51 protein-coding genes and 5 pseudogenes (2 of these 56 running past the window's edge) are annotated in these 55,781 nt (G+C 71.9%); 33 read left to right on the forward strand and 23 right to left on the reverse strand.

Annotated elements, in window-relative coordinates:
- Together KWI83_RS21720 and KWI83_RS21725 are read right to left on the reverse strand one after the other, a co-directional pair.
- On the reverse strand, positions 1–1,769 hold the 5' portion of the coding sequence (locus KWI83_RS21720; RefSeq protein ID WP_218516041.1) for an AAA family ATPase. It extends 1,105 nt beyond the left edge of the window; the window shows 1,769 of its 2,874 coding nt (coding positions 1–1,769); its start codon is at positions 1,767–1,769; its stop codon lies off the left edge, out of view.
- A 315-nt stretch (positions 1,770–2,084) separates the two neighbouring features.
- Complete coding sequence (locus tag KWI83_RS21725; protein ID WP_308122128.1) at positions 2,085–2,966, reverse strand: alpha/beta hydrolase; 882 nt, start codon at positions 2,964–2,966, stop codon at positions 2,085–2,087.
- Between the two features lie 129 nt (positions 2,967–3,095).
- On the opposite strand from KWI83_RS21725, the gene KWI83_RS21730 reads away from it, so the two are divergent.
- Positions 3,096–5,081, forward strand: coding sequence for a BTAD domain-containing putative transcriptional regulator (locus KWI83_RS21730; protein WP_218516043.1), 1,986 nt, complete (start codon positions 3,096–3,098; stop codon positions 5,079–5,081).
- A 98-nt stretch (positions 5,082–5,179) separates the two neighbouring features.
- Here the strand turns inward: KWI83_RS21730 and KWI83_RS21735 are convergent, their stop codons facing one another.
- A complete protein-coding gene (locus KWI83_RS21735; protein WP_218516044.1) occupies positions 5,180–5,803 on the reverse strand; it encodes a VanZ family protein in 624 nt (207 codons plus the stop codon).
- A 176-nt stretch (positions 5,804–5,979) separates the two neighbouring features.
- On the opposite strand from KWI83_RS21735, the gene KWI83_RS21740 reads away from it, so the two are divergent.
- The 5 genes from KWI83_RS21740 (at position 5,980) to KWI83_RS21760 (ending at position 10,966) form a co-directional block, all read left to right on the forward strand.
- Positions 5,980–7,215: a histidine kinase gene (locus tag KWI83_RS21740; protein ID WP_218516045.1), complete on the forward strand. Its 1,236-nt coding sequence runs from the start codon at positions 5,980–5,982 to the stop codon at positions 7,213–7,215.
- Complete coding sequence (locus KWI83_RS21745) at positions 7,212–7,865, forward strand: response regulator transcription factor (RefSeq protein WP_218516046.1); 654 nt, start codon at positions 7,212–7,214, stop codon at positions 7,863–7,865. The genes KWI83_RS21740 and KWI83_RS21745 overlap by 4 nt, the downstream gene beginning before the upstream one ends.
- 307 nt (positions 7,866–8,172) lie before the next feature.
- The gene (locus KWI83_RS21750) at positions 8,173–8,709 is read left to right on the forward strand and encodes a PadR family transcriptional regulator (RefSeq protein ID WP_218516047.1); all 537 of its coding nucleotides are present in this window, start codon (positions 8,173–8,175) and stop codon (positions 8,707–8,709) included.
- Positions 8,706–9,425, forward strand: coding sequence for an ABC transporter ATP-binding protein (locus KWI83_RS21755; protein WP_218516048.1), 720 nt, complete (start codon positions 8,706–8,708; stop codon positions 9,423–9,425). The genes KWI83_RS21750 and KWI83_RS21755 overlap by 4 nt, the downstream gene beginning before the upstream one ends.
- Positions 9,422–10,966 (forward strand): FtsX-like permease family protein, encoded by a 1,545-nt coding sequence (locus tag KWI83_RS21760; RefSeq protein ID WP_218516049.1) that lies wholly within the window; start codon positions 9,422–9,424, stop codon positions 10,964–10,966. The genes KWI83_RS21755 and KWI83_RS21760 overlap by 4 nt, the downstream gene beginning before the upstream one ends.
- A 283-nt stretch (positions 10,967–11,249) precedes the next feature.
- Here KWI83_RS21760 and KWI83_RS38865 read toward each other — a convergent pair.
- A pseudogene (locus tag KWI83_RS38865) lies at positions 11,250–11,321 on the reverse strand (DNA-binding response regulator); the annotation flags it as partial.
- Positions 11,322–11,460: 139 nt separating this feature from the next.
- On the opposite strand from KWI83_RS38865, the pseudogene KWI83_RS40355 reads away from it, so the two are divergent.
- The 6 genes and pseudogenes from KWI83_RS40355 to KWI83_RS21790 all read left to right on the forward strand — a co-directional run.
- Positions 11,461–11,649, forward strand: a pseudogene (locus tag KWI83_RS40355) (universal stress protein); the annotation flags it as partial.
- A gap of 28 nt (positions 11,650–11,677) precedes the next feature.
- Positions 11,678–11,941 (forward strand): annotated as a pseudogene (locus tag KWI83_RS40360) (alcohol dehydrogenase); the annotation flags it as partial.
- Positions 11,942–11,963: 22 nt separating this feature from the next.
- Positions 11,964–12,603, forward strand: a pseudogene (locus tag KWI83_RS21775) (helix-turn-helix domain-containing protein).
- A gap of 33 nt (positions 12,604–12,636) precedes the next feature.
- Complete coding sequence (locus KWI83_RS21780; protein WP_218516050.1) at positions 12,637–14,109, forward strand: DUF2252 domain-containing protein; 1,473 nt, start codon at positions 12,637–12,639, stop codon at positions 14,107–14,109.
- A 57-nt stretch (positions 14,110–14,166) separates the two neighbouring features.
- Positions 14,167–15,015 (forward strand): hypothetical protein, encoded by an 849-nt coding sequence (locus KWI83_RS21785; RefSeq protein WP_218516051.1) that lies wholly within the window; start codon positions 14,167–14,169, stop codon positions 15,013–15,015.
- A 35-nt stretch (positions 15,016–15,050) separates the two neighbouring features.
- Positions 15,051–15,395: a rhodanese-like domain-containing protein gene (locus tag KWI83_RS21790; RefSeq protein ID WP_218516052.1), complete on the forward strand. Its 345-nt coding sequence runs from the start codon at positions 15,051–15,053 to the stop codon at positions 15,393–15,395.
- Positions 15,396–15,418: 23 nt separating this feature from the next.
- Here the strand turns inward: KWI83_RS21790 and KWI83_RS21795 are convergent, their stop codons facing one another.
- The 6 genes from KWI83_RS21795 to paaA all read right to left on the reverse strand — a co-directional run bounded on the left by KWI83_RS21795 (position 15,419) and on the right by paaA (position 20,258).
- Positions 15,419–16,555 (reverse strand): acyl-CoA dehydrogenase family protein, encoded by a 1,137-nt coding sequence (locus KWI83_RS21795; RefSeq protein ID WP_218516053.1) that lies wholly within the window; start codon positions 16,553–16,555, stop codon positions 15,419–15,421.
- Positions 16,556–16,662: 107 nt separating this feature from the next.
- Complete coding sequence (locus tag KWI83_RS21800) at positions 16,663–17,721, reverse strand: 2Fe-2S iron-sulfur cluster-binding protein (protein WP_218516054.1); 1,059 nt, start codon at positions 17,719–17,721, stop codon at positions 16,663–16,665.
- On the reverse strand, positions 17,721–18,257 hold the full coding sequence (gene paaD / locus KWI83_RS21805; protein WP_218516055.1) for a 1,2-phenylacetyl-CoA epoxidase subunit PaaD: 537 nt from the start codon (positions 18,255–18,257) through the stop codon (positions 17,721–17,723). Before paaD ends, KWI83_RS21800 begins: the two co-directional genes overlap by 1 nt.
- A complete protein-coding gene (paaC, locus tag KWI83_RS21810) occupies positions 18,251–18,970 on the reverse strand; it encodes a 1,2-phenylacetyl-CoA epoxidase subunit PaaC (protein ID WP_218516056.1) in 720 nt (239 codons plus the stop codon). The genes paaD and paaC overlap by 7 nt, the downstream gene beginning before the upstream one ends.
- The gene (gene paaB, locus KWI83_RS21815; RefSeq protein ID WP_073944895.1) at positions 18,967–19,254 is read right to left on the reverse strand and encodes a 1,2-phenylacetyl-CoA epoxidase subunit PaaB; all 288 of its coding nucleotides are present in this window, start codon (positions 19,252–19,254) and stop codon (positions 18,967–18,969) included. Before paaB ends, paaC begins: the two co-directional genes overlap by 4 nt.
- Positions 19,251–20,258, reverse strand: coding sequence for a 1,2-phenylacetyl-CoA epoxidase subunit PaaA (paaA, locus tag KWI83_RS21820; RefSeq protein WP_218516057.1), 1,008 nt, complete (start codon positions 20,256–20,258; stop codon positions 19,251–19,253). Before paaA ends, paaB begins: the two co-directional genes overlap by 4 nt.
- 238 nt (positions 20,259–20,496) lie before the next feature.
- Between paaA and KWI83_RS21825 the strand changes: the two genes are divergently transcribed.
- The 3 genes from KWI83_RS21825 to KWI83_RS21835 are packed head-to-tail and all read left to right on the forward strand — an operon-like array spanning position 20,497 to position 23,257.
- On the forward strand, positions 20,497–21,252 hold the full coding sequence (locus KWI83_RS21825) for a DUF5819 family protein (protein ID WP_218516058.1): 756 nt from the start codon (positions 20,497–20,499) through the stop codon (positions 21,250–21,252).
- Positions 21,249–22,475: an HTTM domain-containing protein gene (locus tag KWI83_RS21830; protein ID WP_218516059.1), complete on the forward strand. Its 1,227-nt coding sequence runs from the start codon at positions 21,249–21,251 to the stop codon at positions 22,473–22,475. Before KWI83_RS21825 ends, KWI83_RS21830 begins: the two co-directional genes overlap by 4 nt.
- Positions 22,472–23,257 (forward strand): RNA methyltransferase, encoded by a 786-nt coding sequence (locus KWI83_RS21835; protein ID WP_218516060.1) that lies wholly within the window; start codon positions 22,472–22,474, stop codon positions 23,255–23,257. The genes KWI83_RS21830 and KWI83_RS21835 overlap by 4 nt, the downstream gene beginning before the upstream one ends.
- Before the next feature lie 74 nt (positions 23,258–23,331).
- On the opposite strand, the gene paaN is transcribed toward KWI83_RS21835, so the two are convergent.
- Entirely contained in the window at positions 23,332–25,062 is a 1,731-nt protein-coding gene (paaN, locus tag KWI83_RS21840) for a phenylacetic acid degradation protein PaaN (protein WP_218516061.1), read from the reverse strand.
- A gap of 160 nt (positions 25,063–25,222) precedes the next feature.
- Here paaN and KWI83_RS21845 point away from each other — a divergent pair, with 160 nt between their 5' ends.
- Entirely contained in the window at positions 25,223–26,740 is a 1,518-nt protein-coding gene (locus KWI83_RS21845; RefSeq protein ID WP_218516062.1) for a 3-hydroxyacyl-CoA dehydrogenase, read from the forward strand.
- Entirely contained in the window at positions 26,737–27,327 is a 591-nt protein-coding gene (locus KWI83_RS21850) for a TetR/AcrR family transcriptional regulator (RefSeq protein ID WP_218516063.1), read from the forward strand. Before KWI83_RS21845 ends, KWI83_RS21850 begins: the two co-directional genes overlap by 4 nt.
- A gap of 3 nt (positions 27,328–27,330) precedes the next feature.
- On the opposite strand, the gene KWI83_RS21855 is transcribed toward KWI83_RS21850, so the two are convergent.
- Positions 27,331–27,831, reverse strand: coding sequence for an Lrp/AsnC family transcriptional regulator (locus KWI83_RS21855; RefSeq protein ID WP_218516064.1), 501 nt, complete (start codon positions 27,829–27,831; stop codon positions 27,331–27,333).
- Between the two features lie 243 nt (positions 27,832–28,074).
- On the opposite strand from KWI83_RS21855, the gene pdhA (KWI83_RS21860) reads away from it, so the two are divergent.
- From pdhA (KWI83_RS21860) to KWI83_RS21880, 5 genes are read left to right on the forward strand one after another with little or no spacing between them, the layout of a single operon-like run.
- The gene (gene pdhA, locus KWI83_RS21860; RefSeq protein ID WP_218516065.1) at positions 28,075–29,211 is read left to right on the forward strand and encodes a pyruvate dehydrogenase (acetyl-transferring) E1 component subunit alpha; all 1,137 of its coding nucleotides are present in this window, start codon (positions 28,075–28,077) and stop codon (positions 29,209–29,211) included.
- Positions 29,208–30,212, forward strand: coding sequence for an alpha-ketoacid dehydrogenase subunit beta (locus KWI83_RS21865; protein WP_218516066.1), 1,005 nt, complete (start codon positions 29,208–29,210; stop codon positions 30,210–30,212). The genes pdhA (KWI83_RS21860) and KWI83_RS21865 overlap by 4 nt, the downstream gene beginning before the upstream one ends.
- Complete coding sequence (locus tag KWI83_RS21870; RefSeq protein WP_218516067.1) at positions 30,212–31,837, forward strand: dihydrolipoamide acetyltransferase family protein; 1,626 nt, start codon at positions 30,212–30,214, stop codon at positions 31,835–31,837. Before KWI83_RS21865 ends, KWI83_RS21870 begins: the two co-directional genes overlap by 1 nt.
- A 54-nt stretch (positions 31,838–31,891) precedes the next feature.
- Complete coding sequence (locus KWI83_RS21875; protein WP_218516068.1) at positions 31,892–32,845, forward strand: NTP transferase domain-containing protein; 954 nt, start codon at positions 31,892–31,894, stop codon at positions 32,843–32,845.
- Entirely contained in the window at positions 32,842–34,368 is a 1,527-nt protein-coding gene (locus KWI83_RS21880; protein ID WP_218516069.1) for a molybdopterin molybdotransferase MoeA, read from the forward strand. The genes KWI83_RS21875 and KWI83_RS21880 overlap by 4 nt, the downstream gene beginning before the upstream one ends.
- A 75-nt stretch (positions 34,369–34,443) precedes the next feature.
- Here KWI83_RS21880 and KWI83_RS21885 read toward each other — a convergent pair whose 3' ends face one another.
- Positions 34,444–35,550 carry a TrkA family potassium uptake protein gene (locus tag KWI83_RS21885; protein ID WP_218516070.1) on the reverse strand — a complete coding sequence of 369 codons (1,107 nt, stop codon included), beginning with the start codon at positions 35,548–35,550 and terminating at the stop codon, positions 34,444–34,446.
- Between the two features lie 168 nt (positions 35,551–35,718).
- Between KWI83_RS21885 and KWI83_RS21890 the strand changes: the two are divergent.
- Positions 35,719–36,405: pseudogene (locus KWI83_RS21890) on the forward strand (TrkA family potassium uptake protein); the annotation flags it as partial.
- Positions 36,406–36,421: 16 nt separating this feature from the next.
- On the opposite strand, the gene KWI83_RS21895 reads toward KWI83_RS21890, so the two are convergent.
- Positions 36,422–37,270: an ABC transporter permease gene (locus KWI83_RS21895; protein ID WP_218516071.1), complete on the reverse strand. Its 849-nt coding sequence runs from the start codon at positions 37,268–37,270 to the stop codon at positions 36,422–36,424.
- Positions 37,267–38,292, reverse strand: a complete 1,026-nt coding sequence (locus KWI83_RS21900) for an ATP-binding cassette domain-containing protein (protein ID WP_218516072.1) — start codon at positions 38,290–38,292, stop codon at positions 37,267–37,269. The genes KWI83_RS21895 and KWI83_RS21900 overlap by 4 nt, the downstream gene beginning before the upstream one ends.
- Positions 38,293–38,438: 146 nt before the next feature.
- Between KWI83_RS21900 and KWI83_RS21905 the strand changes: the two genes are divergently transcribed.
- Entirely contained in the window at positions 38,439–39,419 is a 981-nt protein-coding gene (locus KWI83_RS21905; RefSeq protein ID WP_218516073.1) for an NAD(P)H-quinone oxidoreductase, read from the forward strand.
- Positions 39,420–39,460: 41 nt separating this feature from the next.
- On the opposite strand, the gene KWI83_RS21910 is transcribed toward KWI83_RS21905, so the two are convergent.
- Positions 39,461–39,961: a hypothetical protein gene (locus tag KWI83_RS21910; protein WP_308122129.1), complete on the reverse strand. Its 501-nt coding sequence runs from the start codon at positions 39,959–39,961 to the stop codon at positions 39,461–39,463.
- A 183-nt stretch (positions 39,962–40,144) separates the two neighbouring features.
- On the opposite strand from KWI83_RS21910, the gene KWI83_RS21915 reads away from it, so the two are divergent.
- Positions 40,145–40,693, forward strand: coding sequence for a bacterial proteasome activator family protein (locus tag KWI83_RS21915; protein ID WP_218516074.1), 549 nt, complete (start codon positions 40,145–40,147; stop codon positions 40,691–40,693).
- A gap of 70 nt (positions 40,694–40,763) precedes the next feature.
- Here KWI83_RS21915 and KWI83_RS21920 read toward each other — a convergent pair whose 3' ends face one another.
- Positions 40,764–42,398 (reverse strand): protein kinase, encoded by a 1,635-nt coding sequence (locus KWI83_RS21920; protein WP_218516075.1) that lies wholly within the window; start codon positions 42,396–42,398, stop codon positions 40,764–40,766.
- 337 nt (positions 42,399–42,735) lie between these two features.
- Here KWI83_RS21920 and KWI83_RS21925 point away from each other — a divergent pair, with 337 nt between their 5' ends.
- Positions 42,736–44,379, forward strand: coding sequence for a protein kinase (locus KWI83_RS21925; RefSeq protein ID WP_218516076.1), 1,644 nt, complete (start codon positions 42,736–42,738; stop codon positions 44,377–44,379).
- A gap of 18 nt (positions 44,380–44,397) precedes the next feature.
- Here KWI83_RS21925 and KWI83_RS21930 read toward each other — a convergent pair whose 3' ends face one another.
- Positions 44,398–45,414, reverse strand: coding sequence for a phosphotransferase (locus tag KWI83_RS21930; protein WP_218516077.1), 1,017 nt, complete (start codon positions 45,412–45,414; stop codon positions 44,398–44,400).
- Between the two features lie 497 nt (positions 45,415–45,911).
- On the opposite strand from KWI83_RS21930, the gene pdhA (KWI83_RS21935) reads away from it, so the two are divergent.
- Genes pdhA (KWI83_RS21935) through KWI83_RS21945 form a run of 3 tightly spaced genes read left to right on the forward strand, consistent with a single transcriptional unit; the run spans position 45,912 to position 49,523 of the window.
- A complete protein-coding gene (gene pdhA / locus KWI83_RS21935; protein WP_218516078.1) occupies positions 45,912–47,087 on the forward strand; it encodes a pyruvate dehydrogenase (acetyl-transferring) E1 component subunit alpha in 1,176 nt (391 codons plus the stop codon).
- Between the two features lie 2 nt (positions 47,088–47,089).
- Positions 47,090–48,070, forward strand: a complete 981-nt coding sequence (locus KWI83_RS21940) for an alpha-ketoacid dehydrogenase subunit beta (RefSeq protein WP_218516079.1) — start codon at positions 47,090–47,092, stop codon at positions 48,068–48,070.
- Between the two features lie 10 nt (positions 48,071–48,080).
- Positions 48,081–49,523 (forward strand): dihydrolipoamide acetyltransferase family protein, encoded by a 1,443-nt coding sequence (locus KWI83_RS21945; protein WP_218516080.1) that lies wholly within the window; start codon positions 48,081–48,083, stop codon positions 49,521–49,523.
- 84 nt (positions 49,524–49,607) lie between these two features.
- Here the strand turns inward: KWI83_RS21945 and KWI83_RS21950 are convergent, their stop codons facing one another.
- Entirely contained in the window at positions 49,608–49,928 is a 321-nt protein-coding gene (locus KWI83_RS21950) for a contact-dependent growth inhibition system immunity protein (RefSeq protein ID WP_218516081.1), read from the reverse strand.
- Between KWI83_RS21950 and KWI83_RS21955 the strand changes: the two genes are divergently transcribed.
- Positions 49,915–50,004, forward strand: a complete 90-nt coding sequence (locus KWI83_RS21955; protein ID WP_218516082.1) for a hypothetical protein — start codon at positions 49,915–49,917, stop codon at positions 50,002–50,004. The two genes, KWI83_RS21950 and KWI83_RS21955, sit on opposite strands and share 14 nt — an antisense overlap.
- Here the strand turns inward: KWI83_RS21955 and KWI83_RS21960 are convergent.
- Positions 49,980–50,879, reverse strand: a complete 900-nt coding sequence (locus KWI83_RS21960) for a D-alanyl-D-alanine carboxypeptidase family protein (protein ID WP_218516083.1) — start codon at positions 50,877–50,879, stop codon at positions 49,980–49,982. The genes KWI83_RS21955 and KWI83_RS21960 overlap by 25 nt on opposite strands.
- A 221-nt stretch (positions 50,880–51,100) precedes the next feature.
- On the opposite strand from KWI83_RS21960, the gene KWI83_RS21965 reads away from it, so the two are divergent.
- Positions 51,101–51,754, forward strand: a complete 654-nt coding sequence (locus tag KWI83_RS21965; RefSeq protein WP_218516084.1) for a GntR family transcriptional regulator — start codon at positions 51,101–51,103, stop codon at positions 51,752–51,754.
- Complete coding sequence (locus KWI83_RS21970; RefSeq protein ID WP_218516085.1) at positions 51,751–53,052, forward strand: nitrate/nitrite transporter; 1,302 nt, start codon at positions 51,751–51,753, stop codon at positions 53,050–53,052. The genes KWI83_RS21965 and KWI83_RS21970 overlap by 4 nt, the downstream gene beginning before the upstream one ends.
- Positions 53,053–53,152: 100 nt before the next feature.
- On the opposite strand, the gene KWI83_RS21975 is transcribed toward KWI83_RS21970, so the two are convergent.
- Positions 53,153–53,977, reverse strand: a complete 825-nt coding sequence (locus tag KWI83_RS21975; protein WP_218516086.1) for a maleylpyruvate isomerase family mycothiol-dependent enzyme — start codon at positions 53,975–53,977, stop codon at positions 53,153–53,155.
- A 181-nt stretch (positions 53,978–54,158) separates the two neighbouring features.
- Here KWI83_RS21975 and KWI83_RS21980 point away from each other — a divergent pair, with 181 nt between their 5' ends.
- Positions 54,159–54,956, forward strand: coding sequence for a carbon-nitrogen family hydrolase (locus KWI83_RS21980; RefSeq protein ID WP_218516087.1), 798 nt, complete (start codon positions 54,159–54,161; stop codon positions 54,954–54,956).
- A 90-nt stretch (positions 54,957–55,046) separates the two neighbouring features.
- On the opposite strand, the gene KWI83_RS21985 is transcribed toward KWI83_RS21980, so the two are convergent.
- Both KWI83_RS21985 and KWI83_RS21990 read right to left on the reverse strand, forming a co-directional pair.
- Positions 55,047–55,541, reverse strand: coding sequence for an LURP-one-related/scramblase family protein (locus KWI83_RS21985; RefSeq protein WP_218516088.1), 495 nt, complete (start codon positions 55,539–55,541; stop codon positions 55,047–55,049).
- A protein-coding gene (locus tag KWI83_RS21990; protein ID WP_218516089.1) for a GlxA family transcriptional regulator crosses the window boundary here: on the reverse strand, positions 55,538–55,781 show its end. 761 nt of this gene lie beyond the right edge of the window; 244 of the gene's 1,005 nt are visible here — the last part of the coding sequence; the start codon falls outside the window, past its right edge — the gene reads right to left on this strand; the stop codon is at positions 55,538–55,540. Before KWI83_RS21990 ends, KWI83_RS21985 begins: the two co-directional genes overlap by 4 nt.

Consider the following 55,781-nt stretch of genomic DNA (forward strand, 5'->3'; position numbering starts at 1 on the left):
CGGGCATGCAGTGCATAGCACCGCAGGTCCACGTGGTCGTCGGTGGCGTTCAGTGTCTCCAGGGCCCGGTTCACGCAGTCGAGCGCGGACAGGTGTTGCCGCTGTACGGAATGGGTGAGCCACAGATCGGTGAGCGCGTACGCGATGGCGAACGTGTCTCCAGCACTCTCGCCGATCTCCAGTGCGCGGCGCGCGGTGGCGTCCGCGGCTTCCAGCGCGCCCGATCCGGCCCGCTGGAACATCGCCAACGAGCCGAGCAACCGGGCGCGCCAGGCGTCGGGCAGATCTTCCTCCAATGCCTGATCCAGCGTTGCGACCGCCGCGTCGTTATCACCGCCGCTGAACAGCGCGCGGGCCAGCACCCAGTACATCCGCCCGCGGTCGGCCGGCTCTCCCGACACCGCCAGGGCCTGCCGGGCACGGCCCGCGGCGTTCTCGTACTCGCCCGCGCCGACCAGGATCTGGGCAAGAGCCGCGCTCAACGCGGCACGGTCACGCTGGTCCGCGACCCCGTGTTCCAGTTCCCGGTCCAGCAGCTCGGCCGCGAGGCGCGGGGCCCTGACCGCCAGCACCGGCGCGGTACGGGCGAGCCAGCGCCGGGCCCAGCGGTCGCCGACGCGGCCCGACTCCAGCAGTTGCTGCGCCACCCGTTGGGGCTCGACACCGCCGATACCGTCCAGCGCCCGGGCCGCGTCCTGGTGCAGCGCAACGCGCAGCGCCGTCGGCATGCCGTCGTACAGCGCCTGGCGGATCAGCGGATGCCGGAACGCCACCCGCTGACCGGCATCGACGAGGATCCCGGCTGCGACCGCCTCCTGGAGATCATCGGAGATGTCGATGGTGGACCGGCCCAGGACCGCTGCCACCTCCCCGACCGCGAACTCCCGGCCGAGCAGCGCGGCCACCCGCAGCATGTCGAGCGCGTCGGCCCGCACGAAGCTCAGCCGACTGTCCAACGCCGCAGCCAGCGACCTCCGGACGGTGCACAGCGAGGTCTCCCGCAAATCGGCACGCTCGCCGACCGTCACGACGCCTTCACGCACCAGGGACTCGACCAGCTCCCGCACATACAGGGGATTGCCGCTGGCCTGAGCGGCAAGCTCGACCAGCGCGGGACCCGGCGGCGCACCGGCGACATCGGACAGCAGATCGCGGATCGCGTCCGGGCCGAGGGGCCCCAACGAGATCGTTGTCGTGGCGTGGCCGCGCAGCGCGGCGCGCAGCTGCCGCATCCCCGATCCGCGGGGCACCGGCCGGAAGGACAGGACCAACAACAACGGCAGGTGCGCGGCGGTCGATGCCAGGCGTCGGCACACGTCCAGCGACGCGTCGTCGGCCCACTGCACGTCGTCGAGCACCATCATCGTCGGCGCGGTCGCGCAGTCCTCCTCGACCAGGGTGAGGAGCATCTCGATCATCGCGGCGTGCACGGCGCTGCTCACGAGGAGGTCGGGCCGCTCGGCGCGCGCGAAGCGCAGCATCTCGGCGCGGCGGGCATCGTTCGCGCGCTGCGTGATCTCCAGGCAGTCGCACAGCAATCGCAGCGGCAACGGGTGCGCTGCCTGATCCGCGGTGCCGTGCAGCACCGTACAGCCGGACTCCTGGCCGGCCGCGGCCGCCGCGGCGACCAGTGACGACTTGCCGATGCCGGGTTCACCCTCGACCAGGACCACGCCGCCGGTGCCGGTTCGCAGCTGTGCGATGGCGTCTCGCAGCACCGCCAGTTCGGCCTCGCGTCCGACAAGATGAGTCGGGAGGCCCAACGACATCGTCGGGTTCCCCCGCCGCACAGGGGGTATCCAGGGTCTACGAGTGGTGTCTCCTGCGCTCGTCATCATTTGACCGCTGTCCCACCGCTTTACCCATCTCCGACACGGCTTCAACAGAAAGCGTACTGCCGTAGTCGCTGCGTGCCATGAGACGGTAAACCTGTAATGCGGTGAGGAAGTCGGAGACCGGACTGATGATCTTGAAATGCGTGATGCTGTCATGAGTCGGGTTGCCGCTGCAGGACCTGAAAACTCCCTCCATCTGCCGTCAGAATCTGCGGGTAAATCGCTCCGGGCGCCGTCAGTGCCGCGTGCTCAGCGGACCACGAGCTTGCGGAGCTCCGAGGCGATCTGCTCGGGGGCTTCTTCGGCCATGAAGTGACCGCAGCTGACGGTCGTGTGGGCCAGCTTCGGTGCCCAGGCGGACCACAGTGCCCGGGCGTCGAAGCCGAGGGCGGCGCCCCAGTCCTGCTGGAGCACGGTGACCGGCATCTCCAGTTGGCTGCCGGAGTTCCTGTCGGCCTGGTCGTGGTCGACGTCGATCTCGGCGGAGGCGCGGTAGTCGGCCACGATCGAGGGCACCGCGTCGCGGCAGGCATCCAGGTAAGCGGCGCGGATGTCAGCGGGAATGGCCTCGGGGTCGCGGGTCCAGATGTCGAGGAAATGGCCGAAGAAGGCGTCCGGTGCGGCCGCGATCATCTGCTCGGGCAGGCCCGGGGGCTGGGCCATGAGGTAGAGGTGGAACCCGATGGCGGCTTTCGTTCCGCGCATCACCTGCCACATGTCGAGGGTCGGAAGAACGTCGAGGCAGGCCAGGTGGGTGATGGCGGTGGGATGGTCGAGTCCGGCGCGGAAGGCGACCAGGGCGCCGCGGTCGTGGCCTGCCAGTGCGAACCGCTCGTGGCCGAGTGCGCGGGCCAGGGCGACGATGTCGGCGGCCATGGTTCGCTTGGAGTACACGTCCGGGCCGGTCTCGGCGGGCTTGTCGCTCGCGCCGTAGCCGCGCAGGTCGGGGCAGATGACCGTGTGGTCCGCCGCGAGGTCGGCGGCGACGTGTCGCCACATCAGGTGGGTCTGAGGGAAGCCGTGCAGGAGCACGATCGGGCTGCCCGAGCCGCCGACGGCGGCGTTGAGGGCTATGCCGTCGGCGACCTGGACGCGCTGGTAGTCGAAGCCAGGGATGGTCGGTGTTGCCACGGTGTGCTGCTTTCGTCGGGTATTGGGAGGGTCCGCAGTCGGCGGACACGATCGAGTTTGCCGCGCGCGAATCAGCATCCGATCAGCGCGTACCGTGGCAGGCGGGCAGGGCAAGGTCGGGAGGCGGGGATGGAGCGGATCACCTTCGGTGTGCTCGGGCCAGTGGTCGCGTGGGATGCGGCCGGTGGCGTTCTCGGGCTGAAGGGGCCGCGGCACCGGGCAGTGCTCGCTCGGCTGATCACGGCGCGCCGACGCGTGGTTCCGCTCGCCCACCTCGTGGAGGACCTCTGGGAAGAGCCCGGTCCAGGCGCCGTGGGTGCCGTACAGACCTTCGTCGCCGCGCTGCGCCGCGTCCTGGAGCCGGACCGCCCGGCCCGGGCCCCGGCCCGTCTGCTGGTCACCGAGGGCCCCGGGTACGCGCTGCGGGCAGCACCGGATGCCGTGGACGCCTGGCGGTTCGAGGCGGCCGTCGGTGCCGCCGCGAAGCTGCCGCCCACGCGGGCGCTGGAACAACTGCAGGCCGCGCTGGACATGTGGCGTGGCCCGGCGTACGCGGAGTTCGTCCAGGAGAACTGGGCACGCGTGGAGCGCTCCCGCTTGGCCGAGCTGCGGCTGCAAGCAGTGGAGCAGCAGGCGCAGGCCCGGCTGGCCCTCGGGCTGGCCGCCGAGGCGGTACCAGACCTGGATGCCCACCTGGCCGAGCATCCCTGGCGTGAGGAGGCCTGGCGGCTGCTGGCCCTGGCGCTCTACCGTGCGGGGCGGCAGGCGGATGCACTCGCGGTGCTGCGCCGGGCCCGGACCATACTGGCCGACGAGCTGGGCCTGGACCCCGGCCTGGAGCTGCGCCGACTGGAGACGGACATCCTCACCCAGGACCCGCGCCTCGACCTGCCGGACGAACCGACGACGGCGGCGGCCCGGCTGTGGACACGGGCGGCCGCGGCCTACGACCGCACGGTCGCCGCAGGCCCGCGGGCCCGGCTGGATGCGACGGTCGGACTGATCCGCAATCTCGCGGTCACCGGAGGCAGCGGGCTGCAGGCGGCCCAGGAACACCGCCTGGCTGCCATCACCGCGGCGGAAGAGCTCGACGACCCGGAGCTGACCGCCCGCGTGATCGGTGCCTACGACGTCCCGGCGATCTGGACCCGCAATGACAACCCGCAGCAGGCGCAGCAGATCGTCGCGGCCGCCGAGCGCACCCTGGCCGCCTTGCCGCGCGGTGGCTCACACGAGGCGGCGCGCTGCCGCCTGCTGGCCACGGTCGCACTGGAGATGCGCGGCACCCGCTCCGCACGCGGCCCGCAGGCCGCAGGCGAGGCGGAGGAGATCGCCCGGCGCCTGGACGATCCCACGCTGCTGGCGTTCGCCCTCAACGGGGCCTTCATGCAGTCCTGCACCCGGGCCGGGCTCGCGCCGAGACGGGATGCGCTCGGCGCGGAGCTGGTCGCGCTGGCCATCCGCCACGGCCTGGTGACCTTCGAAGTGCTCGGCCACCTGATCCAAGTGCAGGCGCGCAGCGCGCTCGGCGACTTCCCGGCGGCCGACGAGCACGCCGCCGCCGCGGACTGGCTGGCCGAGCGCCATGAACGGCCGCTGGCGAGCGTCTTCACCCAGTGGTACCGGGCGCTGCGTCTGACTGCTTCCGGGCAGACCGCACAGGCGGAGGCCGCGTACCGGGCGGCTGCCGCACGGCTGGACGGTGCCGGCATGCCCGGCGTCGAGCACGGCCTGCTGCCCCTCGCGCAGCTGTGCCTGCGCCTGGCCGACGGCAGTACGTCGGCAGCGGCAGCAGCCAAACACGTCGACGCGGATGCGGACTGGGGCCCGTACCGCCCCTGGGCCGAGGCCTTCGTTCCGCTGCGCACCGGCCGCCGCGCCGAAGCCCGGGGGATGCTGCGCGCCTTGCCGGAGCCGCCCGCGGACCTGACGTACGAGGCGCTGTGCTGCCTGGAGGCAGCAGTCGCACTGGAACTCGGTGACCGGGTCGCGCTTGAGCGACTCCATACCCGCCTGCTGCCGGCCGCGGGCGAACTCGCAGGTGCGGGCAGCGGCCTGATCACCCTCGGTCCTGTGGACGGGTGGCTCACCGCCATCACCGATGCGCTCGACTGACGTGCTCGCATGCGGATCCGGCTGCGCGGCTCTCACCTGGCACGTGGTCAGGGGCGGACGTCAGGGCCCCGCTGGTGCGCCTTTCTGGACGTCATCGGTCAGGACGCCGGCCCGGCGTGCCCGTGTCCGGTGGCGGGGATGCCGGCCGGGCGCGCGGCGGGCAGGGCGAGCTCCTGCACCAGCCCGGCCAGCGACCGCGCCCGGGCGACCCACCGCAGGGCGAGGAAGCCCAGGACCGTGCCGAGGGTGTTGGCGATGACGTCGTTGATGTCCACGGAGCGGCCGTTGCTGAACAGGATGTACGACAGCATCTGCGTCAGCTCGATGGCCAGGCTGATCCCGGCACCGGCCAGAGCGGCCCGCCCCGGGGAGGACACGCGGACGGACATCAGGGGCAGCAGCGCCCCCAGCGGCAGCATCATGATCACATTGGGGACGAAGCTGAAGTCCGCGATGATCAGCGGCACCCACTGGACCATCTCGTACCAGGGGGTCTGGTTGGCGTACGTCCCGAACGCCACGTGCAGCGGGAAGATTGTCAGCTGGAGGACCGCCGCCGCGTAGAGAGCGCCGCCCAGCCGCAGCAGTGCATGCCGGCCGGTCCAGCCGGGGCTGCCGGCGCGGGCACGCAACAGAACCAGGACGGCGAAGAGGACCAGTGCGGGCACCAGCACCATGGCCGCGGAAACCGTGAAGTCGAGATTGACCATGCGTGTGAACACTTCCCTGTCGTGACAGCCCGTTGCCGTCGTCTCGCCCCGAGTGTCACCGCCTCGCACACCCTCGCGGATCTTCCGCAGGACAGGTTCCGCGGCCGCCCGTTACGACTTTCGGCAGACCGCGACGACCTACCGTGGACGGAGGCCGCACCCCGCACCGCCTTGTTAGGCTCGCCGGTGTGATCGTCCGCTGCAGCTCGTGGTCGCGCGTCCTGGCGTGGACGATCTCCCTGGCAGTACCGCTGGGCACGCTTGGCCTACTGGACCACCGGTGGGGTGCGTTCAGCGTCACGGGGTTCGGGGCTCCGCCGCTGGAGGCCGCGCTGCTCGCCGTGCTGGTGGCCCTCCTCGCCCCGCACCTGAAGGCGAACGTCCTGCCTGTCGCCGCCATGGCCGCTGCCCTTGCCTCGCTCGGCGTCGCTTCCGCGGTCCACGCCATGGACTCCTCGGACGGCGACCGCTTCACCGGCCTCGACGGGTACGCGTTCACCGAGCCCGTCGCGCTCGTCGTCGTGCTGGGCTTCGTCACCTGGCGGGCCACGCCCGTCGCGGTGACGGTGACCGCCCCCGCGCTGCTCGCAGCGGTAGTGCTGCGCCCGCTGGCCGGCGGTGTGCGCGACACGGTCGTCGCCGTGTCCCTCTTCCTCGCGCTGATCGCCTTCGCAGTGGTGGGGGCAGGGCTGGCCGCCCGCCTCGTCGCCGCGGACCGGCGCCGCCGGGAAACCGCGCTCCAGCTGCGTCAGCGCACCGAGTTCGCCCGGGACCTGCACGACTTCGTGGCCCACCATGTGACCGGCATCGTCGTGCTGGCGCAGGGCGCCGGTGCCGTCGCGGCGAAGAAACCGGAACTCCTGCCGCCCGCGCTGGAGCGGATCGAGCAGGCGGGGACCGAGGCGCTGGAGTCGATGCACCGCATGGTCGGGATGCTGCGCGAGCCGGACGACAGGGTCGGCCCGCGGCCGGTCGCCGACCTCGGGGGTGCCGTACGCCGGCTGGTCGAGCGGTTCGAGCTGCCGGGTGCCCGGACGGAGTTGGTCGAAGAGGGCGAGCCCGGCCCGCTGCCGGCAGAGGTCGCCACCACCGCGCACCACGTGGTGATGGAGGCCCTCACCAATGTCCGCAAGCACGCCCGCCATTGCACCAGTGTCGAGGTCTCGCTGACCCACACCGAGGACACCGTACGGATACGGGTGAGCAACGACGGCGGTCGGCACCGGAGCACCGGCGGGCGCTTCGGCCTCAGAGGCCTGGAAGAACGCGTCGCGATGATCGGCGGAACGCTGCGCTCGGGCCCGGCCGCCCGGGAAGGCTGGCTGGTCGAGGCAGTCCTGCCGACCGGCACCGCACCTACGAATGCGTCCGGTCCCGCGGCACCCGGCCAGGGCCACGACCGGACACAGAGAGAGACCGTGTGACCATTCGCGTGCTGCTCGCGGACGACCAGGCGATGGTCCGCACCGGTTTCGGCCTGATCCTCGCAGCGGAGGACGACATCGAGGTCGTCGCCGAGGCGGTGGACGGGGTCCAGGCCGTGGAACTCACCGCCCGCCACCGCCCGGACGTCGTGCTGATGGACATCCGGATGCCCCGGCTCGACGGCCTGGAAGCACTGCGGCTGCTGCGGCGGCCGGGCGCGGCCGAGCCGCCGCAGGTGATCGTCGTGACGACGTTCCGCGACGAGGAGTACGTCCACCGTGCGCTGCTCGGTGGTGCCTGCGGTTTCCTACTCAAGGACTCCGGCCCCGCCCTGCTGGTCGAGGCGGTGCGGGCCGCGGCGTCCGGGGAGGCACTGATCAGTCCGGCCATCACGGTGCGGCTGCTGCGCCATTTCCGTACGTCGGCGGCCGCCCCGGCGGCTGCTCCGGGGGCCGAGTTGTCTGCCCGGGAGACCGAGGTGGTCACGCTCGTCGCCAGGGGGCTGACCAACGCCGAGGTGGCGGCTCGCCTCCACATCACCGTCGGCACGGTCAAGACGCACCTGACGCGGATCCAGAACAAGATCGAGGCGCGCAACCGAGTGGAGATCGCAGCCTGGGCGTGGGAGTCAGGCCTGATGAACAGCTGATCCGCGACGCGGGACGCAGGCCGGTACCCCCTGCGGCGCGTACTGCGCCGCCTCCGCCCAGGCCCAGCGGGCGAGTGTGGGCGGGAGGGCGACCAGATCGTGGGTCGGGGGAAGGGCGTCCTGGTGCTCGCCCGGCGACGAACGCAAGCCGTCCCTGGACGTCGTGGTGAGCGCACCGTTCCCGGCGTTCGGTCCGAGGAGCCGAGGGCGTTTGTGAGTGGCGCCCCTGGTGCGCCACACCCGCCCGGCAGTGCACCGACGACGGAAACGGTTGACACTTCTATTCTCTCAGTGAATAGTTGCTGCCGTGTCCACGCCCCATGTCCTCCTCGGTCTGCTCACCCCGCGCGCCATGCACGGGTACGAGTTGAAGCACGCCCACGACACGCACCTGCCGGGTGCCAAGCCGCTTCCCTTCGGGCAGGTGTACGCGACCCTCAAGCGCCTGGACCGCGACGGCCTGGCCGCCGAGGCCGGGCACGACCGTGTGGGAGGCCCTGACCGCACGGTGTACGAGGTCACCGACCGCGGGCGGGAAGCGCTGGCCGCATGGATCTCGCGGATCGAACCGCCGGCGCCCCACCTGTCGAACGAGCTGCTGGCCAAGGTCGTGATCACCTTGCTGGTGGCGGACGAGGCGACCGCCCGCCGCCACCTCGCCACACAGCGGGCCGCCCACCTCGCACGGATGCGCGCACTCACAGCGGCGAAATCCTCCGGAACGCTGCCCATCGCCCACCTTCTGGCCGCCGACCTGGCGATCGCTCACCTCGACGCGGATCTGCGGTGGATGCAGACCGCCGTGGACCGCGTCACCGACCTGCACCAGGAGGTGCACCAATGATCATCGAAGCCCGTGACGTGGTGAAGGCCTACGGGCCGACACAGGCTCTGCGCGGCATCTCGGTCGGCATGCGGGAGGGCGAGATCGTCGCCGTCACCGGACCGAGCGGGTGCGGCAAGTCGACGCTGTTACACATCCTGGCGGGCATCCTGAGCCCGGACACCGGTGCCGTCCGGTACCAGGGCAGGCGTGTCGACGAGTGGAGCGAGTCCCAGCGCTCGGCCATGCGGCGTACGGACTTCGGGGTGCTGTTCCAGTTCGGCCAGCTCGTCATGGAGCTGTCCGCGGCGGAGAACGTGGCGTTGCCGCTGCTGCTCGGCGGTGTCCGTCGGCGCCGGGCGGCGGCGACGGCACTCGAGTGGCTCGACCGGCTCGGGGTGGCCGAACTGGCGGACAGGCTGCCCGGTGAGATGTCCGGCGGGCAACAGCAGCGGGTCGCTCTCGCCCGCGCCCTGGTCACCGAGCCGAAAATCCTCTTCGCCGACGAGCCGACCGGTGCACTCGACACCCTCGCGAGCGAGGCCGTCCTGCAGCACATGGTCCAGGCCGCCCACACCCAGCGCACCACCGTCGTGCTCGTCACGCACGACGCCACGGTCGCCGCGTACGCGGACCGGGAGATCAGGCTGCGCGACGGAGCGGTGGAAGCCAGCGACTTCGCTCTGCTCGGTGCGGGCACAGCGCTTTCCGCCGGCACCGCGGAGATATCCCGGTGAGCCCGCTCACCACGCTCCGGCTCGCTCTGGCCGGCGGCCGGGCGGACCGGACCCGCATCGCACTGACGGCATTCGGCGCCGCGCTCGGCACACTCACCCTGCTTGCCGCGGCAACGGTCCTCGCCGTGACCGAAACGCACGCGGCCGCGTACACCAACGACCTGCTCAACGACGAAGGGCTGCGCCCGGGTGTCGCGTTCGGGATGCTGCTGCTGACCATTCCGGTCCTGGCGTTCGTCGCGCAGTGCAGCCGACTCGGCGCCCCCGGCAGGGAGCGCCGGCTCGCGGCGATGCGGATGGCGGGAGCGACACCGCGCCAGGTGGTCCGGATCGCGGCGGCCGAGACTGCCCTCGCGTCCGCCTTCGGTGTCGCGACGGGCTACTGCGTGTACTTCCTCGGCCGTGTGCTGCTCGACGCACCCGGTGCCGACGGGCGCCGGTCCCTGCCGACGGACGTCCTGCCCGGGCCCGCATTGATGACTGGCATCGCCGCGGGTGTGCCGATGTTCGTCACACTGCTGGCGGTGCTCACCCTGCGCCGCGTGACGCTCACCCCGCTCGGCGTGGTCCGCGGCATCTCGCGCGGCCGCCCGAGCAGGACGCCGGGCGTGCTCGTCCTCGCGGGTCTCGGAGCGTGCGCGCTCGTCGAACCGGTCCACCGGTACTTCACCGACCATCCGCGGAACGACGACGTGCCCCTGCTGGTCATCGGAGGACTGATCGCGGTCGGTGTCCTCACCGTCAGCGTCGGCGTCGTGTCGGGAACCGGCTGGATCGCGTACACCGTCGGCCGGGTGCTGCACCGTTTCGCCCGTCGTCCCGCCGCGCTCCTGGCCGGCAGGCGGCTGATGGCCGACCCGTGGTCCGGCAGCCGTACCTTCTCCGCGATGTTGGTCGCGCTCATCGCCGGGTCCGCAGCCGCCGGACTCTCCGCGCTGACCGTGGCAACGGTCGCGGCCCAGGAGGAGAACACGCGACGGTTCGCACGGCTCCTCGGTGAACGGTACGACCCGTCCGGCACGGGCTTCTACGAGCGCGCCTACGCATTGGTGGGATACGCCGTTCTGGTGGCGATGGCGATCGCCGCCATGGGCCTGCTGGTGGCGCTCGTCGACGGTGTCGCGGCCAGAAGGCGCACACTCACCTCCCTCGTCGCCGCCGGCACCCCGCGGGGCATCCTCGCCCGCGCGCTCGGCTGGCAGGTCCTCACGCCCGTCGTTCCCGCGGTCGCCCTGTCGGTGACCGTGGGCGCGCTGCTGCCGCGCTTCGCCGTACCGGACGCCCGCGAAGCCGCGCGGATGGAGGTGCGCCGCTGCGCACCGCTGCCGGGCGATCCGGCCGACGCCTGTCAGGACCCCGCCTACGAGCAGGCACACACCGTGCTGCTCACGGCGCAGAAGGTGCCGGTCACCGTACACGTCCCCTGGGACCGGCTCGCCCTGCTCGCCGGCGGAGCCGTCGCCGCCACTGTCGCGATCACCCTCGTCGGTCTGCTCTTCCTCCGCTTGAACACGCGGGCCACGGAGCTGCGCGTGCAGTGAGCCGAGTCGCGCATGCGGGGAACCGGCCGCAAGGGGAAGGTGTGGATCAAGGACCGGAGAGAGAAACCGACGGAACGGGTCTCTGCAGGTGACGGAAGTCACGGCAGGGGCCCGTTTCTCGTTTCCATGACGTTGTGAGGCATCACACAGCCTGGCCAGGGCATACGGCAGGCCCCGACGCGTGAGCTATCTCACGGGTGGGGCCTTTCGCCGTGGTGCCGCAGTGCCGGGGCCGGGTTGATCCATGCCGCCGGAGCCAGGTGGCCGGTCGGGGTCCAGCTCCTCGGCAGACGGTGATGCCGTCGCCGTCCGGTAGGCCTACGTCGAGAACGGCCACGTCGGGGCGGAGCGCCGGATGCCAGTCGGCTCTGGTCCGCTGCATTCCGCCCTGCCGTAGGGCCGGTCGGCCCCGGCAGGGGACCTGCGGCCCCTCCGCAGTCACGACTCCGCAAGCGACGCTGAAATTGTCAGCCCCTGTCCAGGAGGTGGAAAGCATGACTCGCACGATCATCGTGGGCCTCGACGGCTCTCCCGAGAGCCGCGCCGCCGCCGAGTGGGCGGCCCGCGAGGCGAAGCTGCGCTGCCTGCCGCTGAAACTCCTCCACGTATGGGAGCCAGTGCCGGAGCCCATGGCACAGGCCCCGCCGCTCGGTACCGAGACCCATCGGCACTGGACGCATCAGCACTGGATGCATCAGCACTGGACCGAGGAGGCCCGCGACCCTGCACCTGGAAGACCTGTGGATCAAGAACGTGACGATCACTACGGGCCTGGTGGACGCGTACTCCACCCCCACCCTGCTGCGGATGGCGGCCGCCGGTCGGCTGCCCACCGAGCAGTTGGTCACGCACACCTTCCCGCTGACGCGCATGGAGGAGGCGTACGACGTCTTCTCCCGGGCCGCCGACAGCGGCGCGCTCAAGGTCGTGCTCGGCGAGGAGCAGCACGAGGTCGTCCCCGCTCGGGCGGCCTGAAGAACGAGAGAGGTGAGGGGCGATGACCGAACAGTCGTCGTCGTACGCCGTGGAGGTCGGCCCGGTGGGTGACCTCGGGCGCCGGATCGCGCAGCGGCGCACGGAACTCGGCATGAGCCGGCAGGAGACGGCCGCTCGCGCGGGCATGGCGACGGCCTACCTCCGGCACTTGGAGGAGCACCCGACCGCTTCCCCGGACGCCGCCGCCCTCCTCAGGCTGGCCGGAGCACTGAGGACCACCGTGTGGCCACTTGACCGGCGGCGACAGCGATCTGCCGCCCGGCCTCGGACGAGCCGCCCGCACACCCCGGGTCACCGAGGTGACCGAGCAGGACTGCCGCGCTCTGCTGTCGACGCACGGGGTGGGCCGCCTCGCCGTGCCCATGCCCTCCGGACCGGTCGCCGTGCCCGTCGACTACAGCGTCGTCGACGGCGCGATCCTCCTGCGGACCGCGCCCGGCACCACGCCCGCACAGGCGATCGGCCAGCAGGTCGCATTCGAGGTCGATCGCATCGACGAGGCGTTCAGCGAAGGCTGGAGCGTGCTGGTGCGCGGCCGTGCGCGGGCCGGCGTGACGTCCGGGGCGGGCCAATGGGCCGTGCGCCGTCGGTGCTCAGCACGTTTTCCACAGGCGAGGAGTTGTCCACAGGGTCTGACGTGATGCGGCGGCCGGTTGTACGGTCGGCACGAGTTGATGTTCGTGCGAGTCACGGGGGAGGCGGTCGTGGTGACCGAGGTCGGTGTGCACGGCGGTGTGCAGGGTGCGGGTTCCGGGACGGTGCGGATTCCGCGGGTGCGGGGCTTCGCCGAGGGGAGCGGCCAGGGCGCGCGCTCGCCCAAGGCGGAGGGGAAGGCCCTGCGCGAGCGGATCCCGCGGCAGGCGCACGCCACCCTCGACCTCGACAGCTCACGGCCGGACGCGGTGGCCGCGGTCGAGGAGTCGAACCGGGGCCGTATCCCGGGGCTGACGCCGATACGGGTGGGCAGGATGGCGGCCACCCCGTTCGCCTTCCTGCGCGGTTCGGCGGGCCTCATGGCGTACGACCTCGCCCGCACGCCGATGACCCGCGTCCGCGCCCAGATCTGCGGCGACGCGCACGCGGCGAACTTCGGCCTGTACGGCGACGCGCGCGGCGGCCTGATCATCGACCTGAACGACTTCGACGAGACGGTGCACGGCCCCTGGGAGTGGGACCTCAAGCGGCTCGCCGCCTCCCTGGTGCTCGCGGGCCGGGAGGCGGGGGCCGACGAGGACACCTGCCGGGCGGCCGCCCATGACGCCGCCGGCGCCTACCGCCGCACCATGCGGCTGCTGGCCAAGCTCCCGGTGCTGGACGCGTGGAACGCCATCGCGGACGAGGAGCTGGTCTCCCACACCGACGCCCATGACCTGCTCGGCACGCTGGAGCGGGTCTCGGAGAAGGCGCGGGCCAACACCAGTGGGCGGTTCGCGGCGCGGTCGACCGAGCCGACCGAGGAGGGGGGACGCCGGTTCGTGGACGCGCCGCCGGTGCTGCGCCGGGTCCCGGACGCGGAGGCGGCGGCGGTGGTGGCGTCGCTGGAGGCCTATCTGACGACGCTGCCGGAGGACCGTCTGCCGCTGCTGTCCCGGCACGCGGTGCACGACGTGGCGTTCCGCGTCGTGGGCACGGGCAGCGTGGGCCTGCGTTCGTACGTCGTGCTGCTCCTGGACCACCGCGGTGAGGCGCTGATACTCCAGGTGAAGGAGGCCCGCGGCTCGGCGCTGCTGCCGCATCTGCTGGCCGCCGGTTTCGAGGCGCCGTCCGTCGACCACGAGGGGCGCCGGGTGGTCCTCGGCCAGAAGCGGATGCAGGTCGTCAGCGACATCCTGCTCGGCTGGACCACGGTCGACGGCCGTCCCTTCCAGGTCCGCCAGTTCCGCAACCGCAAGGGCAGCGTGGACCCGGCGGCGCTCTCCACGGACCAGCTCGACGACTACGCCCGCATGACCGGCGCCCTCCTGGCCCGCGCCCACTCCCACAGCGCCGACCCGCGCCTGATCTCCGGCTACTGCGGCAAGAACGAGGAACTGGACGAGGCGGTGGCCACGTTCGCCGTCGCCTACGCCGACCGCACCGAGGCGGATCACGCGGCGCTGGTGGCGGCGGTGCGGGCGGGGCGGGTCGCGGCGGAGATGGGGGTGTGAAGCCCCGGTCGGCGGCGGTGATCGGGGGCCGCGCGGGCCGTGGCCTACGCTGGTCGGGTGACGACCCCGGATGCTGAGCAGGGTGGTGTCGCCGGTGAGACGCGGGCGACACCCCAGGACGGCGCGCCCCGGCCCGAAGAGCGGCTGGAACGGGCCGTGCGGGCGGCCGAGCAGGCGCTGATCGAGTACGAGATCGCGGTGGAGACCTTCCGCGTCGAGATCGAGAACTTCTCCCGGCTGCACCACCAGAAGCTCGGCCCGATGTACGCCCGCCTCGAAGAGCTGGACGCGCGGATCGCCGAGGCCAAGGCGGCCCGCACCGGTGACCCGGAGGACCTGCGCCGAGCGCAGGAGCTGCGGGCCCGGGTGCTGCCCATGCCCTCCGTGGAGGAGCTGTTCCACGGCTGGATGGACGGCGACGGCCTGTTCCCGGAGGCCGCCGCGATGCTCACGGAGCAGCCGGTACGGCCCCCGCAGCGGGTGCGCCCCAGCGAGGAGGCCCGCCGCCTCTACCGCGACCTTGCCCGCAAGGCCCACCCCGACCTCGCGCAGGAGGAGGGCGAGCGCAAGCGCCGTGAGGAGTTCCTCACCCGCGTGAACAGCGCCTACGCCCGGGGCGACGAGGCGGAGCTGCGCGAGCTGTCCGAGGAGTGGGCGGCGGGACCGGTGCCAAAGGAGCGCCGCCCGAGCCGCAGCGAGGAGCTGTACGCCCGCCTGGAGTGGCTCGCCCAGCGCAAGGAGCTGCTCACGGTCGTCGCCCGGGAACTGGAGAACAGCGCCATCGGCTCCATGCTCAAGCTGGCGCCGGACGACCCGGACCGCCTCCTCGACGAGATCGCCGAGCAGCTGCTGGCGGAGGTCGCGGGGCGCGAGGCCGAGCTGGCGGAGCTGATCGGTCAGGGCTGACCGGCAGCGCGGGCGCTTCGGGTAGCGTCGGGAGCATGAACTTCGGAGCTGTTCCCACGGTCGGGGTCACGGACCTCAAGGACGACGACTTTCTGCTGGACGTCCGCGAGGACGAGGAGTGGCAGGCGGGTCACGCCGCAGGGGCGCTGCACATCCCCATGAGTGAGTTCGTCGCCCGGTACGGCGAGCTGACCGAGGCCGCCCCGCAGGACGGCCGCGTCCATGTGATCTGCCGCTCCGGCGGCCGCTCGGCCCAGGTTGCGATGTACCTCAACCAGCGGGGCATCGACGCCGTGAACGTCGCCGGCGGCATGGAGGCCTGGGAGGCGAACGGGCGTCCGGTGGTCACGGACGCGGGGGAGCCGGGGGCCGTGGTCTGAGCCTGTGCGGGATGGGGTCGGCCTCACCCCGCCGCATGCGCCGCCAGCAGATCCCCCAGCGCCTCCTCGTGCGCCGCCGCCGGTCCCAGCGACAGCTCAAGGTGCTTCGCCCAGGCGTGGTACCGGTGCAGCGGATAGTCGACGTCCGCCCCGAACCCCCCGTGCAGATGCTGCGCCGTCTGCACCACCCGCCGTACCCCCTCCGCCGCCCAGATCTTGGCGACGGCCACATCCCCGGCGGCCGGCAACGCCCCCGGCGCCCCCGAGCCGATCCGCCACGCCGCCTGCCACAGCGTGGCCTCCATCGCCCGCAGGTCGATGTAGCGATCGGCGGCCTGCACGGCGACGGCCTGGAACGTCGCGACCGGGTACCCGAACTGCTCCCGCTTCCCGGTGTACTCGCCGGTCATCCGCAGCACCCGCTCCCCGAGCCCCAGGGCCAGCGCACACGTCCCGGTGGCCAGCAGCTCCCGCAGCCACTCCCAGGCGCCCTCGCCCTCGACGACGTACTTCTGCGGCACCCGCACCGACCCCAGCCGCAGCTCCCCGAGCCGCTCCCCGGTCGTCGCGACCTGCTCGGCGAGTTCGGCCCCTTCGTGCCCCCGTGGGACGAGGGCGAGGACGCTCCGGTCGGCGTCGGTGTGCGCCGGTACGACGGTGAAGTCGGCGTCGTACGCCCACGGCACCGCCGTCTGCATCCCGTCCAGGACCCAGCCGTCCCCGTCCCGGCGTGCGGTCACCGCACGTTCGGCGGGATCGTGCCCGCCGGTACGCCCCTGCGCGGCGACGGTCAGCACGACCTCGCCCCGCCCCGCCCGGGCGAGCACCGCGGACTTCAGCTCCTCACCGCCGTACGCCTGTAGGGCCGCCAGCGCCGCGCTGTTCTCCAGCAGCGGCACCCGTGCCAGCACCTTCCCCGCCTCCCGCAGCACCAGGCACAGCGCGATGGCGTCGAGGCCCGCCCCGCCGTGCTCCGGTTCGAGCAGCAGGCCCAGCAGATCCGCGTCGGCGAGCCTGCCCCACAGCGCGCGGTCGAAGTCGTCGGCCACGGCACCCCTGGTCAGCGTGGGGCTCGGCACCGCGTCCGGCGCGACATCGGCGAACACACCCCGCGCCGCCTCGGCCGCCGCCTGCTGCTCCTCGGTGAAGGTGAAGTCCACGGTCCTGTCCTCCCGACGGATCCGCCCATCTGGCGGAGCGTCAAGATAGAACAGGTTCTAGGAGAAGGGAACGCCCCCGACCTACGGGCCACCCTGGCCAGGATCTCCTAGCGGTCGAAATCCAGCTCCACCTGCTCCGTCACCGGATGCGACTGGCACGCCAGCACATACCCCGCCTCCGTCTCCTCCCGCTCCAGCGCGAAGTTGCGGTCCATGCGCACCTCCCCGGAGACCAGGAAGGCCCGGCACGTGCCGCACACCCCGCCCTTGCAGGCGTAGGGCGCGTCGGGGCGGTTGCGCAGCACCGTCTCCAGCAGCGACTCACCGTCCTGGACCGGCCAGGTCCCGCCGCGGCCGTCGAGCCGCGCGGTCACCGTGCTGTGCGCGGGAGCCGTCGACGGGGCGGCGGCCGGAGCGGCGTCCACATGGAAGATCTCCTCGTGGATCCGGCCGCGCGGCACGCCCAGCCCGCGCAGCGCCCGCTCGGCCTCCTGCACCAGCCCGTACGGCCCGCACAGGTACCACCCCGCGACGTCGGCCACCGGCAGCAGTGCCGGAAGCAGGCCCGTCAGCCGTTCGCGGTCCAGCCGCCCGGACGGCAGGCCCGCCTGCTGCTCCTCCCGGGAGAGCACGGTCACCAGCTGGAACCGCTCGGGAAAGCGGTCCTTCAGATCGGCGACCTCCTCCAGGAACATCGTCGAGGCGGACGTCCGGTCGCTGCGTATCAGGCAGAACCGGGCCTCGGGCTCGCGCGCCAGCAGGGTCGTCGCGATCGACAGCACCGGGGTGATCCCGCTGCCGCCGACGATCGCGGCGTACAGCCCCGGCACGGGGTCGAGGGTGAAGCGGCCGGCCGGGGTCATCGCCTCCAGCTCGTCGCCGACGTTGATCTCCTTCAGCGCGTACGTCGAGAAGGCCCCGCCCTCCACCAGCCGCACCCCCACCCGCAGGGCGCGCGGTCCCTCGCCGTCCTGTGGTGCCGGGGAGCAGATCGAGTACGTCCGCCGGATCTCGACGCCGTCGACGGTTCGCCGCAGGGCGATGTGCTGGCCGGGTGCGTACCGGTACTCCTCGCGCAGTTCCTCGGGGACCGCGAGCGTGACGGCGACGGAGTCGTCGGTGAGCCGGTCGACCGCGGTCACCGGGAGCGTGTGGAAGCGGGCCATCACAACTCCTTGAAGTGGTCGAACGGTTCACGGCACGCCAGGCAGCGCCGCAGCGCCTTGCACGCGGTGGAGGAGAAACGGCTCAGCAGCTCGGTGTCGGCGGACCCGCAGTGCGGGCAGTGGACGGCCTCCGCGGCGCTCGGCTCGTCGGTGAGCGTGCGGGTCGCGCCCAGCTCCAGCGGCACCGGCTCGGTCCGCGTGCGCACGCGGGGTGGTGCGATGCCGAACTCCCGCAGTTTGCGACGTCCTTCGGGCGTGATGTCGTCGGTCGACCAGGCCGGCGTCAGCACCGTGCGGACGGTGACCTCCCGTATGCCGTGCTCGTGCAGCGCCCGTTCTATGTCCGCGGACATCGCCTCCATGGCGGGGCAGCCGGTGTACGTCGGGGTCAGCTCGACGTCGACCGCGTCCTCACCACGCAGGTGCACCGCGCGCAGGACGCCCAGTTCCCGAAGGGTGAGCACGGGCAGCTCGGGGTCGGGCACCGAACCGGCGATCGCGATGAGTTCCTCTTCCAGGGCGGTGGTGGTCACCATGACGCCCCCGGGTGGCTGCGGTGCAGATGCTGCATCTCGGCGAGCATCCGCCCGAACGGTTCGGTGTGCACACCCTGCCGACCCGCGCCCGCGCTCCACGCCCCGGACTGCGGCCCCTCGGGCAGCGTGAGCGTGGCCCGGTGCAGGACCTCGCCGACCGACTCCAGCCAGGCCGCCTTCAGCTGCTCGCCGTCCACGTCCAGGCCCTGAACCGGCTGGAACATCTCGCCGGTGAACCGCCACAGCGCCTCGCACGCCCGCCGCATCCGCTCATGGCTGTCGTCCGTGCCGTCGCCGAGCCGCAGGGTCCACTGCGTGGCGTGGTCGCGGTGGTAGGCGACCTCCTTGACGGCCTTCGCGGCGAGTGGGGCGAAGGGGCCGTCGCCGGTGGCCAGTTCGGCGTAGAGCAGGTGCTGGTAGGTGGAGAAGTACAGCTGGCGGGCGATGGTGTGGGCGAAGTCGCCGTTCGGCTGCTCCACCAGCTGGAGGTTGCGGAAGGCGCGCTCCTCGCGCAGGTACGCCAGCTCGTCCTCGTCGCCGACCAGCGACAGCAGCACCCGGGCCTGGCCGAGCAGGTCCAGCGCGATGTTGGCGAGGGCGACCTCCTCCTCCAGCACGGGGGCGTGCCCGGCCCACTCCCCCAGGCGGTGGGAGAGCACCAGGGCGTCGTCGCCCAGGGCGAGGGCGGCCGTCGTGGGAACCGTGGCCGTCACAGGTGCTTCACCCCCTCCGGGATCTCGTAGAACGTCGGGTGGCGGTAGGGCTTGTCCGCGGCCGGTTCGAAGAACGGGTCCTTCTCGTCGGGGGAGGACGCCGTGATGGCGGAGGACGGCACGACCCAGATGGAGACGCCCTCGCCGCGTCGGGTGTACAGATCGCGCGCGTTGCGCAGGGCCAGCTCCGCGTCCGGGGCGTGCAGGCTGCCGGCGTGGGTGTGGGACAGGCCCCGGCGTGAGCGCACGAAGACCTCCCACAGGGGCCAGTCGGTGTTCGTCATGCGCGCGTCGCTCCCGTCTCGCTGTGCTTGGCCGCGTACGCCGCGGCCGCCTCCCGTACCCAGGCGCCCTCTTCGTGCGCCCGCTTGCGCTGTGTCAGGCGCTGCTCGTTGCACGGGCCGTTGCCCTTGAGGACCTCCCAGAACTCCGTCCAGTCGATCGGCCCGAAGTCGTAGTGCCCCCGCTCCTCGTTCCACTTGAGGTCCGGGTCGGGGAGGGTCAGGCCGAGGGACTCGGCCTGGGGGACGCAGATGTCGACGAAGCGCTGGCGCAGCTCGTCGTTCGAATGCCGTTTGATCTTCCAGGCCATCGACTGCGCGGAGTGCTGCGACTCGTCGTCGGGCGGGCCGAACATCATCAGCGACGGCCACCACCAGCGGTCCACCGCGTCCTGCGCCATCGCGTGCTGCTCGGGGGTGCCGCGGCTGAGGGCCAGCAGCAGCTCGTACCCCTGGCGCTGGTGGAAGGACTCCTCCTTGCAGATGCGGACCATCGCGCGTGCGTACGGGCCGTAGGAGCAGCGGCACAGCGGCACCTGGTTGGTGATCGCGGCGCCGTCCACCAGCCAGCCGATCGCGCCGACGTCCGCCCAGGTCAGCGTGGGGTAGTTGAAGATCGAGGAGTACTTCTGGCGGCCGCTGTGCAGCTTGTCGAGCAGCTCGTCGCGGCTGGTGCCGAGCGTCTCCGCCGCGCTGTACAGATACAGCCCGTGCCCGGCCTCGTCCTGGACCTTGGCCATCAGGATGGCCTTGCGGCGCAGGGAGGGCGCGCGGGTGATCCAGTTGGCCTCCGGCTGCATGCCGATGATCTCGGAGTGCGCGTGCTGGGCGATCTGCCGGACCAGCGTCGCCCGGTAGGCGTCGGGCATCCAGTCGCGGGGCTCGATGCGCTCGTCGGCGGCCACGGCGGCGTCGAAGGCGCGCTCGTATCCAGCGGTGGCGGCGGTGCCGTCCCTGCCGTCGTACGACGCCGTGTCATCCGTCTTCTGCGCGGCTGCTGTCGCCATGAGGCCCCCTCGACCTTTGGGTCTGCCCGGAGATGCGCCCGACCGATCGTTCGGTTCGTGCGATTCCATGGTCGGTCGGGCGCCGTAAGGTGTCAACCGCTGTGGATAACCCGTCGGCGTGGCTGTGGACGAGCTGATCGAAGGAGCTGTGCCCGGTGGGTCGGCCTGAGTACCGTTCGCGTGCGAGGGGGCTGCGGCGCGGCGCAGAAGGACCGGAACGGATCGGAATCGGGGCGGAATGGACGCGCAGGGCGCGAAGGACACGCACGACAGGGGTGCGAGCGCTCCGCACGGGCGGGACGAGCAGGGCGCACCTGTCGGTGTGAGCGAGCCCCTGCCGGTACCCCGCACCGGCGTCGCCGCTCTCTCCCCGCGCTACCAGGTCGGCGTCGCGCTGGCCCTCGCCGTCGTCGCGGTCGCCGTCTGTGCGCACATCGGGATGGTCTTTCTGCACGTCGCGCCGTCGAACACGGTCACCAAGCAGCACGGCAAGGCGATCGACGAATGGATCTACCCGGAGTTCGAGCAGAACTGGAAGCTGTTCGCGCCGAACCCGCTGCAGCAGAACATCTCCGTTCAGGTCCGCGCACAGATCCGAACGGGTGACGGCAGCAGCCGCACCACCGGCTGGTACGACCTGTCCGCGCAGGACGGCAGGGCCATCGACGGCAATCCGCTGCCGAGCCACACCCAGCAGAACGAGCTGCGCCGCGCCTGGGACTTCTTCACCGCCACCCACGACGGCGACAACCGCCCCTCGGGCCTGCGCGGCGCGCTGAGCGAGACGTATCTGCGCCGGATCGTGGTGCTGCGGCTGGAGCGCGCGAACGCGGCCGGGCCGGGCGGTGTCGTCGAGCGGGTCCAGGTCCGCTCGCGGACCACCAACGTCCGCCCGCCCGAGTGGAGCGAGGAGCGGATATCGCTCAAGCCGGTGTACCGGGTGCTGCCCTGGTGGTCGGTGCCCGGCGACGAGGCCCAGGGAGGCGTCCGGTGAGCCGCTTCACCCTGGCCGTCTCCCGTGGCACCGCCCGGGTCACCGAGTCCGCCCTCGGCCCCTACCAGACCGCCGTGATCCGCATCGGCTTCGCCGCGACCTGGCTGCTGTTCCTGCTGCGCGAGATCCCGCACCGCCAGGAGCTGTACGGCCCCGACGGCCCGTGGAGCTGGGACCTCGCCGAGCAGCTGATCGGCGCGAACGGCGCCTTCACCGCCCTGATGTGGTCCGACGGGCAGCTGTGGTTCGAGGCCGTCTACGCGCTCGGCGTGCTCACCAGCCTGCTGCTGATGCTGGGCTGGCGCACCCGCACCATGTCCGTGCTCTTCATGGTCGGCGTGCTCTCGCTGCAGAACCGCAGCGTCTTCATGGGCGACGGCGGTGACAACGTCCTGCACCTGATGTGCATCTACCTGGTGTTCACGCGGTGCGGCCAGGTGTGGTCCCTGGACGCGCGGCGCGCCCGGCGCGCACACGAGGCACGCGCGCGTGGGGAGCGGGTCACCGACCGGACCGGGCCGGTGCTGTGGGGCGTGCTCGGGTCGGCGCTGTTCGCCGTGACCGCGGCGGGTCGGCTGGACGGCGACTGGCTGGTGCCTGCGCTGCTGTGGGGCGTGTGGGTGGGGCAGGCCCTGTGGTGGCTCGCCGGGCGCCTCACACGCACCGGCCAGCCGCGGATCCTGCTCGACCTGATCGCCAACATCCTGCACAACGGCGCTCTGCTCGTGATCATGGCCGAGGCGTGTCTGATCTACGCCACCGCCGGCTGGTACAAGATCCAGGGCTCCCGCTGGCAGGACGGCACCGCCGTCTACTACCCCCTGCACCTGGACTACTTCTCGCCCTGGCCCGCCCTGGCCGACCTGCTGTCCGCCAGCGGCACCATGGTCATGCTCATCACCTACGGGACCGTGATCGTCCAGGTCGCCTTCCCGTTCACCCTGCTCCACCGGCGGGTCAAGAGCGTCCTGCTCGCCGTCATGATCACCGAGCACGCCGTGATCGCCGTGGTGCTCGGGCTGCCCTTCTTCTCGCTGGCGATGATCGCGGCGGACGCGGTCTTCCTGCCGACGTCGTTCCTGCGCCGCCTGGGCGACTGGGCGGCACGCGCGCGTGGGCGGCTGTTCCGGCGCGGTCGCCCCAAGGTCCCGGCGCAGCGAAGGCCGGACGCCGCCGAGCGCCCCGGGGACAGCGAACAGACCCACGTAGGCTTCACGGCATGACCGACCCCGCGGCCAGGGACACCGGCGGCTCCGCACAGCAGCAGGTGAGCGCCTGGCGCCGCCTCGCCGACACCTCCGTGCTGCTCGACGGCTTCCACGCCCTCAAGCACGCCCTGCGCTTCGGCGCCGAGGTGCCCCTCGCGGTCACCGCCGACCGCGAGGCCGCGCTCGCCCTCGCCGACGAGCTCGCTCCGGACGTACGGCAGACGCTGGCCGCGCTGCTCACCGAGGTCCCGGAGTCGACGTACGCCTCCCTGGTGCCGCGCCCGCACCCCACCGCCGTGGCCGCCCTGGCCGTACGGCCGTCCCGCGATGCCCATCTGCGGGCGCTGGCCCGCACGCCCCGCAGCGCGCCCGTCGTGGTCCTCGACCAGCCGCGCAACCTAGGCAACGCCGGGGCAGTGATCCGGCTGGCGGCCGGGTTCGGGGCGACCGGCGTGGTCACGACCGGCACGCTCGACCCCTGGCATCCCACGGTCGTCCGGGGCGGTGCCGGGCTGCACTTCGCGACCGCCGTGGAGCGGCTGGACGTCGGCGAGCTGCCGCCCGGGCCGCTGTTCGCCCTCGACCCGGAGGGCGAGGACATCCGTGGCCTGAAGCTGCCGGACGACGCGCTGCTGGCGTTCGGCTCGGAGCGCAGCGGTCTGTCCGCGGCTGTACGCGCGCGTGCCAACCATCTCGTGGCGTTGCCGATGCGCCCCCAGGTCTCCAGCTACAACCTCGCGACCAGCGTGGCCATGACGCTGTACCACTGGAGCGCGACCGGGGGCGCGGCGGACTAAGGGGTCCTTGCACTATGCCCGCCCTGGTCGGACGCTCATAGTGCAAGGACCCCTAAGGGTGGCGCTGCGGCTGCTCAGGCCTCCCGGCGTACCTCCACCACCCGGAACCGGTTCGCCACGAACGCCCCGTCGGTCAGCGCCGAGTTGGCCGCCGGGTTGCCGCCCGAGCCGTGGAAGTCGGAGAACGCGGCGGTCTGGTTGACGTACACCCCTCCGGTCAGGTTCAGCGAGAGCTGCGCGGCCTCCTCCAGGCAGGCCTCCTCGATCTCCCGCTCGACCGCCTCGTCGGTCGTGTACGCGCCGACCGTCATCGCGCCCTTCTCCCGGACGGTCCGGCGCAGCAGCTCCACCGCGTGGGTGGCGGAGTCGACGGCGACGGCGAAGGAGACCGGGCCGAAGCACTCGCTCATGTAGGCGGCCTCGTCGTCCGGCTTGGCGCCGTCCAGCTTGACGATGACGGGCGTGCGGACCACCGCCGCCGGGAAGTCGGGGTTGCTGATCTCCCGTGAGGCGAGGGCGACTTCGCCGAGGCCGGCCGCGGCCTCCAGACGGGCCTTGACGTCCGGGTTGACGATGGCGCCGAGCAGCGCGTTCGCGCGCGTGTCGTCGCCGAGCAGTCCGTCGACCGCCTGGGCGAGGTCGGCGACCACCTCGTCGAAGGACTTCGGGCCCTGGTCGGTGCGGATGCCGTCGCGGGGGATGAGCAGGTTCTGCGGGGTCGTGCACATCTGGCCGCTGTACAGCGACAGCGAGAAGGCCAGGTTGGACAGCATCCCCTTGTAGTCGTCGGTCGACTCCACGATCACCGTGTTGACGCCGGCCTTCTCCGTGTGGACCTGCGCCTGGCGGGCGTTGGCCTCCAGCCAGTCGCCGAACGCCGTCGAGCCGGTGTAGTCGATGATCCGGATCTCGGGGCGGACGGCGAGGGTCTTGGCGATGCCCTCGCCGATGGGGGTCCCCCCTGCTTGAGCGGAGCCGAGAGCTCGGGGGCCCTCGGCGGCCAGCGCGACCAGGTTCGCGTCGAAGCCGGCCTCGGTGAGCACCTGGCGCGCGACCTGCACGGTGAGCGCCAGCGGCAGCACCGCGCGCGGGTGGGGCTTGACCAGGACCGCGTTGCCGGTGGCGAGGGAGGCGAACAGGCCCGGGTAGCCGTTCCACGTCGGGAAGGTGTTGCAGCCGATCACCAGGCCGATCCCGCGTGGGACCGCGGTGAACCGCTTGGTCAGCGCGAGCGGGTCCCGCTTGCCCTGCGGCTTGGTCCACTCCGCGGTGTCGGGCGTGCGGACCTGCTCCACGTACGCGTACGCCACCGCCTCCAGGCCGCGGTCCTGCGCGTGCGGGCCGCCCGCCTGGAACGCCATCATGAAGGCCTGGCCGGAGGTGTGCATGACCGCGTGCGCGAACTCGTGGGTCCGGTCGCTGATCCGCTTGAGGATCTCCAGGCAGACCATGGCCCGGGCCTCGGGTCCCGCGTCGCGCCAGGCGCGCTGTCCGGCCCGCATGGCGGGCAGCAGCACGTCGATGTCCGCGTGCGGGTAGCTGACGCCCAACTCGATGCCGTACGGGGAGACTTCGCCGCCCACCCAGCCGTCGGTGCCGGGCTGGCCGAGGTCGAGGCGGGTGCCGAGCAGGGCGTCGAAGGCGGCCTTGCCCGCGGCCGCGTCCAGGCTGCCGTTCTCCCCGTAGGCCTTCGGGTGCTCGGGGTGCGGGGACCAGTACGCGCGCGTGCGGATCGCTTCCAGCGCCTGGTCGAGGGTGGGCCGGTGCTGGGCGATCAGCTCGTGGGCGGTGAGTTCGGCGGCCATGCGGGACCAACTCCTCGTCTTGTGAGCTCTTCGTCGAGCTCATGACCTGGGCAGAAACATGGGCAGGAACAGGCGGTCAGAGTTAGAGTAACCGAACGATCGGTCGGTTCAAGGGGGTCCGCCGCATCTGTGGAAAACCCCGTGCGGGAGGATCGCGTTCATGACAGCACTCGACCTCAGCAGCCCCGTGGCCGTCGTCGGCACCGGCACCATGGGCCAGGGCATCGCCCAGGTGGCGCTGGTCGCGGGCCACCCCGTACGGCTGTACGACGCCGTCCCCGGGCGCGCTCGCGAAGCCGCCGCCGCGATCGGTGCCCGGCTCGACCGGCTCGTCGAGAAGGAGCGGCTCACCGGCGCCGACCGGGACGCCGCGCGCGCCCGCCTGCTGCCCGCCGAGAGCCTCGCCGAGCTCGCCGACTCCGCCCTCGTCGTCGAGGCCGTCCTGGAGCGGCTGGACGTCAAACAGGACCTGCTGCGCGAGCTGGAGGACGTGGTCGCCGAGGACTGTCTGCTCGCCACCAACACGTCCTCCCTGTCGGTGACCGCCATCGGCGGCGCCCTGCGCGCCCCGGGCCGCTTCGTCGGCCTGCACTTCTTCAACCCCGCCCCGCTGCTCCCACTGGTCGAGGTGGTCTCCGGGTTCGCCACCGACGTCACATCGGCCACGCGCGCGTACGAGACGGCCCGCGCCTGGGGCAAGACGCCGGTGGCCTGCGCCGACACCCCCGGCTTCATCGTCAACCGCATTGCCCGGCCCTTCTACGCCGAGGCCTTCGCCGTCTACGAGGCGCACGGCGCCGACCCCGCCACCATCGACGCCGTACTGCGCGAGTGCGGCGGCTTCCGGATTGGCGCGTTCGAGCTGACCGACCTCATCGGACAAGACGTCAACGAGTCCGTGACGCACTCCGTGTGGCAGTCCTTCTTCCACGACGTCCGCTTCACGCCCTCGCTCGCCCAGCGCCGCCTGGTCGAGTCCGGCCGGCTCGGCCGCAAGTCCGGCCAGGGCTGGTACGACTACCGGGACGGCGCCGAGCGCGCCGAGCCGCACACCGCGGAGGCCGCCCAGCCGCCCGCGTACGTCGTCGCGGAGGGCGACCTGGGCCCCGCGTCCGAGCTGCTCGCGCTGATCCGTGAGGCGGGCATCCAGGTCCGTGAGGAGGACGAGGACCACGGCACCCGGCTCGTACTGCCCAGCGGCGGCCAGCTGGCGCTCGCCGACGGCCAGACCTCGGTGGAGTTCCGGGACGTCGTCTACTTCGACCTCGCCCTCGACTACCGCCGGGCCACCCGCATCGCCCTGTCCGCCTCCCAGGACACCTCCCCGCAGACCCTCGCCGAGGCCACCGGCCTGTTCCAGGTGCTCGGCAAGAAGGTCAGCGTCATCGGTGACGTGCCCGGCATGATCGTCGCCCGCACGGTCGCGCGGATCGTCGACCTCGCCCACGACGCCGTCGCCAAGGGCGTCGCCACCGAGGAGGACATCGACACCGCGATGCGCCTCGGCGTCAACTACCCGCTCGGCCCCTTCGAATGGAGCCGCCGCCTGGGCCGCAACTGGGCGTACGCCCTCCTCGACGACCTGCACCTGCGCGACCCCTCGGGGCGCTACGCGCCGTCCCTCGCGCTCTACCGCCACGCGTACGCCACCGACAAGCGGGAGGGCAGCACGTCATGACCACCGCCAAGCGCGACACGTACACCCCGGAGACGCTGCTGTCGGTCGCCGTCCAGGTGTTCAACGAGCGCGGCTACGACGGCACCTCCATGGAGCACCTCTCCAAGGCGGCCGGCATCTCCAAGTCGTCGATCTACCACCACGTCGCGGGCAAGGAGGAACTGCTGCGCCGGGCCGTGAGCCGGGCGCTGGACGAGCTCTTCGGGATCCTCGACGAGGAGCACGCGCGCACAGGGCGCGCCGCCGAGCGGCTGGAGTACGTCGTGCGGCGCATGGTCGAGGTGCTCATCGCGGAACTGCCGTACGTGACGCTGCTGCTGAGAGTGCGTGGCAACACGGGCACCGAACGGTGGGCGCTGGAGCGGCGCCGTGACTTCGACCACCGGGTCGCCGAACTGCTGAAGGCGGCCGCCGCGGACGGGGACGTGCGCGGCGACGTGGAGGTGCGGCTGGCCACCCGGCTGGTCTTCGGCATGATCAACTCGATCGTCGAGTGGTACCGGCCCGACGGGCGCGGCATGGGGGAGCGCGAAGTGGCCGACGCCGTCGTGCGGTTGGTGTTCGGCGGGCTGCGGCAGAGCCGCTGAGAATCAGCCCTGCGGCTCCAGGTCTTCTTCCTCGAACACCAGCAGCGTGCGGGTGCTGAGCACCTCCGGGATCGCCTGGAGCCGGGTGAGCACCAGCTCGCGCAGTGCCCGGTTGTCGGAGGTGTGCACCAGCAGCAGCACATCGAAATCGCCCCCGACGAGGGCGATGTGCGAGGCGCCGGGCAGCTGTCTGAGCTGCTCGCGCACGGTGCGCCAGGAGTTCTGGACGATCTTCAGGGTGATGTACGCCGACGTCCCCTGGCCCGCGCGTTCGTGGTCGACGCGGGCTCCGAAACCGCGGATGACGCCGTCCTCGACGAGCCGGTTGATGCGCGCGTAGGCGTTGGCCCGTGAGACATGCACTCGTTCGGCGACAGACCTTATCGACGCGCGGCCGTCGGCCTGGAGCATCCGCAGGATGTCCTGATCGATGGCGTCCAGGGGCCGCGGGGGCGGCAGGGTCGCCTCCCTGCTCGCGGAACTCGCGGAAGTCACGGAACTCATGGAACTCGTGGAACTCGGGGAAGGGGCGCCGGCCTCCGGTCCCTCGGCCATTTGTTCAGATGCCACGCGCCCCCGCCTCCTTACCATGGACGTACTGCGTACATCTCAGGCTGTGGAGAACCGTTTGTCCACAGCCCGAGGCTGCCTGTAGCCAAAATGTGCCGTCGACCGAACAATCGGTAGGTGAGGCGCATCACAGACCGCCGCGCCTCCCCGAAGCCGCTCCCACGAGGAGGTGCCGTCATGACGGTCATGGAGCAGCGTGGCGCGTATCGGCCGTCGCCGCCGCCCGCCTGGCAGCCCCGCACCGACCCCACGCCGTTGCTGCCCGACGCGGCTCCGTACCGCGTGCTCGGCACCGAGGCGGCCGCCAAGGCCGACCCCGAGCTGCTGCGCCGGCTGTACGCCCAGCTGGTGCGCGGCCGCCGGTACAACGCGCAGGCCACCGCCCTCACCAAGCAGGGCCGCCTCGCCGTCTACCCGTCCAGCACCGGCCAGGAGGCCTGCGAGGTCGCCGCCGCGCTGGTCCTGGAGGAGCGCGACTGGCTCTTCCCCAGCTACCGCGACACCCTCGCCGCCGTCGTCCGGGGCGTCGACCCCGTCGAGGCCCTCACCCTGCTGCGCGGCGACTGGCACACCGGCTACGACCCGTACGCCCACCGTGTCGCCCCCCTGTGCACCCCGCTCGCCACCCAGCTCCCGCATGCCGTCGGCCTCGCCCACGCCGCCCGCCTCAAGGGGGACGACGTGGTCGCGCTGGCGATCGTCGGCGACGGCGGCACCAGCGAGGGAGACTTCCACGAGGCGCTGAACTTCGCCGCCGTCTGGCAGGCCCCGGTCGTCTTCCTGGTCCAGAACAACGGCTTCGCGATCTCCGTCCCGCTCGCCAAGCAGACCGCCGCGCCCTCCCTGGCCCACAAGGCCGTCGGGTACGGCATGCCGGGCCGCCTCGTCGACGGCAACGACGCCGCCGCCGTGCACGAGGTCCTCGCCGACGCCGTGCGGCACGCGCGCGTGGGTGGCGGTCCGACGCTCGTGGAGGCGGTGACGTACCGCGTGGAGGCGCACACGAACGCGGACGACGACAAGCGCTACCGCGCGGACTCCGAGGTCGACGCCTGGCGGGACCACGACCCGATCGCCCTCCTGGAGCGGGAGTTGACCGAGCGCGGCTGGCTCGACGAGGCCGGTGTCCGGGCCGCGCGCGAGGACGCCGAGGCGCTCGCCGCCGACCTGCGCGCCCGCCTGAACCAGGACTCCGAGCTCGACCCCATGGACCTGTTCGCCCACGTCTACGCCGAGCCGACCCCGCAACTGCGCGAGCAGCAGGCCCTGTTGCGGGCCGAGCTGGAGGCCGGGCAGGAAGGGGAGCTGCGATGACGACCGTCGCCGTGAAGCCCGCCACCATGGCCCAGGCCCTCACCCGCGCGCTGCGCGACGCCATGGCCGCCGACCCGGCCGTGCACGTCATGGGCGAGGACGTCGGCACCCTCGGCGGCGTCTTCCGCGTCACCGACGGGCTCGCCAGGGAGTTCGGCGAGGACCGCTGCACGGACACCCCGCTCGCCGAGGCCGGCATCCTCGGCACGGCCGTCGGCATGGCGATGTACGGGCTCAGGCCGGTCGTCGAAATGCAGTTCGACGCGTTCGCCTACCCGTCGTTCGAGCAGCTCGTCAGCCATGTGGCGCGCATGCGCAACCGCACGCGCGGCAAGATGCCCCTGCCGATCACCATCCGCGTCCCCTACGGCGGCGGCATCGGCGGCGTCGAACACCACAGCGACTCCTCCGAGGCGTACTACATGGCGACTCCGGGGCTCCATGTCGTCACGCCGTCGACCGTCGCCGACGCCTACGGCCTGCTGCGCGCCGCCATCGCCTCCGACGACCCGGTCGTCTTCCTGGAGCCCAAGCGGCTGTACTGGTCGAAGGACGCCTGGAACCCGGACGACCCGCAGACCGTTGAACCCATTGGCCGCGCGGTGGTGCGGCGCTCCGGCCGGAGCGCCACGCTCATCACGTACGGGCCGTCGGTACCCGTCTGCCTCGAAGCCGCCGAGGCGGCCCGGGCCGAGGGGTGGGACCTCGAAGTCGTCGACCTGCGCTCCCTGGTGCCGTTCGACGACGAGACGGTCTGCGCCTCGGTACGACGGACCGGGCGAGCGGTCGTCGTCCATGAGTCGGGCGGGTTCGGCGGACCGGGCGGGGAGATCGCGGCCCGGGTCACGGAGCGCTGCTTCCATCACCTGGAGGCTCCGGTGCTGCGCGTGGCCGGGTTCGACACCCCCTACCCGCCGCCGATGCTGGAGAGGCACCATCTCCCTGGCGTCGACCGCATCCTGGACGCCGTGGCGCGTCTGCAATGGGAGGCCGAGAGCTGATGGCACAGGTGCTGGAGTTCAAGCTCCCCGACCTCGGAGAAGGGCTCACCGAGGCGGAGATAGTGCGCTGGCTGGTGCAGGTCGGCGACGTCGTCGCCGTCGACCAGCCGGTCGTCGAGGTCGAGACGGCCAAGGCGATGGTCGAGGTCCCCTGCCCCTACGGCGGCGTGGTCACGGCCCGCTTCGGCGAGGAGGGCACGGAACTCCCGGTGGGGGCACCGCTGCTCACCGTGGCGGTGGGGGCGGCGGCCGCCGGTGACACGGGTGAGGGGCCGGGCACGGGTACGGCGTCGGCCTCCGGGGCGGCTCGGGGCGCGGGCGCCGGTCCGGGACCGGATGCGGGCTCGGGCATGGGTTCGGGTGCGGGTCCGGCCGGGGGCTCCGGCGCCGCTACGGCCAACGGCTCGGGTCCCGCGCGGACCGGCGGCGGCTCCGGCAACGTCCTCGTGGGCTACGGCACGGGCGCGCCTCCGGCGCGGCGGCGGCGGGTGCGGCCCCAGGCCCCCCTGTCTCCTGTCTCTCCTGCGAGGGCTTCGACCGCTGTGGAGGCACAGGCCACTGCAGCCCCGGCGTCCCCGACAGCCCCCGCCGACGCCCACGCCAACGGCGACGGCATCCGCGGTGAAGGACCCGTGCCGGTGATCTCGCCCCTCGTACGGCGGCTCGCCCGGGAGAACGGGCTGGATCTGCGGGAGCTGACGGGCTCCGGTCCCGACGGGCTGATCCTGCGCGCGGACGTGGAGTACGCGCTGCGGGCCGCCGCGGCGCAGGGCCGTTCCGCCCAGCCGCGGACCGAGCCGCACCCGCACATCGCCGCCGCACCGGCGCAGGCCGGGCCGCACGCGCACATGGCCGCCGCACCGGCGCAGGCCGGGCCGCACGCACGCGTGGCTGCCACTCCGGCCGGGGTCCCCTCACCGACGGCCGTCCCCACCCCCGGCACCCGCGTCCCCCTCAAGGGCGTCCGAGGCGCCGTCGCCGACAAGCTCTCCCGCAGCCGGCGGGAGATCCCGGACGCGACCTGCTGGGTGGACGCCGACGCGACGGAGCTGATGCGGGCGCGCACCGCGATGAACGCGGCCGGTGGCCCCAAGATCTCCGTGCTCGCCCTGCTGGCCCGGATCTGCACCGCCGCGCTCGCCCGTTTCCCCGAGCTGAACTCCACCGTGGACATGGCGGCCAGGGAGGTCGTCCAGCTGGACCATGTGCACCTGGGCTTCGCCGCGCAGACCGAGCGGGGACTGGTCGTGCCGGTCGTCCGGGACGCGCACGCCCGGGACGCCGAGGGCCTCACCGCGGAGTTCGCCCGGCTGACCGAGGCGGCCCGGGCCGGGACGCTCACCCCCGCGGACCTGACCGGCGGCACCTTCACGCTGAACAACTACGGTGTGTTCGGCGTCGACGGCTCCACGCCGATCATCAACCACCCCGAGGCGGCCATGCTCGGCGTCGGCCGGATCGTCCCCAAGCCGTGGGTCCACGAGGGCGAGCTGGCGGTGCGGCAGGTCGTGCAGCTCTCGCTCACCTTCGACCACCGGGTGTGCGACGGCGGCACGGCGGGCGGCTTCCTGCGCTATGTCGCGGACTGTGTGGAACAGCCGGCGGTGCTGCTGCGCACTCTGTGACCGGGCGGCCCGCCCGCGTTCCCCGCAACGGCGGGAGGCACGCATACTCAAGGGGTGAGCGACATCCAACACCCCGCAGCGGGCGACGTCGGCGACTACGACGCCGTCGTGCTCGCCGGGGGTGCCGCGCGGCGGCTCGGCGGGGCCGACAAGCCCGGCGTGCGCGTGGGCGGACGCCCGCTGCTGGACCGGGTGCTCGCCGCCTGCGCCGACGCCCGTACCACCGTCGTCGTCGCCGACCCGAGGCCGACGGCACGGCCCGTGACCTGGGCGCGCGAGGACCCGCCGGGCGGCGGACCGCTCGCCGCCCTCGCGGCGGGCCTGCCGCTGACCGGCGCCGACCGGGTGGTGGTCCTCTCCGCGGACCTGCCCTTCCTCGGCGAGCCCACCGTGAAGGGACTGCTCGCCGAACTGGACGCGGGCCCGGCAGACGGAACGCTGCTCACCGACCCCGGAGGCCGCGACCAGCCACTCGTGGCCGCCTACCGCGCACAGCGCCTGCGCGAGAGGCTCGCGCACCTCGGAGCCGAGCACGGCGGCCTCACCGGCCTGCCCCTGCGGTTCCTCACCGCCGAACTGAACCTCACCCGCGTCCTCGACCCCGTCGCGTCCTTCGACTGCGACACCTGGGACGACATCGCCACTGCCAGGGCACGCATCAGGGAGCATGGGCTCGTGTTGGATGAATGGATCTCCGCAGTCAAGGACGAGCTGGGCATCGACCTCGACGTCGACACCGGTGTCCTGCTCGACCTCGCCCGTGACGCGGCCCACGGGGTGGCACGCCCCGCGGCGCCGCTGACCACGTTCCTCGTCGGCTACGCCGCGGCCCGCGCGGGCGGCAGCCCCGAAGCCGTCGCCGAGGCCTCCCGCAAGGCCACCGCCCTGGCGCTGCGCTGGGCGGAGGAGGACGGCTCCACCACGGGCGGCGCGACCCCCACCACGGACACCGCAGGCGCCGCCACCGACACCACGTCCGCCCCCGCGCCCCGCCCGGACGCCGAATGACCGCGCCCGGCACCCGTGACGGCGAGGAGGTCGAGGACCGGGACGTCGAGGATCGGTACGTCGAGGAGGCACTGGCACTCGTGAAGGAGGACCGGGACAAGGCCCGTCACCGGGACAGCGCCCGTGGCCGGGGCAACGCCGCCCATCGGGACACCGCCCCTGGCCGAGACGACGCCACTCCCCCCGACAGCGCCCCCCACCCGGACACCGCCTCGCACCGCGACACCGCAGGCGTCCCCGCCCCGACCCCCGCCGCGGCAGCACCCGCCCACGGGCCCCAAGCCCGCGCCCCCGAGGCCCGCGCCCCCCAGGACCGCCACCACAAGGCCACCCCCTGGCCCGATGCCCGCGAGATCGCCGCCCGGGCCGGTCGAGGCGGCGCCCGCCGCGCCCCCGTTCCGCTCCCCCTGGACTCCACCCTCGGCCACACCCTGGCCGCCCCCCTCACCGCGCTCACCGACCTCCCCTCCTTCGACACCTCCGCGATGGACGGCTGGGCGGTCGCCGGGCCCGGCCCCTGGAACGTACGGGACAAGGGCGTGCTCGCGGGCCACGCGGAGCACGCCCGACTCGATGACGGCGAGGCCGTCCGGATCGCCACCGGCGCCCGGATCCCGCCCGACACCACCGCGGTGCTGCGCAGCGAACATGGCCGTGTGGACGACCGGGGCAGGCTGCACGCCACGCGCGACCTCGGCCACGGCCAGGACATCCGCTCGCGCGGCCAGGAGTGCCGCAGCGGCGACCAGCTGCTGCCGCCCGGCACCCTCGTCACCCCCGCCGTGCTGGGCCTCGCCGCGGCCGCCGGGTACGACACCCTCACCGCCGTCCCCCGCCCCCGCGCCGACGTCCTGGTGCTCGGCGACGAACTGCTCACCGAGGGCCTCCCGCACGACGGCCTGATCCGCGACGCCCTCGGCCCCATGCTGCCGCCCTGGCTGCGGGCGCTCGGCGCCGAGGTCACCGGAGTGCGGCGGATCGGCGACGACGCCGACGCCCTCCACGAGGCGATCACGGCCAGCGACGCCGACCTCGTCGTCACCACCGGCGGCACCGCCTCCGGCCCCGTCGACCATGTCCACCCCACCCTGCGCCGCATCGGCGCGGAGCTGCTGGTCGACGGCGTCAAGGTGCGCCCGGGCCACCCCATGCTGCTGGCCCGCACCAAGGAGAACCAGCACCTCGTCGGCCTGCCCGGCAACCCGCTGGCCGCCGTCTCCGGCCTGCTCACCCTCGCCGAGCCGCTGCTGCGCACGCTCGCGGCCCGCCCTGCGCAGGAGCCGTACGCGCTGCCCTTGCAGGAGGCGGTGCACGGGCACCCGTACGACACCCGGCTCGTCCCCGTCGTCCTGCGCGCCGACTGTGCGGTGCCGCTGCACTACAACGGTCCGGCCATGCTGCGGGGCGTCGCGGCCGCCGACGCCCTCGCGGTCGTACCGCCGGGCGGGGCACGGCCCGGTCAGGCGGCGGAGATCCTGGACCTGCCGTGGGCCACAGCGGGGATCGGGGTGTGTTTCACGTGAAACATCGACCACCCGGCGTAGTCACGATGCGCCCGGCCGCCGGTGTCATCGCGATGCGCCCGGCCGTCGGCGCAGTCACGATGCGACCGGCCGGCTGACCGTGATGACTCGGTCCCCCGTCCGCAGCTCCGTCCGCCACCCGTCCGGGTAGTCCAGCATCTTCTTGTCGCGTACGACCGCCAGGACCAGGTCCGCGCACTCGCGGGGCGTGCGGCCCACCTCCTCGGGGGTCACCGGCCGCTCGATGAGGTCCATACCGCTGCCGAGGGTCATGAGGTCCTCCAGCGTCCGGGCCACGGGCGGGCTGGCCATGAACGTGCCGAGCAGCCGCCCGGCCGAGCTGGAGCTGGTCACGACGGTGTCCGCGCCGCTCTGCTTGAGCAGCGGCACGTTCTCGTCCTCGCGGACCGCGGCGACGATCGTGGCGTGCTTGTTCAGCTGGCGTGCGGTGAGGGTGATCAGCGTGGCCGTCTCGTCGCGCTGCGGGGCGATGATCACGCGGGTGGCGCGGTGGATCTCGGCCTTGAGTAGGGTCTCCGAACGGGTGGCGTCGCCGGTCACCGCCACCAGGCCGTCGTCGCTTGCCGCCTCGGCCATCTTGCGCTGGGCGTCCACGACGACGATCCGGTCCTTGCCGACGCCCTGCCCGATCAGGGTCTCCACGGCGTGCCGCCCCTTGGTGCCGTATCCGATGACCACGACGTGGTCCCGGGTGCGGGCGCGCCAGCGGTGGATGCGGACCTGCTGGCGGGTGCGCTCGGTGAGCACCTCCAGGGTGGTGCCGACCAGGATGATCAGGAACAGCACACGCAGCGGTGTGATGACGAAGATGTTGGTGAGCCGGGCGGCCTCGCTGACCGGGGCGATGTCGCCGTATCCGGTGGTGGAGAGGGTGACGGTGGCGTAGTACGCGGCGTCGAGCAGGTCGACCCTGCCGTCGACGCTGTCGGTGAAGCCGTCCCTGTCGAGGTAGACGATCAGGACGGTGACGACCAGCACGAGCAGCGCCATGGACAGGCGCTTGAGCACCTGCTGGAGCGGCGGTACGACGCTCAGCACCGGCATCGTGATGGCGCGGCCCGCCTCGGCGTCGGCGCGGGCCTCGTTGCGCGAGCGGCTCCAGAGCGACCGCAGCAGCGCGGACCTCGCCCCTCGCGTGGATGGATGCTTGTCGTCCTTCATCGCTGGCCCCCTGCGGCGTCGGTACGGACAGTCGGCCCCATCGTTCCGCACGGGGTCCGGCGCGGTCGCCGTGCCCCCCGGCCCGACACGCCGACCGGGGTGGGCTCGTGCCGGAGCGGTCGGTAGCGTCGGACCCGACGTCCGGGCGCCGTACCCGGTCCGATGGCCCGTATACCCCGCTGGAGGTCCTCCTTGCGCGACCACACTGTCGTCGTCGGCTTCGGTACGAAGGGGCGGGCCGCGACCCAGGCCGTCTGTGCCACGGGGCTGAAGAAGGAACAGGTCGTCGTGATCGACCCGAACGCCAAGGCGGTCGACGCCGCGACGGCCGAGGGCTACACCGCCGTGCTCGGGGACGCCACCCGCAGCGAGGTACTGAAGCGCGCCGAGGTGCAGCGGGCGAAGAAGATCATCATCGCGACCGAGCGCGACGACACGGCCGTCCTGGTGGCGCTGACGGCCCGGCAGCTCAACCGTGGCGCGACGATCGTGGCGGCGGTGCGTGAGGAGGAGAACGCGCCGCTGCTCAAGCAGTCCGGCGCCGACGAGGTCATCACCAGCGCGGGCGCGGCCGGGCGGCTGCTGGGCCTGTCCGTGCTCAGCCCTGCCGCGGGGCTGGTCATGGAGGACCTCATCCGCGGGGGCAGCGGGCTCGACGTGGTCGACCGGCCGGTGACCAGGGCCGAGGTGGGCCGCAGCCCGCGCGACACCGACGACCTGGTGATCAGCGTCGTACGCGGGCACCGGTTGCTGCACTACGACGATCCGGCCGTCCGCACGCTGGAGCTGACGGACCGGGTGATCACCATCGTGCCGCGGGCCGCACCGGAGAACCGGCGCGGCCCGCAGCGATGAACCGGACACGTCCGGACTACTTGCGGTTGTACAGCCGCATCGTGATCGGCCCGAAGACCAGCACGAACACGCCCGCCCAGCCCAGCGACCAGGCGATCTCGTCGGTGGGCCACTCACCGGCCATCAGCTCGCGCACCGCGGAGGCCAGGTGGGTGACCGGGCTGTTGTTGACGAACGCCTGGAGCCAGCCCGGCATGGTCCGCGGGTCGACGAAGACGTTGGACAGGAAGGTGAGCGGGAAGATCACCATCATGCTGACGCCCATCACCGACTTCTCGGTGCGCAGCAGCAGCCCGAACATCGTCCAGATCCACGAGAACGCGAACGAGAACACCACCAGCAGCAGGATCCCGGCGAGCACACCGCCGGGCCCGCCGTCCGGCCGGTAGCCGAGGATGATGCCGACGGTCAGCATGACCACGGACGCGATGGTGTAGCGCAGCGCGTCGCCGAGCAGATAGCCGACCATCGTCGACGGCCGCCAGATCGGCAGGCTGCGGAACCGGTCGAAGACGCCCTTCTCGATGTCCGTGTTGACCGAGACACCCGTGTACATCGTGATCATCACGACCGACATCACCAGGATGCCCGGCAGCAGGAACTGGATGTACTCCTTCGGTGAACCGGCCAGCGCCCCGCCGAACAGGTACGTGTACATCAGCACCATCATGATCGGGAACGCGGTGACGTCGAAGAGCTGCTCCGGGACGTGCTTGATCTTGAGGATCGAGCGCCAGCCGAAGGTCAGCGACGCCGACCACGCGCTCGGCCGCGGCGGCCGCTCCTTGGCCACCAGCAGCGCGGCCAGCGACTCCGTGCTGACGGGGGCCAGTTCCCTGGTCTCGGTGGTGGTCGCGGTGCTCATGCGGCTGCCCCGTCCTTCGCGTCGTGAGCCTGCGGCTCGTCGTGCACGTTGGTGTCGTGTCCGGTGAGGGCGAGGAAGACCTCGTCCAGGCTCGGCTGGCCGAGCGAGAAGTTGTCGACGACGACGCCGGCGCGGGCCAGCTCGGCGAGCGCCGCGGCGGCCTGCTCGGCGGCGCCCTGGCCGTTGGAGGCGCCCGCGCCGACGCGCGCGGTCAGCGCCACCGGGTCCGGTTCCAGCTGTACGTCCGCCTGGAGTACCTGGCGCAGCACCCGAGAGGCCTCCGGCCGCTGCTCCGCCTCGCGCAGCCGCAGATGGACGGATCCGGCGCCGACGGACGCCTTCAGCTCGCCCTTGGTGCCCTCGGCGATCACCTTGCCGCGGTCGATGACGGCGATCCGGGAGGCCAGCTGGTCGGCCTCGTCCAGATACTGCGTGGTCAGCAGCACGGTCGTGCCCTGGGAGACGACCGCGCGCACGATGTCCCACACCTGGTTGCGGCTGCGCGGGTCGAGGCCGGTGGTCGGCTCGTCCAGGAACAGCAGGTCCGGCGTGTTCAGGATGGAGGCGGCGATGTCGATCCGGCGCCGCATGCCGCCGGAGTAGTTCTTGACCTGCTTTCCGGCCGCCTCGGTCAGTCCGAAGGCCTCCAGCAGCTGGGCGGCGCGCTCCCGCGCGGCCTTCTTGTGGTGGCCGAGGAGGCGACCGAGCAGGACCAGGTTCTCGGTGCCGGTCAGGTCCTCGTCCACGGACGCGTACTGCCCGGTCAGGCTGACCCGGCCGCGCACCTCGTCCGCCTCCCGGACGACGTCGTGGCCGAAGACGTGGGCCTCGCCGCCGTCCGGCCTGAGCAGGGTGGCGAGCATCTTCACGGTGGTGGTCTTCCCGGCGCCGTTCGGACCGAGGACGCCGTACACCGTGCCGGTGGGCACGGCCAGGTCGACGCCGTCCACGGCCCTCGTCTCGCCGAACGTCTTCACCAGGCCCGCGGTCTCGATGGCCAGACCGGGCGTCTGCTGGCTCATGTGTGGTGTCCTTCCACGTACTCGGGTTACGCAGGGGAGACCCCCACCGTCGCGCAAACTCATCGGTCGCGCACAGGGATTTCTCAGCGGACCGGACCAACGACGTAGGGGCCTCCGCCCAGAGACGGAGGAGTAGCGTCCCCCTCATGCATGCGATCACGATTCCCGAACCTGGTGGGCCCGAGGCGCTGGTGTGGGACGAGGTCCCGGATCCGGTCGCCGGGGAGGGCGAGGTCCTGGTCGAGGTGGTGGCGAGCGCCGTCAACCGGGCCGACATCCTGCAACGCCAGGGCCACTACAACCCGCCGCCCGACGCGTCCCCCTACCCCGGCCTGGAGTGCTCCGGCCGCATCGCCGCCCTCGGTCCGGGCGTCGCCGGATGGGCCGTCGGTGACGAGGTGTGCGCCCTGCTCTCCGGTGGTGGCTACGCCGAGAAGGTCGCCGTTCCGGCGGGCCAGCTGCTGCCGGTGCCCCGCGGCCTCGACGTGCGGCAGGCCGCGGCCCTGCCCGAGGTGACCTGCACAGTGTGGTCCAACGTCTTCATGGTCGCCCATCTTCGCCCCGGCGAGACCTTCCTCGTGCACGGCGGTTCCAGCGGCATCGGCACCATGGCGATCCAGCTCGCCAAGGCCGTCGGCGCCAAGGTCGCCGTCACCGCGGGCACCAAGGAGAAGCTGGAGCGCTGCGCCGAACTGGGCGCCGACATCCTGATCAACTACCGCGAGCAGGACTTCGTCGAGGAGATCAGGCAGGCCACGGCCGGTGCGGGCGCCGACGTCATCCTCGACAACATGGGCGCCAAGTACCTCGACCGCAACGTCCGGGCCCTCGCCGTCAACGGCCGACTGGCGATCATCGGCATGCAGGGCGGCGTCAAGGGCGAGCTGAACATCGGCACCCTCCTCAGCAAGCGCGCCGCGATCAGCGCGACCTCGCTGCGCGCCCGCCCGCTCGGCGAGAAGGCGGCCATCGTCGCCGCCGTACGCGAACACGTCTGGCCGCTGCTCGACGCCGGTCACGTCCGCCCGGTGATCGACCGCGAGTTGCCCATGCGGGACGCCGGCGACGCCCACCGCCTGCTGGAGGAGAGCGGCCACGTCGGAAAGGTGCTGCTGGTCACGGCGTAACGAAACTCCTGCCGGGCACGACGTGCCACGCGAGGCCGCCCTCAGCCCTGCGCCCGGCGCACCCGCAGGGCCACGAAGGCGAGCCCGAGCCCGAGGCCGATGAGCACCAGCCCACTGCCCAGCGGCAGGATCCGCAGCACCGGTCCGGACGCGTCGGAGTCCACGACAGCCTGGTCCACGGGCTCGTCCTCGTGCGTGGCCGCCCCGGCGTCGGACGCGGGCGGCGACGCGGGTACGTCGTCGGCGGCGCCGGTCCCGTTCGGGCGCGCCGCCGTCCCGGGCCACGGCTCCTCCGGCCGCCCCGGCCGCCCCGGCCGCAGCCGTCCCTCCCCGGCCCGGCTCCCGGCCCAGCTCGGTTCGACCGAGGCGGAAGAGGAAGGGGAGGGAGAGGGGGAGCCGGAGGGTTCGCCGCTCACCAACGGCACCTTCGCGTCGTACGACGGCCCCCCCGCCTCGTACGACGGCACAGCCCCGCACCCGAGCACGACCGTACTCAGCGCCACCCCCAGCAGCAGCAGCACCACCACCGCCGGACGCTTCACGCGCCGCCTTGGAGTCACGTCGGTGACCCCCTCCCGGAAACAGGTCGCACCATCGACGGAACAACCCTCACATCAACTGACGATCACGGCATTCCGGGCGCCGCCAAGTGGTCGTAATCGGTGGATCAGCCTGCACGGGGGGCGCCTCAGTGGTGGGGTGGACGTGTGCGAGAGAATGACGGCATGGAGATGCCGAGGAACGAACGGTCGTCGGAGAACGCCCAGAGGATCCTGGTCGTGGGCCAGGACGGCATGGCACTCGGCGGCGGTGGCGGCGGGGACGACGACTCCCACGAGACCCCGGTGACCGAGCAGGTCGAGCAGCCGGCCAAGGTGATGCGGATCGGCAGCATGATCAAGCAGCTTCTGGAGGAGGTGCGCGCCGCTCCCCTCGACGAGGCCAGCCGGGTCCGGCTCAAGGAGATCCACGCGAGCTCGGTGAAGGAGCTGGAGGACGGCCTGGCGCCGGAACTCGTGGAGGAGCTGGAGCGGCTCTCCCTGCCGTTCACCGACGAGGCCACCCCCAGCGACGCCGAACTGCGGATCGCGCAGGCCCAGTTGGTCGGCTGGCTGGAGGGGCTCTTCCACGGGATCCAGACCACGCTGTTCGCCCAGCAGATGGCGGCACGGGCCCAGTTGGAGCAGATGCGCCGCGCCCTCCCGCCGGGCATCACCCAGGAGGGCCACGACGAATCCCGCACGGGCGGCCGCTCGGGCGGACCGTACCTGTAAGGACACCACGAAGGGCCCGGCACACGCCGGGCCCTCTCTTCTCGAACGCGCCCTCGACGCGAGGCGCGGCTCAGGAGGCCGGATACCCCGTCGACACCCCAAGCTCGATCTCCGGCATGTCCTCCGGATCCACGTCCGTGCCCGCGGACGGGAACTGGTTCATGACCGTGCCGTCGCCGTAGGTGTTCTCGTCGACGTCCTTGATCTTCAGCTGCCAGCCCGCGGCCTGGAGGCACTCCTTGACCGACGTGATGTTCTTGAACTGGAAGTCCGGGATCCGGATCTTCTCGGGGTCGTTGTACGACTCGTCCGGCTCCGTGCACTCCTCCTTGTCGATCGTCTTCGTCGTGTCCGGCCCGCGGTAGCCCGGCGCCTCGGTCGGCGACGAGGCGGAGGCACTCGTCCCGCCACCCCCGCCCGTGTTGTCGCTGCCGCCGCCGTTCAGCGCGAGAGCCGCGACCAGGCCGCCGACCGCGACGAGGGCCACGACGATCGAGCCGATGACGACCGGCTTGCTGCTCCTGCCGCCGCTCGCGGGCGGCGGCGCCTGCGGCGTGATGGTGTACGGCGGCGGCGTGCTCGGCGTCGGCTGCGGCCCGTACGCGGCGTGCGGCGTCTGGTAGCCGCCCTGCTGCGGATAGCCGTACGCCTGGGAGGGCGTCGGCGTGCCGTACGGGTTCGGCGTCGGGTGCGGCTGGTACGGCGTCTGGACGTTGCTCTGGGGCGGCACCCCGGTCGCCTGGTCGATCGGCGGGAACACCGCCGAGCCGACGCCCGCGCCGCTCTGCGTCGGCGCGCCCGGCACGATGCTCGGCGGGGCCGCCTGGAAGGACGCCGCCACGCGCAGGCACTCGTCGCGCATGGACTCGGCGGTCGGGAAGCGCTCGTTCGGGTTCTTCTTCAGCGCGCGGGCGATCAGCGCGTCCACGGCCGGCGGCAGCGAGCGGTTGATGGAGGACGCGGCCGGCGGTTCCTCCTGCACGTGCGCGTACGCGATGGCCAGCGGCGAGTCGGCGTCGAACGGCAGCCGCCCGGTGACCAGTTGGAACAGCATGATGCCGACCGAGTACAGGTCGGAGCGGGCGTCCACGCCCCGGCCGAGCGCCTGTTCCGGCGAGAGGTACTGCGGGGTGCCGACGACCATGCCGGTCTGCGTCATCGACGTGACACCGGACTGCATGGCGCGGGCGATGCCGAAGTCCATGACCTTGACCACACCGCGCTTGGTCACCATCACGTTGCCCGGCTTGATGTCCCGGTGGACCAGGCCCATCTCGTGGCTGATCTCCAGCGCCGCCAGCACGTCCGCGGTGACCTTCAGCGCCTTGTCGGCGGGCATCGCGCCGTACTGCCGTACGTCCTCGTCGAGCACCGAGCCGAGCGGGCGGCCCTCGACGTACTCCATGACGATGTACGGCATCGTCGTTCCGTCGAGGTCGTCCTCGCCGGTGTCGAAGACCGAGACGATGTTGGTGTGCGTGAGCTTCGCCACGGCCTGCGCCTCGCGGCGGAAGCGCTCGCGGAACGCCTGTTCCCGGCCCAGCTCGGTGTGCAGTGTCTTGATCGCGACCTGGCGGTCGAGTACCGCGTCGTACGCGAGGTGCACCGAGGCCATGCCGCCCTGGCCGAGCAAGTCACGCAGCTGATACCGGCCGCCGGCGAGCGCCCGCCCCGCGTACCGGCCCTGTGCGCCGTCCTGGCTCATGTTCCCTTGTCCCCCGTAGGCCTTCAGGCGCCGTTGATCGAAAGTGCTATTCCCGGCCAAGTCTGCCCCAGGGCACTGACACGTCAAGCTCGGTGCCCGTTCCGTGACCGTACGCGAAAGAAGCGTCGCGGAAGCGTTACAGCGGCCGTACGGCCGGTACACAGGATTTGCACGACGCGACGGCACGAGGGTTTGATGACCCGTTCGACGGCCCGTCCGTCCTGGACCGGTCCCTGTCTCCATCTCGGACCGGCGGCTTGCGCGAAGGCTGTAGCGTGGCCGACGGAGACCGTAACAACACCGCGCGCACCGCGGGCAGAAACGACGGCGAGGACTGATGGCACAGCAGCAGCGCGCTCAGGGCCCGTCCGACCCCGAGGCGACTGGCGGCGGGATGTCAGATGCGCCGGAAATGTGGGGTAACGGCGGACTTGTCGGGGACGGCCGGTACCGGCTGACCCGCAGACTCGGCCGGGGCGGCATGGCCGAGGTGTTCGCGGCCGAGGACGTGCGCCTCGGACGCACTGTGGCGGTCAAGCTGCTGCGCTCCGATCTCGCCGAGGACCCGGTGTCCAAGGCCCGCTTCACGCGCGAGGCCCAGTCGGTGGCCGGCCTCAACCACCACGCGATCGTCGCCGTGTACGACTCCGGCGAGGACTTCGTGGGCGGCCAGTCGGTGCCGTACATCGTGATGGAGCTGGTCGAGGGCCGCACCATCCGCGATCTGCTGCACAACGCCGAGGCGCCCGGCCCGGAGCAGGCCCTGATCATCGTCTCCGGCGTCCTGGAGGCGCTCGCCTACTCGCACCAGCACGGCATCGTGCACCGCGACATCAAGCCGGCGAACGTCATCATCACCCACAACGGCGCCGTCAAGGTGATGGACTTCGGCATCGCCCGCGCCCTGCACGGGGCGTCCACGACGATGACGCAGACCGGCATGGTCATGGGCACCCCGCAGTACCTCTCCCCGGAGCAGGCGCTGGGCAAGGCCGTCGACCACCGCTCCGACCTGTACGCGACGGGCTGTCTGCTCTACGAACTCCTCGCGCTGCGCCCGCCGTTCGTCGGTGAGACCCCGCTGTCGGTGGTCTACCAGCACGTCCAGGACATCCCCACCCCGCCGTCGGAGGTCTACGAGGGCTCGCCGCCGGAGCTGGACGGCCTCGTCATGCGCTCGCTCGCCAAGGAGCCCGACGACCGCTTCCAGACCGCCGAGGAGATGCGCGGGCTGGTCCAGTACGGCCTGCAGATGCTGTACGACCAGGGCGGCCACACCGGCACCTGGAACACCGGCCCCGTCACCGCGCAACACGACAGCGGGAAGACCCCGGCGATGGGCATGGCGGGCACCGCCGTGCTGCCGAACTCGGCGGAGGGCACCGCGCAGATCCCGCAGCCGATCATCCCCGGCTACGGCGGCCGCGACGACGGCGGTTTCGAGGGGCACGGCAACAAGGGCAGCGGCCGCGGCAAGCTGTGGATCCTCGCCGTGCTCGCGGTGATCGCCATCGCGGCGGGCGTCGCGCTGGCCCTGAACAACGGCGGCGGCGGCGAGGGCGGCACCGGCACCACGCCGACCCCGACCACCTCGCAGAGCACCGGGAACGAGACGCCCAGCGAGTCGCCGAGCGACCAGGCGACCGAGGGTTCCACGGACACGTCCACCGAGGACAGCGGCACCTCGGGCTCCGACTGGGGTGACTACACGCCGTCGTACACGCCGTCGTACACGCCGTCCCCGTCCTACAGCCAAGACCCGACGGATCAGCCGACGAACACCACGCCGACCGACACCGGCAGCACGGACACCGGCGGGACCGACACCGGTGGCACGAACACCGGCGGGACCGGTGGCACGGACACCGGCGGAACCAACACCGGTGGCACGAACACCGGGGGCACGGACACGGGTGGCACGGACGCCGGCGGCACCGACGCGGGCGCCATCAGCGGCGCCGACGCAGGCGGCGTCGGCTGAGCCGCCCCCGGGCGGGCGTCACTCCACGAACGCCCCGCACACCGCGTCGTACTCCCGCGTCCACCACACGGCCAGTGCCGAGGCGGCCGGGAACTGGGGGTCGGCGCGGGTGTCGCCGCGTTCGTAGTGCCAGCGCAGCATCCAGAAGTCGTTGAGCCGCTCCCACCACACGCGGTGCACGGCCGCCGCGAGCTCCGAGGGCGTGGCCCCGGCGGCACGCCGGTACGCGCACGCGTACGCCCGCACCTTGGGCAGGTCGAGGGTCCCGACGGGCCGTACGAAGAAGATCGCTGCGGCGCGTACGGCCTCCTCCGCGCGGGGCTGGACGCCGAGCCGGTCCCAGTCGACGATCGCGGCCGGCGCGTCCCCCCGGTAGAGCAGGTTGAACGGGTGGAAGTCGCCGTGCACCCAGCCCACCGAGCCACCGCGCGGGGGACGCCGGTCCGCGTGCCGCTCCAGCAGGGCGCGCCGCTCCAGGAGGCGGTGGCGGGCCAGTTCGTCGAAGGAGTCGGCGGGGCGGTGCCGGCGTACGCGCGCGAGGAGGTCGTCGATCAGGTCGAAGGTGTCGGCGGGGTCGGCGCTCTCCACGGGGTGCGGGCTGGTGGCCGGGGGCGTGCGCCCCTTGGGCGGCATCACGCGCTCCAGGGTGGCGTGGACGGCGCCGAGCAGCGCCCCCAGGCGCGCGCACTGCCCGGTGCTGAGCTGCCCGCCGTGCCGGTGGCGGCCGTCGATCCACGGGTGCAGGGCGTACGCGTGGCCGCCCACCACCGCGACCGTACGGCCGTCCCGCCCGGCCAGCGGCGGGGCCACCGGGACGCCGAGGTCGGCCAGTCGCTGGGTGGCCCGGTGCCGGCGTTCGATGGCGGCGGGGTCGGCGGTGTCCGGGTCGAAGTGGTGCTTGAGGAAGTAGCGGCCGCGGGTGGTGCAGAGCCGGTAGCCCCGGTTGAGCAGGCCCTGGTCGACGGGGTCGCAGGCGAGGGCGGAACCGGCGGCGTACTGGCGCAGGAGGGCGCTCAGCGGGGGCGCGTGGGGCATGGGGGGTGGTACACAAGGGCGCGGCACGCGCCAGATGCTAGGGCACGAGCCGAGCGTGTGAGCTGGGCGTTGTCACAGGAAGTCGTCGGTGGTCGCTTTCGGTCACGAGTGTGGCCGTAAATCAAGCGCGGCTGTGATCGCCGAGCAGAAATACCCGGACTTTTCGATCTTCGCGCAACACGCCAGTCTCACCCACAAACTCTTCCCGTCACCTGGGTCAGCGGGATAACGTGCCGGTGTTCCGGCCCCCTGCAAGGCTGTGACCAGGGCCCCTTCCCGGCTTTTCGATTTACTTGGATTTCCAAGCAAAAACGCAGGTCAGGAGGGGTTTCACAGAAATGTGGAGCACTGGGTAACGTGACTGTTGCAGGGCGCTCGCCGGGGCACCTGTCACGCCTGTTCCGGCCGAGCGGCACCCACCCCGTGCACGGGACGGACAGGTGAGCCGCACTGGCTTTCCCGGCAATCCCGGGGGCCGGACCGACGGAGGAGCACACGTGACCGTGGAGAGCACTGCCGCGCGCAAGCCGCGACGCAGCGCCGGAGGCAAGGCCGGCACCAAGCGCACCACCCGCAACACCGCCCAGGACACCGACCCCGAACTCGTACAGCTGCTGACGCCCGAGGGCGAGCGCGTCAAGAACGCCGAGTACGGGCCGTACGTCGCCGATGTCACCCCCGAAGAGCTCCGCGGCCTTTACCGCGACATGGTGCTCACCCGCCGCTTCGACGCCGAGGCCACCGCCCTGCAGCGCCAGGGCGAACTGGGACTGTGGGCCTCGCTGCTCGGCCAGGAGGCCGCCCAGATCGGCTCCGGCCGCGCGCTGCGCGACGACGACTACGTCTTCCCGACCTACCGCGAGCACGGCGTCGCCTGGTGCCGCGGCGTCGACCCGACCAACCTGCTGGGGATGTTCCGCGGCGTCAACCACGGCGGCTGGGACCCGAACGGCAACAACTTCCACCTCTACACGATCGTCATCGGCTCCCAGACCCTGCACGCCACCGGCTACGCGATGGGCGTCGCCAAGGACGGCGCGGACTCGGCGGTCATCGCGTACTTCGGTGACGGCGCCTCCAGCCAGGGCGACGTGGCCGAATCGTTCACCTTCTCGGCGGTCTACAACGCCCCGGTGGTGTTCTTCTGCCAGAACAACCAGTGGGCGATCTCCGAGCCCACCGAGCGCCAGACGCGCGTGCCGCTGTACCAGCGCGCCCGCGGCTACGGCTTCCCGGGCGTCCGCGTCGACGGCAACGACGTGCTGGCCTGCCTCGCGGTCACCAAGTGCGCGCTGGAGCGGGCCCGCAGCGGCGAGGGACCGACGCTGGTCGAGGCGTACACCTACCGCATGGGCGCGCACACCACCTCCGACGACCCCACCCGCTACCGGCACGACGACGAGCGCGCCGCCTGGGAGGCGAAGGACCCGATCCTGCGCCTTCGCCGCTACCTGGAGGCGTCAAACCACGCGGACGAGGGATTCTTCGCGGAACTGGAGACGGAGAGCGAGGCGTTGGGCAGGCGAGTGCGCGAAGCGGTCCGTGCCATGCCGGACCCGGACCACTTCGCCATCTTCGAGAACGTGTACGCGGACGGGCATGCGCTCGTCGACGAGGAGCGAGCCCAGTTCGCCGCCTACCAGGCGTCGTTCACGGACGTAGAGGGGGTCTGAAGATGGCCGTGGAGAAGATGGCCCTGGCCAAGGCGGTCAACGAGTCGCTGCGCCGCGCCCTGGAGGCCGACCCCAAGGTCGTCATCATGGGTGAGGACGTCGGCAAGCTCGGCGGCGTGTTCCGCGTGACCGACGGCCTGCAGAAGGACTTCGGCGAGAGCCGCGTCATCGACACCCCGCTCGCCGAGTCCGGCATCGTCGGTACGGCGATCGGTCTGGCCCTGCGTGGCTACCGCCCCGTCGTCGAAATCCAGTTCGACGGCTTTGTGTTCCCGGCGTACGACCAGATCGTCACGCAGCTCGCGAAGATGCACGCGCGCTCGCTCGGCAAGGTCAAGCTCCCGGTCGTCGTCCGCATCCCCTACGGCGGCGGCATCGGCGCGGTCGAACACCACTCGGAGTCCCCCGAGGCGCTCTTCGCGCACGTGGCGGGCCTGAAGATCGTCTCCCCGTCCAACGCCTCGGACGCCTACTGGATGATGCAGCAGGCCATCCAGAGCGACGATCCGGTGATCTTCTTCGAGCCCAAGCGGCGCTATTGGGACAAGGCAGAGGTCAGCACGGAGGCGATCCCCGGCCCGCTGCACAAGGCCCGGGTCACCCGCGAGGGCACCGACCTCACGCTGGCCGCGTACGGCCCGATGGTCAAGCTCTGCCACGAGGTCGCGGAGGCGGCCGCCGAGGAGGGCAGGTCGCTGGAGGTCCTCGACCTGCGCTCGGTCTCCCCCCTCGACTTCGACTCCATCCAGGCGTCGGTCGAGAAGACGCGTCGTCTGGTGGTGGTCCATGAGGCGCCGGTGTTCTTCGGTTCGGGTGCGGAGATCGCCGCCCGGATCACGGAGCGGTGTTTCTACCACCTGGAGGCCCCGGTGCTCAGGGTCGGCGGTTACCACGCCCCCTATCCGCCGGCCCGCCTGGAGGAGGAGTACCTGCCGGGCCTGGATCGCGTGCTCGACGCCGTCGACCGCTCGCTGGCGTACTGAGGAGAGGGTCGTGACGACGATGACGGAAGCTTCGGTACGCGAGTTCAAGATGCCCGATGTGGGTGAGGGCCTGACCGAGGCCGAGATCCTCAAGTGGTACGTCCAGCCGGGTGACACGGTCACCGACGGGCAGGTGGTGTGCGAGGTCGAGACGGCCAAGGCGGCGGTGGAGCTGCCCATCCCGTACGACGGTGTGGTCCGCGAGCTGCACTTTCCCGAGGGCAGCACGGTGGATGTCGGTACGTCGATCATCGCGGTGGACGTGAGTGGCGGCGCGGCACCCGCGCCCCAGGCGCCCGCCGAGCCGAAGCAGGAACCGAAGCAGGAACCGAAGCAGGAGGGCCGCCAGCCGGTCCTCGTGGGCTACGGCGTGTCCACCTCCTCCACCAAGCGCCGCCCGCGCAAGGGCCCGCAGGTCCCCGTCCGGCAGGCCTCGGCCGCGCTCCAGTCCGAGCTGAACGGCCATGGTGGCCAGGCTGCGACGGCACCGGCCGCCCAGGCACCCGCCGCTGCCGCGCCCCCGACGGCCCCGGCGCCCACCGCCACGCCTGCGCAGCAGCGCCCCCTGGCCAAGCCCCCGGTGCGCAAGCTGGCCAAGGACCTCGGCGTGGACCTGGCGGCGGTCACCCCGAGCGGCCCGGACGGCATCATCACGCGCGAGGACGTCCACGCGGCGGCGGCCCCGGTGACGGCTGCCGAGCCGACGCCGGCCGCGGCACCCGCGCCCCCCACCACGGTGGCGTACGACACCGCCCGCGAGACCCGCATCCCCGTCAAGGGCGTCCGCAAGGCCACCGCCGCCGCGATGGTCGGCTCGGCCTTCACCGCGCCGCATGTCACGGAGTTCGTGACGGTCGACGTGACGCGCACGATGAAGCTGGTCGAGGAGCTGAAGCAGGACCAGGAGTTCGCGGGCCTGCGGGTGAACCCGCTCCTCCTCATCGCCAAGGCGCTCCTGGTCGCGATCAGGCGCAACCCGGACATCAACGCGTCCTGGGACGAGGCCAACCAGGAGATCGTGGTCAAGCACTACGTCAACCTGGGCATCGCGGCCGCGACCCCGCGCGGTCTGATCGTGCCGAACATCAAGGACGCGCACGACAAGACCCTCCCGCAACTGGCCTCGGCTCTCGGCGAGCTGGTCAGCACGGCCCGCGAGGGCAAGACCTCCCCCGCCGCGATGCAGGGCGGCACGGTCACCATCACCAACGTCGGCGTCTTCGGCGTCGACACCGGCACGCCGATCCTCAACCCCGGCGAGTCCGCGATCCTCGCGGTCGGCGCGATCAAGCTCCAGCCGTGGGTCCACAAGGGCAAGGTCAAGCCCCGCCAGGTCACGACACTGGCCCTCAGCTTCGACCACCGCCTGGTGGACGGAGAACTGGGCTCCAAGGTCCTGGCGGACGTGGCGGCGATCCTGGAGCAGCCGAAGCGGCTGATCACCTGGGCGTAAGGCCGCCGCCCAACTGCCGCACGACACGACGAGGCGGGAGTCGCGCATCCCAGGCGGGCGGCGCGACTTCCGCCTCTGGCCATGTCAGTCGGCCGCTGCCGGGGGACCGTAGTCGGCACGCGGCGCGGCAAGCCGCTCGGCGACGCGGGCGAGCCAGCCACTGGGCGCATACGGCGCCGGAGGGTCGACCTCCATGCCCAGTTCGGCGACGGCGAGAGCGTAGCCGGACTCATCCAGGTCGAGCGCGAGCAGTTCGTGCAGCTCTCCGGCGACCCGGGCGACGAGCCGCGGCTCGGTGCCGCCCCGGTAGTCGTCGACGGCCGCATCTCTCCTTTCGCCGTGCGGCCAACGGACCTTCGCGGCACCGTCGCCGGTCCGCGACTCCAAAGACGTGGACGGGCCCATACTCCGGCTCGCGCCGGACGTATGGGCGCCGTTCGTGGCGTTCGCGGGGCGTCAGCCCAGGCGGGCGAAGCCGTAGTTGAGGAGCTTCTTCGCGTCCGTCTCGCGCTGGGCGGCGGAGGTGGAGGTGAGGACCGTGCCGATGACGGTCTTGCCGTTACGGGTGGCGGCGAAGACCAGGCAGTACTTGGCCTGGCTGCCGGAGCCGGTCTTCACGCCGATGGTGCCGCTGTAGTTGCTGAGCAGCGTGTTGGTGTTGGTCCACGTGTAGTAGCGGTAGCCGCCGTTCTTCGTGGTGACCTTCTGCTTCGTGGACTTGGTCTTCACCAGTGCGCGGAAGGTGGAGTTCTTCATCGCGTTGCTGGCGAGTTTCGTCAGGTCGCGCGGCGTCGAGTAGTTCGAGCCGTTGCTGATGCCGTCGAACGAGTCGAACTTCGTGTTCTTCATGCCCAGCTGCCGTGCCGTGGTGTTCATCTTGCCGATGAACGACTTCACGCGCGCGGCCCGCGTCGAACCGGTGCCGAACTTGTCGGCGAGCGCGTAGGCGGCGTCACAGCCGGACGGCAGCATCAGCCCGTAGAGCAGCTGGCGGACGGTGACCTTGTCGCCCACGATCAGGCGGGCGGACGAGGCGTTCTTCGACACGATGTAGTCGCTGTACGCCTTCTGGACCGTGACCTTGGCGTTGAGGTTCAGGTTCGGCTGGGACAGTACGACCTTCGCCGTCATGATCTTGGTCGTCGAGCCCGTGGCGCGCTTGGTGTCCGCGGCCTTGGTGTACAGCGTCTTGCCGTTCGCGTTGTTCATGATGTAGCCGCCCTTGGCGGCGATCGTCGGCGCGGTGACGGCCTGCGCGGGTGCCGCGGTGAGGGCTCCGGTGGCGAACACGGCGCCGGCGGTCGCGGTGACGGCGACGGCTCTGCGGATACGGATGCCCTTGATGCCGGTTATCAACTGAGATACCCCGAATACGTCGAATGCCCCTGTGGCGCGGCCGGGTTGGACGGGAGTACAGCAGGCCGCACATGTGTGACACCTCAGTAGTACGAATAGTTGTGCGGAGACTGGGCTGGACTCAGGGTTTCCGAGGAGACCGGGCGTGTTCAGCATCCCGGACGTGTTCCGCATGCTGGACGGTGCCGCCTATGCGTACGTGTTGTATCTATCCTGTCGGCATGACCCTGGCCGCCGTGAAGCAACCCCCTGCCGCCGACCGCGTCTACACCCACGTCAAGCAAGGCGTCCTGGACCGCCGTTACGAGGGCGGGACCCTCCTCACCGAGGGGGAGCTGGCCGATGCCGTGGGGGTGTCGAGGACCCCCGTGCGCGAGGCGCTGCTGCGGCTGGAAGTCGAGGGGCTGATCAAGCTCTATCCGAAGAAGGGCGCCCTCGTCCTGCCCGTCTCCGCGCAGGAGATCGCGGACGTCGTCGAGACCCGCCTGCTGGTGGAGGAGCACGCGGCGCGCAAGGCCGTACCCGCGCCCCCCGGGCTCATCGAGCGCCTCGAAGAGCTCCTGGCGCGGCAGAAGGAGCAGGCCGCCGCCGGGGATCTGGCCGCCGCCGCCGTCACCGACCGCTGCTTCCACGCCGTGATCGTGCGCAGCGGTGGGAACGAGATCCTCTCCCGGCTCTACGACCAGCTGCGCGACCGGCAGTTGCGGATGGGCGTCGCCGTGATGCACTCCCACCCCGACCGGATCGCCAAGACGCTCGCGGAGCACCGGGAGATCCTGGACGCGCTGCGTTCCGGGGACGCCGACGCCGCCGTCGACGTGGTGCACCGGCACATCGGGTGGTTCTCGCACCTCGCGCGGGGTGAGGTCCGATGAGTTCCGCGTCGGTGTCCCTGCCCGGCGACCCACCCGGCGGCCGACGCGCCGTCGCCGTCTGGGGCATAGGCGTCTCGGTCTACTTCGTCGCCGTCATCTTCCGCACGTCGCTGGGGGTCGCCGGTCTCGACGCCGTCGACCGGTTCGACGTGGGCGCCTCCGCGCTGTCGACGTTCTCGATCCTCCAGCTGCTGGTCTACGCCGGGATGCAGATACCCGTCGGCCTGCTGGTCGACCGGCTCGGCACCAAGAAGGTGCTGGGGCTGGGCGTCGTGCTGTTCACGGCCGGGCAGCTGGGCTTCGCGTTCTCCCCCTCGTACGGCATGGCGCTCGCCTCGCGTGCGCTGCTCGGCTGCGGTGACGCGATGACGTTCATCAGCGTGCTGCGGCTCGGCACCCGCTGGTTCCCGGCCCGGCGCGGCCCGCTGATCGCGCAGTTCGCCGGGCTGGTGGGCATGGCGGGCAACCTGGTCTCCACGCTCGTCCTCGCGCGGCTGCTGCACGGCGTCGGATGGACGGCCGCGTTCGCGGGCAGCGCGCTGGCGGGGGTCGTGGTGCTGGTGCTGCTTGTGCTGTTCCTGAAGGACCACCCCGAGGGGCACGAACCGGAGTCGGCGCCGCGCATGGGGGTCGCGTACGTACGGCGGCAGATCGCCGCGTCCTGGCGGGAGCCGGGGACCCGGCTGGGGCTGTGGGTGCACTTCACGACCCAGTTCCCGGCGATGGTGTTCCTGCTGCTGTGGGGGCTGCCGTTCCTGGTCGAGGCGCAGGGGCTGTCCCGGGCCGCGGCCGGTGAGCTGCTCACCCTGGTCGTGCTGTCGAACATGGCGGTCGGGCTGGTCTACGGACAGATCGTCGCCCGGCACCACGGGGCGCGGCTGCCGCTCGCGCTCGGAACGGTGGGGGCGACGTCGCTGCTGTGGGCCGCGACGGTGTTCCATCCGGCCGACCGGGCACCGATGTGGCTGCTGGTGGTGCTGTGCACGGTGCTCGGCGCGTGCGGGCCCGCCTCGATGATCGGGTTCGACTTCGCCCGCCCCGCCAATCCGCCGGAGCGTCAGGGGACGGCCTCCGGGATCACCAACATGGGTGGTTTCGTCGCCTCGATGACCACGTTGTTCGCGGTGGGCGCGCTGCTGGACGCCACCGGCGACGACTACACGGTGGCCTTCTCGTCCGTGTTCGTGCTCCAGGCGCTGGGGGTTTCGCAGATCCTACGGCTGCGGAGGCGGGCGGCGCGGCGGGAGCGGGAGCGGTTGGTGGCCAGTCGGGTGGAGACCGTGCACGTCCCTGCGTAGGCGCCCGGCGTTGGAGTGGGCGTCCTGGGGGCTGCCGCCCCCGGACCCCCGCTTTGCGTACCGTCAAGCGCCGGACGGGCTGAGATATCCCGGACCGGCGTTACGGCGTCACCGTGAAGTTGCGCAGGATCGCCGCCGTCAGGCCCGGGTCGCCCTCCGTCTTGACGCGGTCCGCGACCGCCTCGGGCGTGACGCGGCCGCAGGCCAGGCGGACGTAGGTCTCCCAGTCGAGGGTGAGGGTGGCGGCGGGGCCGAGGGCGGGAGCCGTCTCCAGGGTGCCGCGGCCCTGGATGTCGACGCGGATGGTGCGCAGGAACTCGACGGGGCCGTGCACGTCGAAGACGATCGCCGAGCTGCGCGGCGCGTTCGCCTTGCCGGCGACGACGTTCGGGAGCTCGGCCAGCAGGACGTCCCGGGCGACATGGGCGCCGGGGGAGTCGAGGTTGCCGGGGCGGCCGAGGGCGGCGCGCAGGTCCTGCTCGTGCACCCACACGTCGAAGGCGTGGGCCCGCATGGACTCCTCCAGCGTCAGCTCCCTGCCGAGCGGGCCGCGCACCTTGGTGCCGGGGTCGCGCGAGTCGTTGCGGAGCTGGCGGTTGCGCCGGATGATCGTGTACTCCAGCTCGGAGGTCATCTCCGGAGCCGTGTGGTGGCGGCGTACGTCGACCTGCATCTCCATGTAGCGCTGGTGCTCGTTGGTGACGTGGAACAGGTCGCGCGGGAGGGTGTGGATCGGGCGCGGGTCGCCGAGCATCTCGCAGTCCAGGCCGATCACATGCGAGACGACGTCCCGCACGGACCAGCCGGGGCACGGGGTCCGCCGGTTCCACTCGCCCTCCACAAGGGGCTGCACCAGCTCGGATATCGCTTCGATGGAGTGGGTCCAGGCGTCGGCGTAGGGCTGGAGGGTGGGATGCAGACTCACGGAACGGGACCCCTCGGCGGTCGGTACACGGGCAGGTTGTGGCGGCGGTGCCAGTGGGAGGTGGCTGCACTCGCGGGTGTCTCGGAACGCTAAGTTACGCTGCTGAGAGACACCCCGGCAGTGCTTTCGTGTGACGATCGTAGGCCTGTGTGGACGGCTCGAATGCCAGGACGGTGGTAGTGTGCGCGCCTCTCTGATCCAGATCGCCGTAGACGAGGGCGAATCGGTCGAAGAACGTCGACAGCGGGCGGTTTCTCTGGTACGGGAGCAGGCCGGTACCGATCTCGTGGTGCTGCCGGAGCTGTGGACGACGGGGGCGTTCGCCTACGAGGAGTTCGGCCGGGAGGCCGAACCGATCGAGGGGCCGACGCACGATGCCATGGCCAAGGCCGCGAGCGACACGGGCGTGTGGCTGCACGCGGGTTCGATTCCGGAGCGTGACCCTGAGGGGCCGCTGTACAACACCTCGCTCGTCTTCTCTCCTTCCGGTGATCTGGTCGCTGTCTACCGCAAGATCCATCGCTTCGGCTTCGACAAGGGCGAGGCCGTGCTGATGGGCGCGGGCGACGATCTGGTGACCGTCCGTCTGCCGAGTACGACGACGCTGGGGCTGGCTACCTGCTACGACCTCCGTTTCCCCGAGTTGTTCCGCGGGCTTGTCGATGTGGGTGCCGAGACCTTTGTGATCCCGGCGGGGTGGCCGGAGCGGCGGCGCTCCCACTGGACGCTGCTGGCTCGGGCGCGGGCGGTGGAGAACCAGGCGTTCGTCCTCGCGTGTGCAACGGCCGGGACGCATGCGGGAGTTCCGCAGGCAGGTCACTCGATCGTGGTCGATCCGTGGGGTGAGGTGCTGGCGGAGGCCGGCGCGGACGAGGAGGTCCTCACGGTGGAGTTCGACCCCGGGAAGGTGGCGGCCACCCGGGAGCAGTTCCCGGTGCTGAAGGACCGGGTGCTGGGGCTGGAGCGGCCGCGGCGCTGAAACGGGGGCCGACCCCGCGCGGCTGGGCGTGAGGACAGGGCTGCCCCGGCGCTGACCTCGCGATTCCGGCATGATCCGCCGGACAGGGCCCTAGTCGTCGTCCCGTTCCTTGTCCGCCAGGTGGATCACGCACACCGTCACCGCGATCAGCAGCGCCGGGTCCGCGTCGTCCCGGACGACATCCACGCCGTACGTCTCCCTCACGTGCAGGAAGCGCCGGGAGATCACGGCGAGGAGCTCACCGTCGTACTCGATGGCGAACTCGCGGTCGAGGATCTTGCCGCTGACGTCGAGTTCGGTGCCGTCGACCAGGCTCACCTTGTAGTGGTTGCGCAGCAGCGACAGCCGCTTGCGCCTGATCCGGGCCAGCGGCTCGCCGTCCCGTTCGATCAGCATGGTGTCCCGCAGGGCGAACATCTTCTGCCGGATGTCGACCAGCACCCGCCCCTGGGTGTCCTTCAGCTCGAAGGTGTCCCGCAGCCGCATCGCCTTGCCGTCGACCAGGAAGACCTTGTTGCCCTTGTCGTCCTCGATCCAGTAGTCGTCACCGACGCCGAGGAGCCGTTCGCGCACGAGGAATCTCATGCCATGACCGGTTCCCCGGCGGCCGGTCCGAAACGCCGTCGGTAGGCCGAGGGGCTGAGGCCGGTCTCCCGGCGCAGCCGTGCCCGCAGGTTTGCCGCCGTGCCGAGTCCGCTGCGGGCGGCCACCACGTCCAGCCGTGACTCGCCGCGCTCGATCAGCCGGCATGCCAGCGCCACTCGCTCCCCCGTCAACCACGCCAGCGGTGTCGTACCGAGCTGGGCGCGAAAGCGCCGGTGCAGC

This window comes from Streptomyces sp. TRM70350 (assembly GCF_019219825.1).
Classification (GTDB): Bacteria; Actinomycetota; Actinomycetes; order Streptomycetales; family Streptomycetaceae; genus Streptomyces.

Bases quoted from the DNA above. Each gene is read 5' to 3' on its own strand.
- KWI83_RS21730 (WP_218516043.1), top strand. From the start codon at position 3,096: ATGGAGCGGATCACCTTCGGTGTGCTCGGGCCAGTGGTCGCGTGGGAT.
- KWI83_RS21755 (WP_218516048.1), top strand. From the start codon at position 8,706: ATGATCATCGAAGCCCGTGACGTGGTGAAGGCCTACGGGCCGACACAG.
- KWI83_RS21780 (WP_218516050.1), top strand. From the start codon at position 12,637: ATGTTCGTGCGAGTCACGGGGGAGGCGGTCGTGGTGACCGAGGTCGGT.
- KWI83_RS21790 (WP_218516052.1), top strand. From the start codon at position 15,051: ATGAACTTCGGAGCTGTTCCCACGGTCGGGGTCACGGACCTCAAGGAC.
- KWI83_RS21800 (WP_218516054.1), bottom strand. From the start codon at position 17,721: ATGGCCCGCTTCCACACGCTCCCGGTGACCGCGGTCGACCGGCTCACC.
- paaD (WP_218516055.1), bottom strand. From the start codon at position 18,257: ATGGTGACCACCACCGCCCTGGAAGAGGAACTCATCGCGATCGCCGGT.
- paaB (WP_073944895.1), bottom strand. From the start codon at position 19,254: ATGACGAACACCGACTGGCCCCTGTGGGAGGTCTTCGTGCGCTCACGC.
- paaA (WP_218516057.1), bottom strand. From the start codon at position 20,258: ATGGCGACAGCAGCCGCGCAGAAGACGGATGACACGGCGTCGTACGAC.
- KWI83_RS21825 (WP_218516058.1), top strand. From the start codon at position 20,497: ATGGACGCGCAGGGCGCGAAGGACACGCACGACAGGGGTGCGAGCGCT.
- KWI83_RS21835 (WP_218516060.1), top strand. From the start codon at position 22,472: ATGACCGACCCCGCGGCCAGGGACACCGGCGGCTCCGCACAGCAGCAG.
- paaN (WP_218516061.1), bottom strand. From the start codon at position 25,062: ATGGCCGCCGAACTCACCGCCCACGAGCTGATCGCCCAGCACCGGCCC.
- KWI83_RS21845 (WP_218516062.1), top strand. From the start codon at position 25,223: ATGACAGCACTCGACCTCAGCAGCCCCGTGGCCGTCGTCGGCACCGGC.
- KWI83_RS21850 (WP_218516063.1), top strand. From the start codon at position 26,737: ATGACCACCGCCAAGCGCGACACGTACACCCCGGAGACGCTGCTGTCG.
- KWI83_RS21855 (WP_218516064.1), bottom strand. From the start codon at position 27,831: ATGAGTTCCGTGACTTCCGCGAGTTCCGCGAGCAGGGAGGCGACCCTG.
- pdhA (WP_218516065.1), top strand. From the start codon at position 28,075: ATGACGGTCATGGAGCAGCGTGGCGCGTATCGGCCGTCGCCGCCGCCC.
- KWI83_RS21865 (WP_218516066.1), top strand. From the start codon at position 29,208: ATGACGACCGTCGCCGTGAAGCCCGCCACCATGGCCCAGGCCCTCACC.
- KWI83_RS21870 (WP_218516067.1), top strand. From the start codon at position 30,212: ATGGCACAGGTGCTGGAGTTCAAGCTCCCCGACCTCGGAGAAGGGCTC.
- KWI83_RS21880 (WP_218516069.1), top strand. From the start codon at position 32,842: ATGACCGCGCCCGGCACCCGTGACGGCGAGGAGGTCGAGGACCGGGAC.
- KWI83_RS21885 (WP_218516070.1), bottom strand. From the start codon at position 35,550: ATGAAGGACGACAAGCATCCATCCACGCGAGGGGCGAGGTCCGCGCTG.
- KWI83_RS21895 (WP_218516071.1), bottom strand. From the start codon at position 37,270: ATGAGCACCGCGACCACCACCGAGACCAGGGAACTGGCCCCCGTCAGC.
- KWI83_RS21900 (WP_218516072.1), bottom strand. From the start codon at position 38,292: ATGAGCCAGCAGACGCCCGGTCTGGCCATCGAGACCGCGGGCCTGGTG.
- KWI83_RS21905 (WP_218516073.1), top strand. From the start codon at position 38,439: ATGCATGCGATCACGATTCCCGAACCTGGTGGGCCCGAGGCGCTGGTG.
- KWI83_RS21915 (WP_218516074.1), top strand. From the start codon at position 40,145: ATGGAGATGCCGAGGAACGAACGGTCGTCGGAGAACGCCCAGAGGATC.
- KWI83_RS21920 (WP_218516075.1), bottom strand. From the start codon at position 42,398: ATGAGCCAGGACGGCGCACAGGGCCGGTACGCGGGGCGGGCGCTCGCC.
- KWI83_RS21925 (WP_218516076.1), top strand. From the start codon at position 42,736: ATGGCACAGCAGCAGCGCGCTCAGGGCCCGTCCGACCCCGAGGCGACT.
- KWI83_RS21930 (WP_218516077.1), bottom strand. From the start codon at position 45,414: ATGCCCCACGCGCCCCCGCTGAGCGCCCTCCTGCGCCAGTACGCCGCC.
- KWI83_RS21940 (WP_218516079.1), top strand. From the start codon at position 47,090: ATGGCCGTGGAGAAGATGGCCCTGGCCAAGGCGGTCAACGAGTCGCTG.
- KWI83_RS21950 (WP_218516081.1), bottom strand. From the start codon at position 49,928: ATGGGCCCGTCCACGTCTTTGGAGTCGCGGACCGGCGACGGTGCCGCG.
- KWI83_RS21965 (WP_218516084.1), top strand. From the start codon at position 51,101: ATGACCCTGGCCGCCGTGAAGCAACCCCCTGCCGCCGACCGCGTCTAC.
- KWI83_RS21970 (WP_218516085.1), top strand. From the start codon at position 51,751: ATGAGTTCCGCGTCGGTGTCCCTGCCCGGCGACCCACCCGGCGGCCGA.
- KWI83_RS21985 (WP_218516088.1), bottom strand. From the start codon at position 55,541: ATGAGATTCCTCGTGCGCGAACGGCTCCTCGGCGTCGGTGACGACTAC.